Raw genomic sequence first — 57,197 nt, 5'->3', positions numbered from 1 at the left:
CAGCGAGTCGCGGAAGTCGCAGGCCTGCTTGGTGCAGCCGGGGGTCATCGCGGCCGGGTAGGCGTAGAGGACGACCTTGCGGCCGCGCAGGTCGGCGAGGGAGAGCTGGTCGCCGGTGTCGGTGCCGAGGGTGAACTCGGGCGCGGGGTCACCGGGGGAGAGGCGGTCGGGCGCGGTCATGGCCCGACCCTACCGCCGAGCCGGGGGGCGCCGCCGCCGGCGGGACGCGTCGGCGTGTGGGTGGGCGGGGTGGACGGTGGACCCTGCCCTGGAGTGATCAAGGCCATGCGTTGTTGCCAGAGTCTGGCAACAACGAGGCTTGGGAAATAGGCTGACCCACGCCGGCCCGGTCGGGCCCGCTGACGCGTGGGAGGTCGCGTGGAGACACTGGCGATGCACATCTCGAACGGGATCATCGACGGTCCCGTGGCAGCGATCTTCGCTGCGCTCGCTCTTGCCGCGCTCACCGCCTGCGTTCTGCGCGGCCGGCGCGACCTGGACGACCGGCTGGCCCCGATGGCCGGCCTGGTGGCGGCGTTCATCTTCGCCGTCCAGATGCTCAACTTCCCGATCTTCACGGCCGGTGTCAGTGGCCACCTGCTCGGTGGCGCGCTCGCCGCCATGCTGGTCGGCCCCTGGGTCGGAGCGCTCTGCGTGGCAGTGGTGCTGGTCGTGCAGGCACTGATCTTCGGTGACGGCGGCGTGGCGATGCTCGGCCTCAACATCACCAACATGGCGTTGCTCGGCACCGCGGCGGCGTACGCGCTGATCGCGCTGCTGTTGCGGGTGCTGCCCCGCACGCGGGCCGGGCTGGCCGTGACCGCGTTCGTCGCCGCGACGCTCAGCGTGGTGGTGGCGTCGCAGGGCTTCGTCCTGGAGTACTGGCTGGGTGGCACCACCGACCTGGGCAGCAACCTGGGTGGCCTGGCCGGCACGATGGCCGGCGTCCACCTGCTGATCGGCATCGGCGAGGGCTTGATCACCGCGACCACGGTGCTCACCGTCGCGAAGGTGCGCCCCGACCTGGTGTACGCGCTGCGGTCCCTGCGCACGCCCACCGCCCCCGCCGTTCCGGTCGCTGGAGGTGTCCGATGAAGAACCGATCCTGGGCCTTCCTGGCCGGCGGCCTGCTGGTCGCCCTGCTGCTCGCCGGTGTGGTGAGCAACTACGCCTCGTCGCACCCGGACGGGCTGGACTCGTCCCTGCTCAAGGGCTGCACCGTCGACGCCGACGACAACATCGTGGCTGGGAGTTGCCCGGCGCAGCAGGCCCGCGACCACGAGTTGGCCGACAGCCCGCTCGCCGACTACGGCGTTCGGGGCGTTCGCAACAGCTTCGTCTCCACCGGCCTCTCCGGGGTGCTCGGGGTGCTTGTCACCTTCGCGATCGGGGCCGGCGGGTTCTGGCTGCTGCGCCGTCGAGGCGGCACGCCGACCGACGGTGACGCGACGACGCCCGCCGAGGGCGCCACGCCCGCCGAGGGTGACGCTGTGGCGTCGCGCGCCGGCACGGCCAGCTGAGCAGGGGTACGCGAATGGGAGCCGGTCACGGGCACGTGCTGTACCGCGAGTCGGACTCGCCGGTGCACCGGCTCCCGCCCGAGGTCAAGATCGTGGCGATGGTGGTCTTCACCCTCGCCGTGGTGGCCACCCCACGCGAGGCGTTCTGGGCCTTCGGCGCGTACGCCGTGCTGGTGGCGGGGGTGGCGGCGCTGGCCCGGGTGGGACCACGGTGGTTGCTCAGCCGAGCGTTGATCGAGCTGCCGTTCGTGCTGTTCGCCGTCGCCCTGCCGTTCCTCGGCGCCGGCGACCGGGTCGAGGTGCTGGGCCTGCGCCTGTCCGAGGACGGGCTGCACGGCGCGTGGAACATCCTGGCCAAGGGCACCCTGGGGGTGCTCGCCTCGCTGCTGCTCGCCGCGACCACCACCACCCGGGACCTGATCGTGGGGCTGGACCGGCTGCACTGCCCGCAGGTGCTCACCCAGATCGCCACGTTCATGCTGCGTTACCTGGACGTGCTGGTCGGCGAGGCGCGGCGGATGCGGGTGGCCCGGATCTCCCGGGGTGACGACCCGCGCTTCCTGTGGCAGCTGCGCGGCTTCGCCGCCGGGATCGGGGCGTTGTTCCTGCGCGCGTTCGAGCGCGGCGAGCGGGTCTATCTGGCGATGCTGTCCCGGGGTTACACCGGGCGGATGCCCGCCGTGTGGCAGGGCGAGGGTGCGGCGAGCGCCGGTCAGTGGCTGGTCGCGGCGACCGTGCCGGTGTTGGCGGCCTCCATCGCCGCCACCGCCGTCGTGCTGTCATGATCGGTGTCGTGCAGACCGCTGTCTCGCTGGACGTTCGGGGTGTTCGTTACGCGTACCCGGACGGGCACGTCGCCCTGCAGGGGGTCGACCTGAACGTGCCGCGTGGCGACCGGGTGGCGCTGCTGGGGCCCAACGGCGCCGGCAAGACCACGCTGGTGCTGCATTTCAACGGCATCCTCACCCCGGTCGAGGGGAGCGTGAGCGTCGGCGGGCTGACGGTCACGCCGGATCGGGCCACCCTGGCCGAGGTGCGCCGCCGTGTGGGCATCGTCTTTCAGGACCCGGACGACCAGTTGTTCCTGCCCACGGTTGCGGAGGACGTGGCGTTCGGTCCGGCGAACCTGGGTCTGCGCGGGGCCGAGCTGGCCGCCCGGGTGGACGAGGCGCTCGCCGCGGTGGGGATGAGCGAGCACCGGGACCGGACCCCGCAGCACCTGTCGTTCGGGCAGCGCCGCCGGGTGGCGGTGGCCACCGTGCTCGCCATGCACCCGGAGATCCTGGTGCTCGACGAGCCGTCGTCGAACCTGGACCCGGCGGCCCGCCGTGAGCTCGCCGAGATCCTGCGCGGCCTGCCGGTGACCCTGCTGATGGTCACGCACGACCTGCCGTACGCGGCGGAGCTGTGCGAGCGTTCGGTGATCCTGGACAACGGCCGGATCGTCGCCGACGCCCCGACCCGCACTCTGCTGAGCGACGCCCCCCTGCTGGCAAAACACCGCCTGGAACTCCCCTACGGCTTCACCCCAGACCCCTAACCCACCCCACCTCACTCCCGCGATCTTGCGGTTTCTGTCCCCGCCTTTAAGGCGAAAGCCGCATATCACCAACACAAAGTGCAAGATCGCCGCAGGACGGAGCGCGGGGCGCGGGGTGCGGGGGTCAGGGGGTTGGGGTTGGTACTCGGGTGGTGGTGCGGGAGGTGGCGTGTAGGCGCAGGACGCCTGCGGCGGTCGCGCCGGCGCCGCTGATCAGGAAGAGCGCCACCATCACGCGGGCGGCCGTGGGCGACCAGGGCACCGGGGCGATGGAGCGGGCGAACACGGCGGCGTTCGCCGCTCCGGAGAAGAGTGCCAGGCAGCTCCCGGCCAGCGCGACAACGAAGTCGGCGGCCGGGCGGCGGCTCAGCGCGTACCAACCGGCGGCGACCGCGCCGAGACCGGTGAGCAGGGACCAGATCTGCCCGGACAGCAGCCCGACCAGCACCCCAGCCACGCCCTGGGCGCCGGCGTCCAGTTCCCGTCCCACCGGGTACCCGACGGCCAGCGCGCCGCCGGCGATGAGCAACACGCCCAGTGCGGACAGCGCGCGGGCGCCGGCCGGGGCGGAGGCGGTGAGCAGACCGAGCGCGCCCACCGCGAGCAGCCCCACGATGCTCACCGCCCACCAGGTGTACGCGTCCGGCGGTGGCACCCAGTCCAGCGTGCCGCCGATCACCACCGGGTCGGTGCCGTCGCGCAGCGGGATCGTCCAGTCCCGGACGCGGTGCTCGCGGTCCGGCGCGGCGCGTACCGCGGCCGGTGGTGCCGACTCCTGCCACAGCGCGCGTTGGTCGTGCCATCGCGCGGTGGTGCCGTCGGCGATCCGCCGCCAGGACGGTGCGGCGGCCGGGTCGGCCTCGGCCGGGAGCGCGGTGTCCCCGGTGATGGTGCGGTTCAGGTACGTGGCGGGGGAGTGGCTGTTCTCGAAGACCCCGTCCGGGCCGACGCGCAGGTACGGCTCACCGGAGTAGCCGATGACCTCGATGGCGCGGCCGGTGTTGTTGGTCAGCTCCAGTCGGGCGCCGGCCTCGACGACGCGTACCTCGAGCCCTGGCCGCGCCGGTGCGACGCCGGTGGTCCGGGTGCGATAGTCGGTGCCGTCCGGTGCGTCGGCGCCGTGCGCGGCGGCGGGCGCCGCGCTGATCACTGTCACCAGGCCGGCTGCGGCGGCGACCAGGCCGGCGCGCCCCAGCAGGGTACGGATCACTTGCCGGCCGCCGCCATGGCTGCGGTGAGGGCGTCCGGGGTGGGGTTCTCCAGGGGCTGACCGTTGATCTTGACGGTCGGCGTGCCTGTGACGTTGCTCCGGCTGGCGTCCTCGGTGACGTGTTCGGTCCACCCCCGGTACGTGTCGTCCTTCACGCAGCTGCCGAAGGAGCCCCGGTCGAGGCCGACGCCGGTGCCGATGTCGATGAGCTTGTCGTCGGTGAGCCCGGCGCTGCCCTCCGGCGGCTGCTGGGCGAAGAGCGCCTTGGCGTACTCGTGGTACTTGCCGCCCGCCGCGGCGCAGCCGGAGGCGGCCGAGGAGCGGGTGGAGTACTCGGTGGTGGAGAAACGGTTCAGGTACGCGACCGGGTGGTAGACCACTGTCGCCTTGTTCTCGGCCACCAACTGTTCGAGGGTCGACCCGCTGGTCTGCTCGAACTGCTTGCACGCCGGGCAGAGGAAGTCCTCGTAGACGTCGACGGTGACTGGGCCGCCGCCGGTGACGATGCCGGTGCCGGCCGCGTTGGCGCCGGGTGGTGTGGTGAAGTCGTCGGAGCGCTGGCTGGACCAGACGGCCCAGCCGACGACACCGGCGATGAGCAGGACGACGACAGCGGCGGCGGAGACCCAGATCGTGCGGCGGCGGCGCCGCTCACGGGCCAACTGCTCGCGGACCACTCGGGCGGCGTCCCGCTGCCCCTTGCGACTACTCATCCTCGTCCTCCACAACGGGTTCGCCGGACAACCACCCGTCCACCGATACCGGCGTACGCGGCCAGATCAGCAGAAAACCGGCCAGAATCAAGAATCCCAGGTCCCGAAGGATCTCCGGGAGGTAACTGGGTGCCTGCCCCGCGGCCAGCTGCCCGCCGCTGCCGAAGCAGCCGCAGTCGATGGCCAGCCCACGCGCCCAGGCCGAGGCGATCCCCGCGATGAAGACCACCAGCAGCGCGGCGGAGACCCCGGCGACGAGCCGGCTGGCCAGCCCGAGCAGCAGCAGGACGCCCAACGCCAGCTCGACGAAGGGCAGGGCCGCGCCGAGCACTGTCGCCACGTCGTACGGCAGCACCTGGTACGCGTTGACAGCCCGCCCGGAGGCGGCGAGATCGCTGACCTTCGACGCGCCAGCGACCAGCCAGACGGCGGCGAGGCCGAGTCGGGCCGCGACGCCGAGCCAGGGGCGGATCAGCGGCCAACGGCCGCCTCGGGTGGAAGGTGCTGTCACGCTCATTTGTCGTCCCGTCCGCGCCGGAAGTTCCGCGTTCAGCCGGTCAGGGCGTCGCCGACCGCCTCGACCAGGTCGTCACGGGCCCTTGCGACCCGGGAGCGGATGGTGCCCACCGGCACCCCTTCGACGGCGGCGGCCTCGGCGTACGACAGGCCGAGCAGTTGGGTGAGCACGAACGCGGAGCGCCGCTCGGGGCCGAGGCGGCGGACCAGGTCGGCGGCACCGAGCTGGCCGGCCGGGTCCGGGTGCGGGTGGTCGGTGTACGCGTTCGCCGCCAGGCGCTCGTCGAGCCGCCGACGCCGGATGACCGTGCGCAGGTGGTCGGCGCAGGCCCGCCGGGCGATGCCGAGCAGCCAGGTGCGGGCGCTGGAGCGACCCTCGAACGCGGGCAGGGCCCGGAACGCCCGTAGGTAGGTCTCCTGGGTCAGGTCGTCGGCGCTGTCCGGGTCGACCAGGGCGGCGGCGAACCGCCAGACCTCGGCCTGGGTCAGCCGGACGAACGCCGCCTGGGCGGTGGTGTCGCCGTCGCGGGCGGTCAACGCCCACTCGGTTGCCGCGTCCCGGGCGACCTCGTCGACAGGTGCGGCCGGACCGGCGGCACCGGGGTCACGCGGGACAGGGATCACGACACACCAGGTTACGCGGCAGCCGGCGGCGCGTCAGGGTCGTTCGGCTCTTGGATGGTCTGCGCCACGTCGGGAACTTTTCCGCGCCCCGGGCCGACTACCAGTTCATGACGTGCGACCACCGACGCGCCCACCCCCCTCGGGTCGCCGAAAGGGACACCTATCGGCGACCATGTCCGGCATGACTGTCGCCCCCCGCCGTTGGGCTGCCCGGCTGGCCGCAGCCGCCGGCCTCCTGGTCACCGTCGTCGCCCTGTTGATCGCGCCAGCCACCTCCGCCAGCGCCCACGCGGTGCTGGAGAGCAGCAGCCCGGCCGCCTCCTCCATCGTGCCGAGCGGGCCGTCCGAGGTGGTCCTCACGTTCAGCGAGTCGGTCCGGAAGGTGCCCGACAAGATCCGGGTCATCGCGCCGGACGGGTCCCGGGCCGACCGGGGCGAACCGTCGTTCAGCGGCGGGGTCGTGACCATCCCGGTGGATCCGGCGGGCTCCCGCGGCACCTACCTGGTCAGCTTCCGGGTGATCTCCGCCGACAGCCACCCGGTCTCCGGGGCGTTCACCTACTCGGTCGGCGCGCCCTCGACCCCACCCGTCGACTCCGGCACGGACAGCCGCGCCAACCCGGTGGTGGAGACGGCGGTGAAGGTGGCCCGTTTCCTCGGCTACGCCGGCCTGGTGCTGCTGGTGGGGCCGGCGCTGGTGCTGGCCGCGCTCTGGCCACGACGGCTCTCCCGGCGGGGGCCGACCCGGTTGGCCTGGATCGGCCTCGGTCTGGTGGCCTTCGCCACCCTCGCCGACCTGTGGTTGCAGGTGCCCTACACCGCCGGTGGTGGTCTCTTCGAGGTCACCGGTGAGGGGTTCGGCAGTGTCTTCGGCAGCGCCTTCGGCGCCGCCCACCTGGTGCGGCTCGGCCTGCTGGCGGCGTCCGTCTTCCTGCTCCGCCCGCTGCTGGCCCGGCCCGCCGGCCGGGCGGACGCGATCATCCTGGCCGTGCTCGGCGGCGCGGCCCTGCTGACCTGGCCGCTGGCCGGGCACCCGGCGGCCTCCCCGGCGCCGGCGGTCTCGGTGGTGGTCGACGCGGTCCACCTGGGCAGCATGGCGGTCTGGCTGGGCGGCCTGCTCATGCTCGCCGTCTTCCTGCTGCGGCAGGCCGACGAGCGGGAGTTGGGCGCGATCCTGCCGATCTGGTCGCGCTGGGCGGCGCTCGCCGTCTCGGCGTTGCTGCTGGCCGGCACCGTCCAGGCGTTGATCGAGGTGGCCACCCCGCAGGCGCTCTTCGACACCACGTACGGGCGCCTGCTGCTCGCCAAGATCGGCCTGTTCGCGCTGGTCATCGGCGTGGCGGCGTACTCCCGGCAGTTGGTGCGTAGCCGGGTCGCGGCGCAACGCCCGGCACCGGTGCGCCGGGCGGTCCTGGTGGAGTTGGCCGTCACAGTGGTCGTGCTGGCCGTGTCCGCCACGCTCGTGCAGACCACGCCCGCCCGCACCGCCGCGGCCGGCCCGTCCGCCGGGGCCGAATCCGGCCTCTTCAGCACCAGGCTGTCCAGCCCACTGCTGTCCGTGGAGGTCGAGGTGAGCCCGGCCGAGCGGGGCAACAACTCGGTGCACCTGTACGCGTACGACAAGGACAACAAACCACAGCTGGTCGCGGAGTGGAAGGCAACCGCCGCGCTGCCCTCGGCGGGGATCGAGCCGATCGAGGTGCCCCTGCTGCGGTTGACGGACAGTCACGCCTACGGCGACGTCAGTCTGCCGGCCGCCGGTGACTGGGAGATCAAGATCACTGCCCGTACGACCGACATCGACCAGGCAACGGTGACCGCCACCGTGCCCATCCGTTAGAGAGGCTCGCGAAACCCATGACCCGAATCCGGCGTACCGCAACCGCCGCTGCCGCCCTGGCGTTCACCGCCGCCGCCACCGCTGTGCTCGGCTTCGCCGGACCGGCGTCCGCGCACGTCACGGTGAACCCGAAGGAGGCGACCCAGGGCGGCTACGCCCGCGTGGCGTTCCGGGTGCCCAACGAGAGCGACACCGCCTCGACCACCAAGCTGGAGGTCGTGCTGCCGGAGAACGCCCCGGTCGGCTCGGTGTCGACGATGCCGATCCCCGGCTGGACGGTCACCACGGAGAAGCGCAAGGTGGACCCGCCGATCGAGGTGCACGGTAGTCAGCTCACCGAAGCGGTTTCCAAGATCACCTGGACGGCCTCCGGTGACGCGGCGGTGAAGCCGGGTCAGTTCCAGGAGTTCCCCGTCTCGCTGGGGCCGCTGCCGCAGGTCGAGTCGATGGTCTTCAAGACCCTGCAGACCTACTCGGACGGCAACATCTCGCGCTGGATCGACGAGCCGGCGCCGGGTGCCGAGGAGCCGGAGCACCCGGCTCCGGTCCTCGCCCTGGCCGCCGCCGCGGCGCCGGCCGGATCGCCCGCGCCGAGCGCCGCCGTCGCGTCGCCCGACGACGATGACGACGACGACGGCAACGGGCTCGCGGTCGGCCTCGGTGTGGCCGGTCTCGTCGCCGGTCTGGCCGGCCTGGTGCTGGGCGGGCTGGCGTTCGCGCGTACCCGCCGGGAGCCGGTCGCCAAGGCCTGACCCCGTCCCACCCGCTGGCCCGCCGGATCAACCGGCGGGCCAGCGCGCTTTCCGGAGTCGGTACCGGCCGTGCCGTGGATATCCCCTGATCAGACGGTGTACGTCGGTAAGGTCGGCCGGGTGTTTTGCTACGGAGGGGGACGGTGCGGATGCGGTTCGTGCGGATGATCGCCGGGGTGCTGCTGTTGGTCGTGGGAATTCCGGCGCTGTTCGCCGGCGGCGGGTTGTGGCTGGTGACCCGACACGCCGACCCCGGCGGGTCCTTCGCCGCCCGCTTCGAGACGGTCCGCACGCCCGGTCACGCGGTCGTGATCACCGACCTCGACCGGTTGCTGCGACAGGAGGCCCCCTTCGCGCGTACCGCGCAGACGCGGCTCCGACTGGACGCCCACACCACTGGCGGGCCGGCCTTCGTCGGGTTGGCGCCCACGGCCGAGGTGCGTGGCTGGCTGGAGGCGGTGCCGCACGCCACGGTCCGCCGGGTGGCGCTGGCCCGGGGCCCGCTGCCGGTCCGGCTCGATCCGGCCGGACCGGCCACCGACACCCCGGGCGCCGCGACGGCCGGCGGGCCGGTCACGCCGTTGGGCCGGCCCTTCTGGGTACGCGAGGGGATCGGCTCACTGGAGTGGAGCGCGGACGACCTCGCCGGTGAACCCATGAGCCTGGTGGTGATGCGCCCCGACGGCGCCGCCGACGTGGCAGTGGAACTGCGCGCGGAGTTGCGGGCCGGGTGGACCGGTCCGGCCACCTGGGGTCTGCTGACCGTCGGCGTGCTGCTGGTGGTGTGCGCGGTGCTGCTCCTGCTGCGACCGCTGCGCCCGCGCGAGGTGATCTTCGTGGTCGAGCCGGACCAGGTGCCGGTGCTCGCCGGCCGCCTCGGCGTCACCTCGCTGAGTGGCCTCGGCCCCCGGCAACCCGATCCGACCCCGCCGTTGCCGGTACAACTGCTCCCGGCCGGGGCCGGGGCACCCTCCCGGTCGGCGATCGCCGCCGCTCGTGCGGCCACCCTCGCCGACCTGGACGAGCCGGTCCGGCTGCCCCGCCCGCCAGAGGTGAGGCTGAGTCTCGCCTGGCCGCCGGCCGACCCGGACGAGCCCACGGCCCGGCCGGTGGCGGTCCCACCGGTCGGCGGTCCGACCGGGTGACGGGGCGGAACGGCGAGTGGCCCTCCGCGCTGCCGACGCGGAGGGCCACTCTCACCGGGGGATCGGTGCTACCCGAGCGACGCTTGAGGTAGATGAGGACAGGTTAGCGCCGAACATGGCTACTCGGGAGGTCTGTCCAATTGGTGCGATTTTCCACACCGAGCTTCGGACGCACCGGCAACGCCGCCAGCAGCAGCAGACTGAGCAGCACGTAGGTGTTCTGCACGACGAAGTCCACCGGGTCGTGAGTGTGGACCGGTCCCGCGCCCCATGCCTGGAACGTCACCACGCCGTAGATGGTCACGGCGGTGATGCCCAGCGCGAGCCCGGCCAACCACCGCCGTCGGCGCACCTCGTCCGGGCGGTCGGCGCTCAACGCCGCGTCGGCGAGCAGCACCACCGCCGGCACGAACCAGTAGATGTGGTGGGTCCAGGTGATCGGGCTCGCCAGGGAACCGACCAACCCCGTCAACGTCAGGCCCGTCAACGGGTCACCCGCCCGCGCCGCGCGGGCGGCCCGCCACAGCCCGTAGGCGGCGACCACGGCGACCACCAGCAGCCAGAGCAGCCGGTCCGGCTTCTCCGGCTCGGTGAACCGGCTGAGCAGACCGAACAGCGACTGGTTGCCGACGATGTCGGTGCGTCCCACCCGCTCGGTGGTCCACAGCTCGTGCGTCCAGAACCGCCACGAGTCCCGTGGGGCGATCGCCGCCGCGAGCAGGGTCGCCGCCGCCGCGGTCGCGCTCGCCACTGCGGCGGCCCGCCACCGTCGCGTGGCCAGCAGGTACACGATGAAGATGCCGGGAAAGAGCTTGAGCGCCGTCGCCAGCCCCACGCCCACCCCGGCCCAGCGTCGCGCCTGCGGTACCGCGAACAGCAGATCGGCCAGAATCAGCACGACCAGCAGCATGTTGATCTGGCCGAAGGTGATCGTCTCGCGGATGCTCTCCACCGCCAGCACCAGCAGTACGGCGGCGATCAGGGTGAACGTGCGGGGCAGGTCGTGTCGGGCGATCACCGGCGACACCAGCCACCGGGTGGTCAGGACGACGGCCAGCACGGTGAGCGCCGTGAAGATCGCCACGGTGGCGCCGAGCCGCAGCAGACCGAACGGCCACAGCAGCAGCGCGCTGAATGGCGGGTAGGTGAAGAACAGCTCGCCCTGCACCCGGTCAGGTTGGACGTAGTCGTAGAGCGGGTGACCGACGCGCCACCAGTCCATCGCGGACATGTAGATCTTGAGATCGAAGAAGTTGTGCACGAGGCCGGGCAGGTAGAGCGCTGGCAGCACAGCGCCGAGGGCCACCACCGCGACCAGGCGACGGACCGTACGGCCGCCGGGATCGTCTTCGGTGACGGCGGGCGGTGCGACGGGTTCTGCTGGCACCCCGAAACCCTAGCGGGCCGGCCCGCCGAGAGCGCGCAGCCGCGGGGCGCGGGCTGCGCGTAGGCTGTCCCGGTGGCTGATCTCCTCGTCTGGATCGACTGTGAGATGACTGGGTTGGACCTCGGCAGGGACAAACTGATCGAGGTTGCGGCACTGGTCACCGATCCCGACCTCAACGTGCTGGGTGACGGTGTCGACGTGGTTATCCACGCCGACGAGGCGGCACTGGAGGGGATGCCGGAGATCGTGCAGACCATGCACGCCAAGTCCGGCCTCACCGAGGAGGTCCGCCGCTCGGCAGTCACCCTCGCCGAGGCCGAAGACCTGGTCCTGGACTACGTCCGCACCTTCGTGAAGGATCCGCGTACGGCTCCGCTGTGCGGCAACTCCATCGCCACCGACCGGGGCTTCATCGCCCGGGACATGCCCCGCCTCGACGCGCACCTGCACTACCGGATGATCGACGTGTCGTCGATCAAGGAACTCTGCCGCCGCTGGTACCCCCGCGTGTACTTCGGCCAGCCGCAGAAGGGTCTCGCGCACCGGGCGCTGGCCGACGTCCGGGAGAGCATCCGGGAGTTGGAGTACTACCGGCGCACGATCTTCGTTCCGCTGCCCGGCCCGGATGTCGAGACCGCCAAGGCCATCGCCGCCGAACTCTGACCACGGCAGCTCCTCTCGGGGAGCAGGGAACCCGCTGGACGAGGCGCGCTGTGGTGTGGCTATTATTGATCCGCACCCCGCCCGGAGCGATCGACCGGGCGACGGCGGCGTGGTGGCTGTAGCTCAGTTGGCAGAGCACCGGGTTGTGGTCCCGGTTGTCGGGGGTTCAATTCCCCTCAGTCACCCCACTGGTTTCACCACTCAGGCCCCCTCCTCGGAGGGGGCCTGAGTCGTTGTGGGGGCAGAATGGGGGACCACGCGAAAGCCCCCTCCGAGGAGGGGGCTTTCGTCGGCTGGCTCAGGCGGTCGGCGTGGCGGACGGGGTGACCGCCCCGTCCGGGGTCGGCGTGGCGTCCGGGTCGGCCGGAGGCTCGTACGGGAGGGCGCTGCCCTTCACGTACTCGTCCCAGCTCACGTTCCAGTCCGTCCAGCCGTTGCCGTTCTGCAGCTTGCGCTCGGTGCCCTTCACCGTGATCGGATCGCCGATCTGGGTGTTCTTGAAGAGCCAGTCGCCGTTGGCCATCGACACGTTCACGCAGCCGTGCGACACGTTCGTGGTGCCCTGCTGGCCCTCGGACCAGGGTGCCGCGTGAATGAACTCCCCGCCCCAGGTGAGGCGCTGCGCGAAGTCAATCTTGGTGCGGTAACCCTCCTCCGGGCCCAGCTCCTCGAACGTGTCGAAGACCGTCTTGCGCAACTTCTCGATCACGACCATGGTGCCGCTCGACGACGGGGTGCTCTTCTTGCCCAGGCTGACCGGGATGGTCTTGACCACGGAGCCGTTGCGGGTCACCGTCATCCGCTTGGTCTTGTTGTCGACAGTCATGACCACCGACGCGCCGATCTTGACGTCCACCGAGAGGTCGGCGCGGCCGTACCAGTCCTCACCCATCGGCAGGCCGCCCGCCTGGACCCGGTAGGAGACCTTGCTGCCGGTCTTCCAGAACACCTTCGGCCGGAACCGGATCTCGGTGGGGCTGACCCAGTGCCAGATCCCCTCCTGCGCCGGCGTCGAGGTGACAGTCATCCGGCGCTGCACGTCGTCGCGGAAGTCCTCCGGGATGGCCCGGCTGAACTTCACGATCAGCGGCATGCCCACGCCGACCACCTGGTTGTCGCCGAGGAAGCTGCTCACGCGTACCTGATTGCCGGGCTTGGCCATGGTGGTGAAGGTGCTGGTCGTGGTGGCCGGACGCCCGTCGTCGCCGGTGGCGGTCACCGTTGCCGTGTAGCTCGTGCCGTACGCCAGCGCGCCGGCCGGCAGCCAGGACTTGCCGTCCTTGGCGACGGCGCCCTCGACCGCCTTGCCAGCGGCGTCCTTCAGCTCGACAGCGGTCTCCACGGCGTCCTTCGTGGTGAAGGTGATGCCTGTGGACGCCGGCACGTCCTTGGCGTCGGCCGCCGGCTCACTGATCGTCGCCGCGGCCTTCGGCGCCGGGTTCTCGCCACCGCCGTGCCACGAGGACGGCTTACCGCCGTCGTCGGTACAGGCGGAGGTGAAGGCCAGCGCCACGGCGAGAAGCCCCGCCGCGAAGACGCGGCGTCGCCCACCGGGCCTGATCAGCTGGTCCTGGCTAGCTCGCATGAATTCCCTCACAAGTCGTGGTCGCTGCCCCATCGTCTCCTACTGACGCGCCAGAGCCGGCCCCGGTTGCCGAGGGTGAACCGAAACACGCCATCAATAGTGCCCGAATTCTGCTACTATCCGGCGTTTCGTGAGCCTGGTTCGTCTCCGTACCGGGATTGCGGGGGTCGGCGCGCCGATGTCGCGCGGCGGGAGAGTGCAAGGGTACGCCGGCCCCGCCAACGGCAGGGCCGGCGCAACGGAGCCGACGGCTCAGACCGCCGGGCCGGCCCCACCGCTGGGCACCGGCAACGCGCTGCCCTTGATGAACTCCGACCAGCTCAGACTCCACGCCGTCCAACCGTTGCCGGCGGCGATCCTGCGCTCGGTTCCCTTGATCGTGATCGGATCGCCGATCCGGGTCTTGTCGAACAACCACCTGGCGTTCGCCATCGACACGTTCACGCAGCCGTGCGAGACGTTCCGCCGCCCCTGCACGTGCTCCGACCAGGGCGCGGCGTGGATGTACTCGCCACCCCAGGTGAGCCGCTGGGCGAACTGGATGTCGGTCACGTAGCGGTTGGCCGGGTCCGGATCGTCGCGGGTGTCGAAGACAGTGGCTTCCTTCTTCTCCATCACGACCATCGTGCCGCTCGACGACGGCGTGCTCTTCTTGCCCAGACTCACCGGAATGGTGCGCACCGCCGCGCCGTTCTCGTACACAGTCATCTTCTTGTTGGCGTTGTCGACCTTCATCTCGAACGACCGGCCGATCTTCGCGGTGGCCTTGCGGTCGATGTCGCCGTACTTGCCGTTGCTCAGCGGCACCCCCGCCAGGGCGATCCGCACGGTGATCGTGGTGCCCGGCTTCCAGTACTCCGGGGCCCGGTAGTACGCCTGCGTGCCGTTGCTGACCCAGTGCCACGCGCCCGGCTGCGGCGGGTCGGTCTGGACGAACATCCGCTTCTGGACCGCCGCCCGGTCCTTCTTCGGGATGCCCGGGTGGAACTCGGTGACCACCGGCATGGCCACGCCGTAACTCTTGTCGTCGAAGAGGTACAGGCCCGACCCGATCGTCGACTTCGGCTTGGCCATCGTGGTGAAGCTGCTGGTGCCCTGGCTGCTCGTGCCGTCCGACGCGCTCGCCGTCACAGTGGCCGTGTAGCGGGTGCCCCACTTCAGCGGGGTGGACGGCACCCAGGACGAACCATCGGTACGCAGCTTGCCCTGGATCGAGCCCCCGCCGTCCGCCGTCAGGGTGACCGCGGACACCTTCCCGCCGTCCGGGAGCTTCGCGCTGATCTCCGTGCTCACCGGCCTGTTCTTCGTGCCGTTCGCCGGGCTCAGCGTGAGCGCCGGTCCGCCCGGTGTGCCTGGCGTCGAAGGTGCGGCCGAACCAGGAGTGACGCTCACGTCCGAGGACGCCCCGCCAACGAATTCCGGCTTCTTCTCGTCGCCGCCGCATCCGGTCAGTGCCAGCGACGCCGCCAGAGTCAGGGCGCCCACCACCGCCCCGGCTCGCGTGAACCGTGCCATGCCCACCTCTGTTCTCGCGTACCTGGCGGACATCGTGCCGCATCACCGCCGCAACCCACGCCCCGATCTTGGCGACCGTGGTCGGTTTGGGGCTTTTTGCCGGCAAAGCTCGACCGAAGGGGGGACCCGGGTAACCGAATTGGAGCCCGCGTTGGAGGGGTGCTAATGTTCTCTCCGTTGCCGACGAGCGCCGCTAGCTCAACTGGCAGAGCAGCGGACTCTTAATCCGCGGGTTCGGGGTTCGAGTCCCTGGCGGCGCACCAATTTAAGGCCCTGACCAGCAAAAAGCTGGCCAGGGCCTTAATGGTTGTCTATGTAGTTTCGAACCCTCCCCCGAAAACCCCTCAGTAACGGCCGGGGCGATCAGGTTCGGCAGGCCGGGTGGTAGGCGTACCAGCCGCCAACCGCCCCCGGCTACCCGGTCGGGGCCGGGCCAGGGTTGCGGGGTTCGGAATCACCTGGCTCCGGCCTGCCCCCGAGCTGTTCGAGGATGGCAGAGCTGTCGGGGGCAAGGGCTGGCTTGACGATGTAGTGCTTCTTGGTGGTCTCCTTACTTCCGTGGCCGAGCTGCGCGGCGGCGCTGTCGGTGTTGGCCTCCTTGTCGATCAAGGTGGCAACGGTCTTACGGAACGTGTGGGGAGTGACCCATTCAAGGCCGGTCTCAGCGCGGGCTGCACGCCACTGACGGCGAACGTTGGGCGGAGACAGCCAGGTGCCACGTCGGGAGGGGAAGATCGCGTCGTTGGGGTCGGCGGCGGCGCTGAGCTTGCGCTCCAAGAGCATCCCGACGGCGAATCGTGGCAGGACGACTGACCGGTAACCGGCATCGCTCTTTGTCCATTCCTGCCGGAAGAAGCCTTTGCCCTTGATGTAGATGATGGTGCCGCAGATAGTGAGGATGGGATGTTCGGCGGCGAGGTCGGCGTCTTCCCACCGCACTGCCAGGATCTCGCCGATGCGGGCGCCGGTGGCGAGCATGAGGTCAACGATGTCGGCCAGGTCGCTCGTAGGCCGAGGCCCCGACTTGCCCGGGGTTGGCTGCTGCCACCTCCGGATCGCCGAACGGACGTCGTCCAGTTGCTCCCGATCAAGCGCGACGACCCTCTTGCGGGGCTTTCGTAATTGGCCGGTGTCGCGGATGGGGTTTGTCGTGAGCGCACCCCGACGGACGGCAAGGGCGAACATCTGGCCGAGGACGACCTTGGCGCTCTTGGCGGCTGAGGGACGGTCCTCGGCGATCCTCCGCAGGAACTTGTCGAGGCGGCCTGCGCTGGCCTCGCGGATCCGTAGTTCACCCAAAGCCGGCACGATCGAGACGCGCACGCTGATCTCGTACCTGCTGATGCTTTGCAGCGATACCCGTTCCTCTGCGGCTATCTCCTCCAGCCACAGAGCGGCGAGCGTGCTGACGTGCGTCTCCCTGGTGATTTCGTCGTCGTTAGGGGCGACACGGTCGCGGACTTTGACTTTGAGCGCCCGTATGGCGGCGGGGGCGGTGGTGCCGGTGGCCTCGACGTCGCGGGTCTTGCCGTCGTGGTCGCGGTATCGGGCTCGGGCGCAGTACCGGTTGGGGCCGAGCTTCTCGGTACGGATCGTGCCCAAGGTGCCGATGGGTAGGGGAGGTCGGGCCATGGCTCAGCGCTCCGGGTCGGTGTGGTCGTCGAGCCAGCGTTCGACTTCACTGCGCCGGTAGCGCAGGGTGTTGCCGACCCGGATGGCGCGAGGTCCCTTACCTCGGCTGTGCCAGGCGTAGAGGGTGTTCTTCGGCTTGCCGAGCCAGCCCGCTACGTCATCGATGGTTAGGAGGGGGTCGGGCCGCCACTCGGCGGCGGTCGGGGCGCTCATGGCTGGTCTGCCGTGGCGGACGAGCCTGTCTGCGGGCGTGGTGTGTCGGGGCCGGCGGGTCGCTGGTGGGCGGTGGTGTGTGGGTGGGGCGGGCACGGTTCGGGTGTCCTTTCAGCATCCCGGCCCGGGTGGGGCCGGTGGTCGGTGGCGCTGCCGCCGGGGTTGGCGGGGTGCGCCGGGTGTGCCCGTCGATCCACGCTGGCGGGGGTTGAGGTATCAAGCCCGTGGCCGGCGCGCGGTGCGGCGAGGGTGGACCCGCTCTGTGCGGAGTCGCGCGGGTTGTGGTGCGACCCGCCGAGCTGGAACAGCAGAAGGTCTTCGTGCTGGATGAGCCATTGCGGGTCGCCGGTGTTGATGGCGTCGCGGACGTTCTTCATTTGGAAGAACGAGGTCCGCGGCACCAGTACGCCGTTTCGGACTCCGGCGATGAGCGCGATGAGTTCCTCGACCAGGGCCAGTCCGGCGGCGAGTCCGGCGGCGGCGACCATGCCGGGGATGTCGATGAGTTCCCCGCGTCGCCGGTAGGGGCGGGCGGTGACCGCGACGTATCCGCCGGGCTGAAGTACAGCGGCGCAGCCGGTGAGGATCTGGGTGAATCCTTCGGCCAGTTCGGCGTGTTCGGTGTAGGCGAGGTTCCCGGCGTCGGCACCGTACCGGTGGTGGATCTTGCGGACCTTGCCCCTTCGCGGGCCGGGGGTCCGTACGTGACCGTGGGTGGATGACCCGTACGGCGGTGAGGTGATGACCAGCGAGACCCGGCCGTGGACCTCGCTCGGGAGCAGTGCGGGTAGCCGGCGGGCGTCGCCGGTGTAGATCTCGCCGGTGCCGGTGGCGCCTTGGCTGGTGGCGAGGCGGATGTTGTCGGCGGCGTGCTGCGCCCACCGGTTCTCGTACTCGACGCCGATGCCCTGTCGCCCGAGGTGCATGGCCTCTACGAGGGTGGTGCCGATGCCGGCCATCGGGTCGACCACCAGGTCGCCGGGCTGGGTGTAGGTGGCGGTGAGGTAGCGGGGGATGGTGGGCAGCATCTTGCCCGGGTGCTCCATGGAGGCCGTGGTGTACCGGCCGCGCCGCAGATCGCGGGAGGCGGTCTGCCCGGTCAGCAGGACCGAGCCCTGCACCCCGTCGGCGATGAGGGCGAACAGCCGCCCGACGTCGGTGGCGTCGAGGTCGAGGCCCGGGGCGGAAGCGTCGGTAGAGGTGGGCTCACGCATCGGTGTCCTCCTGGTCGAGGGTGGTCGCCGTGAACGCCAGGACGTCCATGTGGGTGTGAAGGTGCCGCCCGTTCAGGAGCGCGGGCGGGGTGCTCGCGGCGGCGGCCGCGTCGGCGCGCGGGTCGTGGGCCGGGAGCGGGACCACGAGCACAGGGATGTGCTGGTGGTAGCGCAGCCCGGCGATGCGGGCGGCGCTGATGACGGTGCTGCGCCGCGAGATCCGACCTGGCTCAGGCGCGCGGGCGGGTAGCGCGACGAGGACGAAGCCGCCGGGGCGCAGTAGCCGGTGCCACAGGTGCATCGCCTCGGCGATGTCGTGCACACCGAGGTCGTCGCCGCCGGGCCGGGGTAGTCCGGCCAGCAGCAGCGCGACGGCATCCTCTGCGAGGCAGCGGGCGCGGGCGGGCCGGTCGTCGGTGACCCCGGTCTGGTCACCAACGGTGGTGATGGTGGCCGGATGGCGGTGCAGGTACCGGGCGGCATTGGCGACGGTTGGGCAGTTGTCGAGGTCGGCCACGAGGTCGCCATCGCGGGTGTAGTGCCGGATGAGCCAGGCGAGGCGTTGCGGGTCGATTCCGTGCCAGGCTGCCGAGTCGACCAGCGGCGTATCACGGCGGTGGGCGGGGACGAGGAACAGCCCGACGGGTGGGCGTTCGGTGTGGGGCTCGGGGTGGTGCGAGTGGGTCTGCGGCATGGGTGGTGGGCCACGTCCGCCGACAAGCGCTGACACAAAGGGAATACAGATCCGGGCCTCGATTTGGAGGACGCCGTTGCGACCACCGGTCGCCGAGCCCGCCGCACCGGGCGTGTTCAACCCCGATGAACAAGATCAGCTAAAGGTTGAACACGCAGGTCCGAGGTTGAACACCGCCACCAGCAGACCACGGAACCTATCGAAGTCTATAACTGTCGCGGCGGTGTCGCTCCGATGGCGAGCCAGACGCCGCAAGGTGCCCCTCCCGGTGCCGTGAACAAGTTCGACGCCTCGGCTTGAACAAGATCGACTTTGCGTCGGGATGCCTTGAACAGGCTTCACCCACCAGTCAACAATTTGCCGCCGACCATGAACACCTCTTGCCCGCACCGTCCACGCGGGTCTTTCTCGCCTCGACGCCTCCGGATGCGTTCATGGCCGACGGAGCCCCTCGCCGAGGCGGGCGATAGGCCCGGCGAGCGGCGGTTGAACGGGCAGCCACAAGGCTGCACACACCGGCGAGCACCGGCCGCGCGCTGGTTGACCGGCGCATCGAGGGCCGTCATCGACGCCTCGGCCGATCACGCTGTGTTCAACCTGAAACAAGATCATCAGTGTTCAAGATGTGTTCAACCGCCCTGGTGGCGTGGGTGCTGCACCGCCGACCGGCCTCCGATCGCCGGTCCGGCATCCCCGCTCACCATCAGGGAGTACACCCATGTCTGCGAACACTCGCCCGATTACCGGCCCGCTCGCCGGACACCCAGGATCGCGGCCTGGTGCGCCGCTGCTTGACGCGATCGACTACCGGTTCCGGCTGCGCGGCGAAGGCCCCCAGCCGCAGGCGGTCGACGGCCGGCAGCTCGGGCACGGCCTGCCGCGCCGCACCATCGCGTTGACCGAGCTGTCGGCGATCCTCATGCACCCCTCCTGCGGCGCCGCGGCGCAGGACGCCGCGTGGAGGTACCTCGTCACCCGAGCCCGCACCGGCGGCGAGCCGTGGATCGTTGGCGCGGTCGGGGTGGCCCTGCCCGGCTTGCGGCACCGGGCGCACCTGCTGTCGAAGCTGTCGTCCGGCGACCTGCACGCCGCGCTGATCGAGGCATTCCTCAAGGCGCTGCACACCGTCAACATCGGCCAGCCGGGCATCGTGAACGCCCTACTCAACGCCGCGTTCTCCGGCGCTCGTTCCGCGCTGCGCGGGCAGGAGCCGGCCGCGTCGGGGGAGGCGAACTTCGCGCCCGGCTCGGCGCTGCCGCCCGCCCCATACGGCCACCCGGACCTGGTCCTGGCCCGCGCGGTGCGTCTCGGGGTGATCACCGTCGCCGAGGCGGACCTGATTGGCGGGACGTTCCTGGAGGACACCAGCCTCGCCGCGTACGCCGAGCGCAACGGCTTGCCCCGGTGGGGTGTCTACAAGCGGCGCAGCGCCGCCGTCGAGCGGCTCGTCGCGGCGATCCGATCCGGTGCGCTCAGCGACCCGACCGCCGACGTCATCGCCGAAGCCACCGGGATCACCGCACCGCAGGCGGCACCCGTCCGCCGCCCGTGACCCACCTCCGCTGAGCTGTGCTTCTCCAAATCGGCCCTCGGATTTGTATTCCCCTAGTGCGGGACTTCCCCGCCTAGGTGACCTCCCCGGCCGGCCCCGCTGACGGCGCTGACACACCGTTCGCCCGGCCCACCACACCTCTGTGAGGAGGACGGCCCCCGCGCCGGTCGGAACTCCTGGTCACCACGTGCGGCTCGATTCGCCCCCGCCTCTGTCACCCACCGCGCCGCAATCGAGCCCCGCCACGCCCCGGGGCCGGTTGCGGCCCAAGCCCGGAGGTGTTCCACCCATGAGCAGCAAGCCCACTCGCGAACCCCCGTCGCGGCGCAAGCCGCCCCGGCGTCCTCGCCGACCCCGACTGCACCCCTCTGACTGGATGCTCTACCAGGCCACCCGCCTGATCCCGGTCCTGATCGTGGTGGCCGCAGTCCTGAGTACCGTCATCGTGCTGGGCGACACCGCCGCCTACGCCGCCGAGCCCCAGGAGCCGGCAGGCCCGGAATCCATCGAAACCGTAATCAACAACATTCGGGCCTGGCTGGTCGGCATCCTCGTCGCCGTCGCGACTCTGTTCCTCACGGTCGGTGGCCTGCGCTACCTCGCCGCCAACGGCGACCCCAGCGAAACCGAAAAAGGCAAGCTCGCGATGAAGTCCGCCGCGATCGGCTACGCCTTGGCCCTGCTGGCGCCGCTGTTCGTCACCATCGTCGGCGAGTGGGTGAAGTAACCATGACCCCGACCCGGACACGCGCCGCCCGAGACACCGCCAGCCTCCCACGACTGGCCCTGGCACTGCTGCTCGGCGCGGGACTCGCCGGTGGGATCGCTGTCGCGGCCACGCCCGCGCTGGCCGAACCCGCACCAGCGCCCGCGCCGGGCGTGCCTACCCCTGGTATCCCGCCGTCACCGGACGGCCCGATCCCCATCCCCACTCCGACACCGAGCCCCATCGGTCCGCCGCCGACCAGCACCCCAACACCAACACCAACACCAACACCAACACCAACACCAACACCAACACCAACCCCGACGCCGGACCCGTCACCTGGTACCAGCCCGACGACACCGCCAGCCACGTCGACCGATGACCCGGCCTGGTACGACATTCCCGGTCAGATCCGTAAAGGGATCAACGACTTCTTCGCCTGGATGGTCGAGACCGGCCTGGCTCCGGTCATGGACACCCTCGGCAAGACCGTCCTGTCGACCCCGGACCTGACCGACAACGAGCAGGTCAAGACGATCTGGACGACGAGTCTGGTCATCGCCAACACGGTCTTCGTGCTGTTCGTGATCGTCGGCGGGTTCGTCGTGACCTCGCGGGAGACCCTGCAAAGCCGGCACGGGCTCAAGGAGATCCTGCCGCGTCTGCTGATCGGCGGGGTCGGGGCGAACCTGTCGCTGCTGCTCTGCGCGAAGATCCTCACCGTCGTCAACGCGCTGACGGCCGCGATTGCCGGTCAAGGCGTCGACGGTCCGGCCGCCGCGACCGCGCTCACCCAAGCATTGACCAACGCCAGCCAGGGCAACAATTTCCTGCTGACGTTGATGATCCTCGCGGCGCTGGTGATGGCCATCGTGGTCGTGCTGACCTTCATCCTGCGCGTGGCGGCCATGATTTTGCTGATCGGGGTGTCGCCGCTCGCGTTGATGTGCCATGCCACCCCGCAGACCGAGGGCCTGGCCTACACCTGGTGGCGGGCGTTCGGGGCGTGCCTGGGCATGCAACTCGCCCAAGCCTTCATCATGCTGGCCACCATCCGGGTGTTCCTGACCCCAACCGGACCGGCGGTCCTCGGCCTCCCGATCACCACCGACGGATTTCTCGGCATCGGGGTCTGCCTGACGATGCTGTGGGTCCTCATCAAACTGCCGGGCTGGATGAAGCAGTTCATCCTCGGTCCGCTCGGTCAGTCCCGCGGCCGGGGTCTGCTCGGCCAACTCGTCTCGACCTATCTGACGTTCAAGACCCTCGGGTTGGCGGCCGGTGCGCTGGGCGGATCGAAGGCCGCCGGACGGACGGCGGGGACGGCCGTCCGTGGAGGCGGGACGGCACCCCGTCCCGGTCTCGGTCGTCCCGGACCGGGCCGTCCGCCCCGCCCCGGCACGCCGCGCCCACCCCGTCCGCCCCGGTCGGGACCGTCCGGGCCGTCCCCGGTGCCCGCCGGTCCGGCAGCGTTCAGTCACGCCCCGTCCGTCCACACGCCCCTCGCTCAGCCCGCCGGAACCACGACCGCTCCGGCGTTCAGTCACACCGAGCCGCCCGCCACCGCCGGCCCGACGGGTGCCGTCCCGCCCACCGGGTTCTCGGCCACGCCGAGCCCGCAACCGGCACCGCCCGCCTCGGTGTCGCCCAGTGCGGTGTCGTTCAGCCACCCGCCGACCACCTTGGCCCCGGCCGCGATCAGAGACGCCACCGGCTCCGCACCGGCCTCCACCAGGGCGCCGGCGGTGGTGTTCTCGGCGGCACCGCCGGCCCAGACCGCACCGAAGCGGCCTCCAGCCCCGGTCACGCCGACGTTCTCGACCGCGCCGGCGACACCTGCTCGGCCGCGTCCCACAGCGGCGAAACGAGCACCAGCCACGCCCGCGCGCACGCCACCGGCCGCCGGTGCTAACCCGGCCACCCCGCCACGAGTCACCCGGACCGCCGCCCCGACACCGCGACCGACCCCGACACCCAGACCGGCCCCGGCTGCCCGTCCGTCCCCGTCCGTGCGGGCGGCGGTCCCGTCCCCAGCAGCCCGTCCCGCCCCAGCCACCCGGACGGTCCCGGTGGCCGGTCCGTCCCCGACCGCCCGGCCGTCCCCGTCCGTGCGCCCGGTGGTCCCGCCCCCGACCCCCCGTCCCGTCCCCATCCCGGCTCCGACTCCGGCACCCGCACCGCCTCGCGACCCCGCCCCTGCGGCAACGCAGCGCGCGGAGCCGCCCGCCCGTCCGCTGCGCCCGGCCACGCCCAGCAGCTCGGAGCGTCCCGTCCGTCGCCGTCCCCGACAGGAGTGATCACCGATGCCACGACGAACGTTCGATGAGCCGTTAAGAGCACGAGTGCCGGCCGATGTGGAACGACCCGACCGGATCGTGTTCGGTCTGACCCTGCGCCAGGTGGTCGTTCTGACCGTTACCGCGCTGATCCTCTACGCGGTCTGGACCGCCCTCGCGACGGTCGTCAACCCGCTGTACTTCATCGCCGGGACGATCCCGGTCGCCGGGGCGGCGTTCTTCCTCGCGGTCGGCCGCCGCGACGGGATCAGCCTCGACACCTGGCTACTCGCCGCGATCCGGCACCGCCGCACCCCGCACCGCCTCGTCCCCACCGACGAGGAAATCCGCCCGGCCCCGCCATGGATGGCAACCACCGGGGGGCGCGGTGACAAGCTGCCACTCCCGGCACCGCTGCGTCTGCCCGCGACGGGCATCATCGCCGACGGGTTGATCGACCTCGGGCCGGACGGCACCACCGCACTGGTGTCGGCCTCCACGGTGGCGTTCGGGCTTCGCTCACCCGGCGAGCAGAACGGCCTCGTCGCCGGGTTCGCCCGCTGGTTGAACAGCCTCGACGCCCCGACCCAGATCCTCGTACGGGCACAGCGCGTCGACTTGACCCACGTCGCCGACCGCATCGAGCGCCGCGCCCCGGCCCTGCCACACCCGGCGCTGGAAGAGGCGGCCCGATCGCACGCCAGGTTCCTCGACGAACTCGCCACCGGGCGGGAGTTGCTGCACCGGCAGGTGACCATCGCCGTACGCGGGCGGCGTGGCCCCGGCCACACCGCCCACCAGGCGCGGGAGGCGGTGCGTGCCCTGGCCGGCTGCGAGGTCACCGCGACGGTCCTGGACGACTACGACACCCAGACAACCCTTGCCGCTTGCCTCGACCCGGCCGCCCCCAACCCCGCGTGGGCGGGCGCTGGCATCCGAGAGCTACGGCGTGACCTGCAGGACGGTGACGACGCATGAAGCTGCCCAATTTCTCCCGCAGCCGCCCGGCGACCGCGACCGGCGGGGTGCTGCCCGGCAGCCCTGACGCCGTCGAGGTCGGTGGCAGGTCCGTGCACGTGGGGGAGAACTACTCGGCGACCCTGGCGGTGACCGGCTACCCGGCCGAGGTCGGTGCCGGCTGGTTGGAGCCGATCCTGTCCTATCCGGGCCGGGTCGACGTCGCTCTGCACATCGAACCCGTCGCCCCGGTCGTCGCCTCCGACCGGCTGCGTAAGCAGCGCGGCCGGCTGGAGTCCTCACGGCGCTCGGACGCGGGGAAGGGGCGTCTTGATGACCCGGAGTTGGACGCCGCCGCGGCGGACGCCGCCGAGCTGGCCGCGCGGGTCGCCCGAGGCGAAGCCCGACTGTTCCGCCTCGGCCTGTACCTGACCGTGCACGCCAACACCGAGACCGACCTCACCGACCGGGTGGCGGAGGTGCGAGCCTTAGCGTCGTCGCTGCTGCTCGATGTGGCCCCGGCGACGTGGCGGCAGTTGCAGGGCTGGATCACCAGCCTGCCCCTGGCCGTCGACAGCCTCGGCATGCGCCGGGTGTTCGACACCGACGCCCTCGCCGCGAGCTTCCCGTTCACCAGCCCAGACCTGCCGGTCACCGCAGGGGATGCCGGCATGGGTGTGCTCTACGGTCTGAACCTCGCCTCCGCCGGGGTCGTGGTGTGGGATCGGTGGGCGCAGTCGAACTTCAACGCCGTCATCCTGGCCCGCTCCGGTGAAGGCAAGTCCTACCTCGCCAAGCTCGACCTGCTGCGCAACCTCTACCTCGGGGTCCAAGCGTTCGTGGTCGACCCCGAAGACGAATACCTCAAGCTGGCGGAAGCCGTCGGCGGAACGATCATCCGCCCCGGCGCGCCCGGCGTGCGGATCAACCCCCTAGACCTGTCTGCCGCTGACGGCGGTGATGCTCTGTTCCGGCGGACCCTGTTCATGCAGACGTTCGTCGCGGTGCTCACCACCGGTGACAACACCGCCGCCGCCCTCGACCCACACGATGTCCCGGTCCTCGACGCGGCTGTCCTGGCCGCGTATCGGGCGAAGGGCATCACCACCGACCCGCGTACCTGGCGACGTCCCGCTCCGCTGCTGGCGAATGTGGCGCAGGCGTTGACGGAGATCGGCGAGGCCGGGCGGACCCTCGCCGCCCGTCTGCATCCGTATGTGTCCGGGTCGTTCGCCGGCCTGTTCGACGGGCCGACGACCACCGCCCCGCAGGGGCACTTGGTGGTGTACGCGATCAAGGACCTGCCCGACGAGCTGAAGCCGGTCGGGACGCTACTGACACTGGACGCGATCTGGCGCACGGTCGCCAACTCATCGCCGCCGGATGTGCGGCGCATGGTGCTGGTCGATGAGGCGTGGCTGATGCTGCGCGCCGGGCTCGGCGCGAAGTTCCTGTTCCGTCTCGCCAAATCCGCTCGCAAGTACGGGGCCGGGTTGACCGTGGTCACCCAGGACGCCGCCGACGTGCTCGGCACCGAAGTCGGCCGCGCCGTGGTCAGCAACGCGGCCACGCAGGTGCTGCTACGCCAGGCACCCCAGGCCATCGACGCGGTGACCGAGGCGTTCGGGCTCACCGACGGGGAGCGGGCCTTCCTGCTGTCCGCGGCACGCGGAGACGCGCTCCTCGCCTGTGGCAACAGCCGGGTCGCGTTTCACAGCCTCGCCTCCGACGTCGAGCACCAACTCGTCGTCACCGGCCCCACCACCGGCTGCCACTGAACCTCAGCTGACCTCCTGGGAGTCTGCCATGTCCACTCCACTGCCCTCGCTCGTCGCGCCATCGCCCACCACCACACCGTCACCCATCCCTGTGTCGCCGTCCGCGACCTGCGTACCCGGCCACGACGGCATCCCGGACTCCATCATCGGGCACCTTATGTGCGGCACCTGGGCCGACAACGCCCCCGCAGCGACGGCGGTCTTCGTCAGCGCGCACTGGCCGCTGCTGCTACTTGGCCTCGCCGCGCTCGTCGCCGCATGGCTCGGGTGGGCGTGGTGGCGGCGGCGCGTGTGGCGTCGCCACGCCGGGCAGGCCCGCTGGTTGGAGATCGTCCCGCCGGTGTCGGCGACCCCCGCCGCGACCGTCGGACTGTGGCGGTTGCTCGCTACGGCGTTGCCCGCATCGAGTCGGTGGTCGTGGCGCCCGCACCGCCTCGTCTGGGAGGTCCAAGCCGACCCGCGCGGCATGCGCTGCGGTCTGTGGCTGCCCCCGGGCGTGAACCCGACCGCCGTGCTCCGGCTGCTGCAACGCGCGTGGCCCGGTGCCCGCGCCGAACAGACCCGCCCACCGGCCTTCGCACCCGGTAGCCTGGTCGCCGCCGTGGCGCTGCTGCCGACCCAGCCGGAGTGGCTACCGCTGGTGGACGACGCCGCGCCGAGCCGGGGCCAGCGGTGGGAGGCCAGTGCGCCGCCGGAGGAGGACCGGCTCCGGGCGGTGTATGACGGGCTCGCCGCCGCCGGCCGCACCGGCGGCGGACTGCTGCAGGTCCACGTCACCCGCGCCCCCGCCCGCCGCGTCGCCGGGCTACGCCGCGCCACCACCCACCCCAACCGTGTCCGCCGCCCCCGCAGCGGCGCGTCCCGCGCAATCGGCCTGCTCGCAGACGGCCTCCGGGCGCTGATCATCGGAGTCCTCGACCTGGTGACGCCCGGTCCGACCACCCGCAAGCATCAAACCAACCGCGCGGACCCGTACCTGGCCGAGCTGGCGCGCCAAGCGCGCGGAAAGCTGGCCGCCGCCCCGCACCTGCTTGTCGCGGTGCATGCCACCACCACCGGCCCGACCGTCGCGGCGGCCCGCGCTGCCGCCGCCGACATCACCTCCGGTTTCGGGCTGCTCTCACCGCACTTCGCGCGCCGCCGGCTCCGCCGCGCCCAACCCACCGCGACCTGGCGGTGGGTACCCGCCTCCCGGATGACCCTCGCCTCGGTGGACGAGGCCGCCGCCCTCGCCGGGCTGCCCGCCGAGCCGTCCGCGCACGGCATGCCCGCCGCCGCATCACGCCGCCGCCCCGCCAGCCGCGACGTCTTCACCGCCGCACCTGCGGCAGACAAAAGCCGCTCGAAGCGCCGCCCGGCCTCCGACCCTCCCGCCCCGGCCTCCGTCCCGGGCCCGGACAACCTGGCCGACGGCGACCCGCCGACTGTGTGGAGCACGCCATGACCACCGCCCACAGCCCACCTACACCAGCCAACCGAGAACAGCGCCGCCTCCATCTCGTACCGCCGGCCGAGCGGGGCGGTCTACCCGGGAAGGTCATCGGCGTCGCCAACTCCGGCCCCGCCGTGCGGGTCGGGATCGCTTTGGAGGATTGCCGCCATCACCTGCATGTCTGCGGTCCGACCGGCACCGGTAAGACCAGTCTGTTGTTGCGGATGATCGCCGATGACGTCGAAGCCGGGCGCGGCGTCGCCGCGTTCGACCCCGCCAAGGGCGACCTGATCCGCGATCTGCTCGACGTGCTGCCGACCGACTGCGGGGACCGCCTCGTGATCGTGGACCCCGACGAGCGCTTGGCCCCGCCGGCGATCAACCTGCTCGACCCGGCCGTGCACGGTGGCACCGCGCACGACGTGGCCGCCGCCGTCACCTCCGTCATGTCGAAGGTGTGGGCGCGGTGGTGGGGTCACCGTACCGCCGACATCTGCTACCACGGTCTGCTCACCCTGGCTCACCTGCCCGGTTCCACCCTGGCGCAGCTCCCACGTCTGCTCTCGGACAGCAAGTGGCGGGCCGGGCGGGTCCGGACGGTCACGAACCGGCTGGGGGCGTGGGAGGGCAACACCCTCGGCGAGTTCTGGGAAGGCTTCGACGGCCTACCCGCCGGGCAACGCGCCGGCCTGGTAGCGCCGTTGCTGTCGCGCCTGCGCCTGGTCCTCGCGCACCCCCTCGCGAGTGCCCTTTTCGGGGTGCCGGCCACGACGTTCCGGTTCGCCGACATCCTCGACGGCGGCGTCCTGCTCGCCCGACTGCCCAAAGGGGTCCTCGGGGAGGACGGCACCCGACTCATCGGCTCCCTGCTGTTGGCGGGGTTGTGGCAGGCCACCGCCGCCCGCGCCCGTATCCGTGAGGCCGACCGGCTCGACGCCAGCATCGTGCTCGACGAGTGCCACAACTTCCTGCACCTGCCCATCGGCATCGACGATGCCCTCGCCGAAGCCCGCGGCCTGCGCACCTCCTTCGTCCTCGCCCACCAGTACCTCGGCCAACTGTCCGGGGACATGGCCGAGGCGATCGACGCCAACGCCCGCAACAAGGTGTACTTCGCCCTCGCCCCGAAAGACGCCGTCGATCAAGCGCATCACGTGCGGCCGTACCTCGATCAGGGTGACCTGATGCGCCTGGGTGGCTACGAGGTGGTGCTGCGGCCGGTGGCCGGCGGGCGGGTCGTTCCTCCGGTCACCGCGGACACCATCGCCCCACCCAAGCGGATCCGAGGCCGAGCTGCCGAGCTGCGCCGGCTGGCTCGGGAGCACACCGGTCTGCCGATGGGTGAGCGTCGGCAGTTACTCGCCGACGCGGCCACCGGCGACTCGGATACCGACCTCGATGTCGGTGGTGTCGGCGCCGGTGACGGCACTGGTCTGGCGCTCGGTCGGAACACCTTCGCTGTTCATGGGGCGGGTTCACTAGAGGGTTCTAACGAGGGGTCCAACGAGGACTCCAACGACCGGGAACGCTCGCCTGAATCCTCGCCCATAAACGCGTCATATCCGCTGGTGGATGACGGTGAGGAGGACTGGTGGACCGGAACCGACTGATAAGAGATATCCCTCCTACCGGTACACCAGCTGCCAGCAGCTCTCGCCTGACGGCGTCCGTCGTCGCCGGTGAACTCGCTCGTCTCACCCCCCGCGACCGTCTCCTCCTCGACCTGCTCGACCAGCACTCCACGTTCACCACCGACCACCTGGCCCAGCTCGCGTTCGGCTCGGTCGGCCGTGCCCGCAATCGGCTCAACCTGCTGTACGCGCGAGACATCCTCGACCGGTTCCGCCACTATCAACGGCCCGGCTCGCAATCCTGGCGGTGGACCCTCGGCCCGGTCGGCGCGGCCCTGCTCGCGGCCGGACGAGGTGCGACGATGCCGCGCCCGGCCGCTGTGCGCGACAACACCGCCCGGCTGGCCATGTCTCCAAGGTTGAACCACCTCCTCGCCACGAACGGGTTTTTTGTCGCGCTCACCGCGCACGCCCGGGACCGGTCCGGCGTCCGGTTGGGGCGGTGGTGGAACGAGACGCGCTGCCGTGAGGCCACCGGCAACCTCGTCCGCCCGGACGGTCACGGCGTGTGGGTCACCGGCGGGCGGGCGGTGCCGTTCTGGCTGGAGATGGACCTCGGCACGGAGACCGTGGGCCGGGTCGCTGACAAACTCACCGGCTACGCCGACCTCGGCCCCCGCCGCGCGTACCCGGTGCTGTTCTGGCTACCGACCGCCGTCCGGGAGGCCAACCTGCACGCGCACCTATCCCGGGCCGGGGTGCCGGACGGCGTGAGCGTCGCGACCGGTACCGACGACTACGCCGCCGCCCACGGTGGCCCCGCCGGGCCGGTATGGCGCGTCCCTGGCGACCCGGCACAGGTCACCCTGGCAGACCTGCCCGGCATCACGGTCCCGGGGGATGGTGCGCCGTGGGACGGGTGATTTCGTGGGCGGTTGGTGCGGTGGTGGTCGTGCTGGTGGTCATCGTCGCGGCTGGGGCCGGGGCGGTCGTGGGGGTGTTCTCCGGTGGTGGCGGTGCTGGCAGATGCCGGGCCACCGTCACCACCCCCGGTACGGCCCCGGACGGACTCACGGCCGAACAGGCGAGCAGCGCCTCGGCGATCGTGGCGGTCGGGCAGCGTATGAGCGTGCCGCCGCGCGGGTGGGTGATCGCCGTAGCGACCGCGCTGCAAGAGTCCAACCTGGTCAACCACGGGCACCTCGGCCCGGCCAACGATCACGACTCCTTGGGCCTGTTCCAACAGCGACCGTCGCAAGGCTGGGGCACCCCCGAACAGGTCACCAATCCCGACTACGCCGCCAGCAAGTTTTACGAGCGCCTCCAACGGGTGCCCCGGTGGGAGGAGCTGCCGCTCACCGACGCGGCGCAAGCCGTGCAACGCTCCGCGTACCCGGACGCCTACGCCCCACACGAGGCCCGTGCCGCCGCCATCGTGGCCGGATTTACCGGCGGTGTCGTCTGCGACGGTGGCGACGGCCTACCGCCCGACGTGGCCGCGTCCCTACCGCCGGGGTTCACCCTTCCGGCGGGCACCCCGCCGCCGGTCGTGACCGCGATCGGGTGGGCGCTCACCCAACTCGGCACCCCGTACACCTTCGGCGGTGACTGCACCGACCCGCACGCGGGCATCCCCCGGCGACAGTGCGACTGTTCCTCGCTCATGCAACAGGCGTACCGGGCGGCCGGGGTCACCATCGGGCGCACCACGCGCGACCAGGTACACGAGGGCACCCCGATACCCGGGGTCGCGCACCTACGCCCCGGAGACCTGATCCTGATCCCCGGCAGCGACGGCACCCGCGCCGACCCCCGACACATCGGCATGTTCATCAGCTCCGGTCTCATCGTGCAAGCCCCCAAAACCGGTGACGTGGTACGCATCAGCAAATTGTCAGGATGGGCCGACCAGGTAGCGGCAATCCGGCGCATCGTGCCGAGCTGAGAAGAGGCGAATAAAGGACCTGCTAAAGAGTCGCCGAACAGTTATACGAGGCGGGAAGACGTGAAGTGATTTTTGCCACAGTCCATCGAGGAGGATCGCTCGATGGTTGGCCGGTGCGACTGACGCCCGAGACCCGTCGGGTCGATTCCGATCCCATCCGGGCTATGTTCGCCCTCTACAGTGGACCCACGCCGACGCGCCGTGCACGCCTGCCGGATCGTCAACCACACCGGCGCACCCGTGACCGGCGAACGTCCGGTAGCGGCGACCACAGCGCCCGCAATGCCTATAGCCGACCGAACGTCATCCCTAAAGCAGAGGCGGATGACGGTACCCGGAACGGTTTCCGGAAAGAGTCTTGAACAACGGGGTTGACAATCATCCGGTGCAGAGGGTCCATGGACGTGGGCACCGAAACAACGGCCCCAGCGGAACCGCAAACAAACGCGCTAAGCGCGATGCGGAATACGCTGCCACCCCTTTTCCGTGGAGGTAATTGTCATGACCGCAAACGCCAACCTGACCGCCGGTACCGACGAGGCCCGCGCTGTCGTCGCCGAGGCGCTGGGTCGCCACCCCGGCCTGACCGCTCGCAAGTTGGCCGGACAGGAAAACCTGTCCCTGCCGGTCGTCACCGAGGTGCTCAAGCACATGGAAGCGGTTGGGACCGCCACCCGCACCCCCGGGCCGACCAACGGCAACCGCAAGAGTGCCGACGTGTGGGAGCCCGTCATCCCGACCGGCGACACCACCGACACGATGCCGGACACGACCGACCAGCCGACCCCGGCCGACGAGCCGACCCCGGCCTGCCGTGATGCGACGGCGGACGAGCCGACGACCGCCGAGGACACCCCAGGCACCGCCGACGCGACGCCGGACACGGCCGACGGCGACGCGACGGCGGACGAGCCGACGCTGCCCGAGGCCCCGGTGTCCGCCGTCCCCGTGTCCGGGGTGCCCGTGTCGGGTGCGCCGGTTGGGCCGCGTCAGCCCGACCTCAAGGTGTTGATCATGGCGGGGGTCTTGGGTGGGCACCCGGACGGGATCACCGCTGACGAGGCAATCAACGAGAGCGGCCTGTCGGTCGCGATGGGTGACAGGGTCCTCGCCGCGATGGAGGTTGCCGGTGCCGCGCGTCGCCTGCCGGTCGGTGAGGACGGCGAGGAGCTGTGGGTGATCGCCGACGGTGACCTCGCCACGGTGGACCCGGCCAACGCACCGACGCACACCACGTGCCCGACGTGCGGGCACACCCGCAAGATCCGCCGCCCCTCGGTCCGGCGTGCCACCGGCACCGGCCGCACCACCGGTGAGATCAACGGCGACGGGTCGGCGAAGTTGGGCAAGAACGAGTTGCGCAACCGGGTCGAGGCGTTCATGCGCGACCTCGGCCCCGGCCACGACGTGACCCCCGGCACTGTCGCCCGTGAGATCGGCGGACGCAGCCCCGGCGCGGTCGGCAATGGCATGCGGAAGATGGCCACGGCCGGGGTGCTGGTGCTGACCCGCGAGGCCCCGGAAACCTACGCCCTCGCCGACGACGCGCCCGCCCCAACCGCCGAGGTCCGCGCGTTCCTCACCCCGCCCCAGACCCCCGCCGCGCCCACCGGTGACGACACCGCCACCGGCGACGAGGCCCGCACCGACGAGGCCGCCGCCGCCCCGGTCGCGGTCTGACCGACGGCCCCGCCGGGGCCGGGCACCACGCCCGGCCCCGGCACCCGCACGCCCCACCCACAAGCGCACGGAAGGAACGGCAATGACCACCCCTCACGGCCACCCCGACCACGACCACGACGCCCACGGCCCGACGTTCGCGCCGGGGCTGCGCTGCCCCGAATGCGGGGAACCGGCCCGGCCAGTACCGCCGCGTGACTGGCTCCTCAACGGATTCACCCCGCGTCCGGTCACGTCCCACCACGACGGCACCCCCTATGCCCGGCGCCCGGTCCGAACGGCTCCCAACCGGCCGAACCGATCAGCGCTCCGGCGCGCCTGACCATGTGGCAGGCCGTACGGCAAAGCTGGCTCATCCATCCTGATTGGACTGTCGCCGATCATTTCGCATGGCTCGATGGCGAGGGCTACGACACCGACGACATGACCGGCGACCCGGCCGAGGTGGTCGGCCGGTGGCTGGCCGAACATCGCCGTACCGCCCGGGTGCCCCGGCCCGCCGGTGACCCTCGCGTCTACATGGTTGCCGGGGGCGACATGGTGGCCGTGTTCGACTCGGCGGAAGAGGCCGACATCATGGCCGTGACGATGACCGCCGCGAACCTCGAACCGGTCACCCTGCCCCTGACTGAGGCGCAGTGGGAGAAGGCGCTCGCCGTGTTGCGGTCACAGCTACCGCACGTCACCGTGACCGACGCCCGGTCCACCCGTGCGGCCGGTGCCTCGTGACCGGCCCATCGGCTGCCGGTCCGGCCACCGACCGACCCGACATCCCGCCCTCGCTGGCCGCGCGTCCCCACGACGCGCGGCGCGGCCTGCCCATCCCGCCGGTCAACATCCACCCCGACCCGACCGGTGGCGGGTCGCATGTGGACTTCACCACGATCAACACCACCACCTCAACCCGCCTCGCTGTCGAGCGCCGATGTTCGTTGTGCGGTGAGCCGATGGGGTACTGGGTGGCGTTTCTCGGCGGATCTCGGGCCGCTGAGTTGATGCGCTACGCCGATCCGCCGGGGCACCCCGAGTGCATGAGCGCCGCACTGTCGTTGTGCCCCCATCTGGCGCTCGGGCGGCACCGCCGCGCCCGTGCCGACCGTCCGGGGGCGGGCATCATCCCGCCGGGGTCGCACGGCGACAAACCCGACCGGTACCTGTTGGGCATCACCCGCGCGTACCGGACCCGGTTTATCCCCGAACACGGGTTCACCGTGTACCTACCGGCCCCGTTCAAAACCGTCCGCGCGTACGCGTACGGCCCGAACGGACAGCTACACCCGGCCACAGACACCCGGTAGGCCACGCCCGGCGGCGGGCGTCAGATTCGCCGCAGAAACCTTCATCGACTCCGCCCGATCGCCTTGATCGACCTGTGGAGGTAGGCAACATTGTTGTTGACGGCGCGGTCCGGGGGACGCAACCCCCCGGGCCGGGCCGCCCGCCCGAACACCAACGATCCGGAAGGGGTGCCACCGTGGCACACGAACTGGAAACTCTCGCGAACGGTCAGACGGCGTTCGCCTCTGCGCGGCTGACCGCCTGGCATCAGCTTGGCACTGTGGCCGACGAGTGCATGACCGCCGAGGAGGTCATGAGCAAGGCGTGGCTCGGCGGGTGGGAGGTCCGCAAGATCGCCCTTCAGGGCATCGAGGTCACCGAGCGCGGGGTGACGAAGGTCGACTGCTCCGACAAGTACATGACCGTGCGGACCAACCCGGCCACCGGCGAGACGGAGTATCTCGGCGTGGTCGGTGAGGACTACAGCGTGGTGCAGAACGAACAGGTCGCCGAGACCCTCAACCTCCTGGTCGACGCCTCCGGCGCGCACTTCGAGACCGCCGGCTCGATGCGCAAGGGCCGCTCGGTGTTCGTCACCATGAAGCTGCCCACCGCGATGCAGATCGCCGGGGTGGACGACATGGATCTCTACCTCGCGGCCACCACCTCCCACGACGGCACCGCCGCCCTACGCCTCGATGCGACCCCCGTGCGGATCGTCTGTAAGAACACCCAGAACCTGGCCTTCGCCCGGTCGGTCAGCTCGTACACGTTCCGGCACACCTCGAACGTCACCAGCAAGATCGCCGAGGCGCGGCAGGCCCTCGGCCTGATGTGGAAGGCATTCGGCGACTTCGAGACCGAAGCCGAAAAGATGATCAACGAGTCGTTGACCATGGGCGAGTTCGAGAAGATCGTCGCGCAGGTGTGGCCCCTCGCCAACGACGCCTCGGACGTGGCGAAGAACAACTCCAAGCAGCGCACGGCCACGCTGCGCTACCTCATCAGGGACGCGGACACGCAGAAGGCCATCAAGGGCACCCGGTGGGCCGGATACCAGGCCATCACTGAGTACGTGGACCACTTCGCCCCCGCCAAGACCGACCTCGCCCGCGCCACGCGGGCGCTGACCGGTGCCGGTGCGGACCTCAAGGCCCGCGCGTTCGAGCTGCTGGCGGTCTGAGATGGCCCGGCACGGGGGCCGGGCCACCACGCCCGGCCCCGGTACCGGCGAGCACCCCGCCACCGGTACCGCACCCGTCCCTACGCCTGCCGCCGAGCCCATGCTCGCGCCGGAGCCCACCGCCGCCTCCATGATCGGGCTGGCCAACGAGGTGTCCCGCCACTTCGCGGCGGCTGAGGTCGCCCGCGCGATGGCCGAACACTCGACCAGCGAAGCCGAACACGCCCACCTGATCGCCCGCGCCGAGCACTGGGAAGCCCTCGTCAACGAGCAGTGGAACGCACTCTGCTCAGCGATCTGGGCGACCGCACCCGGCGGAGCGACGGTCGAGCGGTTCCTGCCGGTCCGGCCGCTGACCAACGGCCACGTCGAGCTGCACACCTACAGCACCGAAGGCCGCCGACTCGTCGTGCTGCTCACCGGCACGCAGGCCCTCGCCGTCGGCGCGCACCTGACCGCATACGGGGCGCTCAGCCTCGACCGCAGCGGCCAGAAACTCGACCCCGGCCTACCCCACATCAAGGCCGCACCGCCGTTCGACACGGACGGGACCGCCGGTGCACCGGCAACCCCGGACGCCGCCGCCGGGCCACCGCCCGAGCATCCCTGACCGCGTCGTGCCGGGGGGCCCCGGACCCCCCCCGGGCGGGGGGGCACGCCCCGGCGACACCCCTCAACCTCAGTACGGAGTATCAGCATGACCGCAGAACGATTGTTCAACCTTGCCGCCGAATTCGCCCAGGCAACCGGCAACGCCGAACGATTCCACGCCCGCACGGCCAGCGCTACCGACGACGACCGCACCGCCATCACGGTGAAGGCCGTGAGCTGGGAGGGCATCGCCGCTCAACGGCGCGAGGCGCTACGCACCGAACTGCGCGAGGCGCTGCGCGGGACCGTCACGGCCATGCCGGACGAGGAGTTGCCTGTTGCCATCTGGCAACGACGCCACGTCGAGATCCGCGCTACCACCCTTGACGCCGCACGGGTACGGGTGCGCTACAGCCCCGCACAGGCGGTCGCCCTCGGGACCGCCCTTATCGCCTTCGCGACCCTGACCGATCAACGAGGCGGCGGCATCCTCGGCGACATTCTCGCCACCTTCCCACCCACCACCGGCGCCAGCCAGGAGCCTCGCGACGAGGAGGGGGAGCCGGCATGACGACCTGAATCGACGCCTCCGGGAACACCGGCGGCATCGGCGGCGGACAACGCACGGTCAGCGCCGATCAGCTCGCCGCAGCGCTCGCCCTGCTCAGCTCGGTCGACCCGGTGTGCGGCGAGGTGCTGACCCGGCTCAACCTGCGCGTCTACCCCGGCGAGCCCGGCGACCGGACCGCCTACGTGGTGCTCGACGTGCACGGCGTCTCGATCGGCATCAAACGCCGCGCCGACGACCTCTACCTGCACGCCGACACCACCGAGACCGACGACCGGCTCATCGCCTTCGAGATCAACGGCTACGGCGAGACCGACCACCCCACGAACCCCTATCACCCCGCCCCGTGAACGGAGTACCGATGTACCGGTCCCTGGAAATCGGCGACACCGCCCGCGTCGTCGCCCCGTCCGACGCCACCGAACACCGCCTCGGCACCGTCACCGACGTCAGCTACTCGACCCCGCACACCACCTACGCGCGCCGCTACACCCTGCGCTTTCCCAACGGCACCGAGCGCACCTACCCCGCCGACCGTGTTGCTCGGCGTACTCGCGCCGACGACCACGCCGCCCTGGAGGCCGCCTTCACCCAGGCGGCCGTGGCCCTGCGGGACGCCTGCCGCATCGCCCACGACTACGACCCCGACCTCAGCAGCGGAACGGCGAGCCTCCTTCGACGGCTGGTCGACCTCACCCGCCTGCGCCTTGGGTTGACTCTTGACCCCGCCGGTCCCGCCCGGCCACACACCGGTACCCAGGACGGAGGCGACCAGTGATGCCACCGCACTTCCCACGTCCCGAGGAATTCGCCCATCCGGCCGAGGCGGCAGCGCTCGACACGGGCATGACGCCGGGCCAGGAGTCGATGTACTGCCGCCGCTGTCGTCGAGGGCTCAACATCCGCTTCAACGACCTGGGCCTCATCGTCGGGTACCTCCACGCGGCCGAGCAACGCGGCCAGCAAAGCGACCACCGCCCCGAGCCCGCACCCATCACCGACATCCCAGATCCGATCATCGAATGCGACTTCTGCTCCACGCCCGAGGCCGCCTGGATCTACCAATGCGCCAACCAGGTCACCGACGCGCGCCGGATTACCGGGCAAGTGGTGTCCGTCAACGACTACCGATCCCGGAACCACGCGGCCAGGGTGCGCCGCACCGACACCGAGCACGCCATCACCCAGGCGTGGGGCGAGCGCTGGACGGCCTGTCAGGGGTGCGCCGACCTCATCGAGGCCCGCGACCTGTACGGGCTGATCAGCCGCGTGACCGACGCGATGCCCGCGAAGCTCACCCGAGGCAAACACCTGATGCGGACCCGGGGCGAGCTGCACGAAAGGTTCTCCGCAGTGTTCGACACCCTCGCACCCGGCCGAGGCCAGATCACCCCCGGTCACCCCCTCGGCATCTGGCCCGACACGACAGAGAAGACGTCATGACCGACACCGCACGGCACCAGCGGCAGACGTTCATCCACGCGAAGGCCCAACGCCGCCTCGGCGCGGTGTGCGCAGCCGACGACGGACCGCTGACCCGCATCACCGACGACCCACACCTCGTCACCTGCCCGGACTGCGAAGGACTGGCCGAGTTCGACGCGCTACCCGACGACGCCACCGCAGGCGATCCGCGCGTCATCGAGGTACTACGCGAAGTCACACACGGCAACTGCCGCAAGATCGACGGGGTGATGATGGACATGACCACCGCCGCCGCGATCCTGACCGTCTATGACGCGCTCAAGCCCGCCACGCGGGCGAAACTGGCAGCGCTGCGCGTCGACCGGATGGCGCAGGTGGCGTGGCGGCTGCTACGCCCGCACGTGTAGACCGGGCGGGACGGTGGCCGGCGGGCACACCCGAGGGTGCGCGCAACCCCACCGGCCACCTCGCCCCACCCGGGTCGCCTGCGGACCAACGACCGCCTCCACCCGGGCCGAGCGTGCCGCCGATCCTAACGGTGGAGGGACCCCACGCGCCTCGACCGGCGGCGCCGCAGCGAGATACCCGAGGGAGGATGGACACGTGGCGCGACGAATGATCGGCGGACGCATCGCCCTCGACCGGGCGGGCGTCGCCGCGCACGTCGGCGCGGCGTACTCGACGGTCAACCACTGGCACCGCCACCGCGCCCACTTCGGCTTCCCCGAAGGCTTCCGCCACGACGGCCGCGACTGGTTCTGGCTCGACGACATCGAGACGTTCCACACCGCGCACCAAGCCGCTAAACGCGCCGAGCTAACGAAGGTCGACCGCCGCGGCAACCCGGAGGACCTCATCGGCTCGGGCGCGGCGGCGAAAGTCCTCGGTTACGGCTCGTACCGCAACCTGCCCGACACCCTGCTCGACCATCCCGACCGCGTCGAGGAGCTGTCGGACGGGCGAATCCGCCGCCAGTGGTATCGGCGCACCGTATGGGCGGTGGCCGACGCCCGCACGGGCCGGCAATCCACCGGCCGTACTCCTGGCGCGACGGGTACCCGTCAGCCTCACCCGTACGCCGACGACGCGCGCCTTCGCACTGCGATCGAACTTCTGGCCGAGGCCGACGCCGCCGGGCGGGACCGGCGCGGGCTCGGCGTGCTCCTCGCGCGGCAACTCGGCGTCACGCCACGCACCGCACAACGACTTCTTGCTGCCGCCTCGGACGCAAGCGGAGACGCTTTCCTGCAACGCCCTGAAACGGGAGATGCCGCCGGGACCGCGCAGCGGCGTCCCGGCGGCACTCATCTGGTTGGGCCCGGTCAGTCCTCGTCGTCGGAAACGGTCCGAGGCGTCGGGGCCTCGGTCAGATAGCGCAACGCGCCATTGATGTCAGTGCCTCGGCTGGTGGCGGTGCGCTCCAACACGTCGTACACGTCGGCATCGACCTCGACGGTGCGGAGCGCGGCCGGCTGATCGTTCACGGGTGATTCCTTCTGGCAGTGATCGGCACGATGCCCGGTCGGCATCAGGATCCATCCACGCCGGCCTCGGCACCACGATCAAGCCTGCTGCTGGCCGCGACCTGGGACGGGACCGACAACTCCGCGCGAAGGCATGGGCGCTGCGGATGCTGCTCACTCGCGGTGGTCGGGCAGCTGGTGAGCGCCGTCGGCGTCAGGACCCGAATGCCGGCATGTCTGTCGATGTTTCTCGCGAAGGATGCGGCACGCCATCGAGACCGAGGCCGCCCCTTGGATACCGCGCCCGATGAGCCGCGTCGACGTCCCGGAGTACTAGACGTAAGTACTCAACGAGCGCTAACCTCCTGTGAGTACTCGTTGAGCGCTTACAGGAGGCCCCCGGTGCCCGCAAGTCGATCCACCAATCCAGTACGCGAGCGCCGCATCGAGCTCGCGCTCACCCAACAGGAAGCCGCGCGACGAGCCGAGGTCTCCGTAGCTACGTGGCGTCGCCTTGAAACCGCTACCGAACTGAACGGATTCAAGGCTGACAACGTCAGGGCCTTCGCCCGAGCTCTCCGCCTCAGCATGGCCGAATTCCATCAGCTGATGGGATCTGAAGACGCGGCCAAAGCCGACTTGGAGGAGAGTGACTTCGTACGGTTCTTCAACTCTTCGTTCACTGGTGATCCGCTCACCGCAGCCGACGCAGTGGCGCTCCACAGCACGGTCGCCTTCTCCGATTTCGCTCCTATGACGAGCAAAAAGTTCAAGGTCGAGCACGCGCTCGGGTGTGGCTTCCCCGCTTTCCTCAAAGGAGAAGCATCCATCAGGGAGGTAGACCTTCTGCGTGACCTGCCTGAGTTGGCACTCACTCACGTCAATAACCACTGGCTGGTTCGGATGGGTGAACGCATCATGCGGGTCGGCGGTGAGCTGGGCGAAGGTCGGGTTCCCCGACCCGTTTGCCTGGCCGACGAGTACGCGCTGTCCATCGTCATCATGAACACCGATCCGCCCAGCGTCGGCGACGTGCTCGACATGTATCCAGGTCTAAACGACCGTGAGCACCTGGCCCCGCGCTATTGGGACGAAGAGGACGGACACGAACTTGTATGGGACTGGCGCGACCGGATGATGGGCGCGCTCCTTCCGCCGGATGAGGCTCACGACTATCGACGGCACGATCTTGTGGTCATGGAGATGCACGGTCAGAGCGTGCACGACCCCTCCGACCCCCGCCACCCGCTGCGTTGGTTCGACCGAGACGATCTGCGAGAGCGGTGCGAGTCCTCCCTTGCTTACGCCAGACTGTCCGAGCAGGAGCAGGCTGCACGAACCGAGGAGGCGATGGAGCGGATTGGCAACTAGTGCCTCGTAAGCCCCGGCGATCACCCGGCCGATGCAAGGTCCGTCGGGCCAGGTTATGGCCGTCCTGGGGGTCGAGTTTGGTCCGCCTTCAGTAGTGCCCGACGTCCGCGTACTAGATCGATATGGTCGGTCGGGAGCCATTGACCGGTCAATTCTTTCGGCGTAGCGCGGTGAGCAGTTCCGAGACGCCGCTGTTGCGGATCGAGTGGCCGTTGCGGCGCAGCCGACGAGCGAGGGCGTCACGGCTGACGGCGCGGCCTTCGCGGGTCAGCTCAGTGCAGGCAGCGCGGGCGGCGGGCAGCAGCGGCACGAGGTCCGAGGGAAGGTCTCGGTCACTGTCGTCGGGGTCGTCGTCGTTGTGTGGATCGCCGTCGAGGGCTCGGTCGCCCGCACTGTCCTGCGAACTGTGGCCGTCCAGCGGATGCTCGGCGAGATCGGGAACCTCGCCTCTGCGCCGTACGCCCGCGTCGATCCCGGCGGGCGAGCGCTTGGGCAGGGGACTCACTGCGGCCGGCACGGTCGATAGGCTCTCCGTCGCTGGTGCGGGGTGGGCGTTCGGGTATGGCGGGGCGGGCGGGCTCTCGGCCGGTGCTGGGTGTGGCTGGCCTTCGCATTCGCGGCGGCGGGCGGCGAGTTCCACGAGCGAGATCGAGGCGACGATGATCAGCCCGTCAACCGACAGCGGCAAGAGGTACGGCACAGTGCCCGTCTCGCCATATTGGGCGACGACTCCGACCATGTGGTGATAGCTGATCCAAGCGGCAATGCCGGCGATCGCTGAGGCGGCGATGACCCGGAGAACACCGAGTGCTCGTCGGTGCACGGGTACGCGGGTGACCAGCTCGACGGTGATCAGCAGGGCCAGCGGCGGCCATGCCGCGATGGCCTGGGAGATCGGATTCGTCTGCGCGTGCAGGATGTTCGCGGTGACCGAGGCGGCCACGCCCAGGGTTAGCGTCGCCCGTACGGCCCATTGCATCCGCTGGAGCCGCGTCTCGCTCATCGCGAGCCTCCCATGGCCGATGTGGCGGGGGTGACTTGTCGTTCGGCGACGCGCCGGGTTGCCTGTGACGGTTCGGTGCCGCCGAGGTCGGCGAGGTGTTTCTCCAGTCTGCGGAGGGTGCGCCGCACGGCGTCGGGTCGTTGTTGCCGACCGTGGATCCGCATGATTCGCTGGTACAGCTCCTCGTTGATCGGGTCGAGGTCGGCGGCGTGTTCCAGAGCGGCTATCGCCCCATCGGGGTGGTCAGTTTCGAGGATCTCGGCGATGCGCGCGTAGGCGGTGAGGATCTGATGGCGGTAGCTGGTGGCGTAGTCGGTGACCCAGGCGTGGTCGTGGCCTTCGGCAAAGTCACCGGCATGCAGATCGGTCGCGTGGCGCAGCGCGGCCAGCCTCTCGGCGTCGGTGCCGGCAGTGGTGGCGTGGCGGATGGCGGTGAGCATCTGCCAGAGATCCACCGCGACCGTCTGAGGATCCAGCAGGTATCGGCTGGCGGCAGGGTCGAAAATGATGAACATCGGCTCGTCGTGGCCGGTCGCGGACCGTAAGACGCGTCGCGCGGAGGTGATATCGGTGCGGACGCGCTTAATGGCGGAGGTCGGGTCGACGTCAGGGTGTAGGTCGGCGGTGAGCTGGTCGAGGGTGCGGCCGGCGGGGTGGGCGGCCAGCACGGCGAGCACCGTATAAGAGCCCTTGCGCATTCCAGTGGTCACCGGGCCGGTGTCGGTGATGACGGTGACCGGGCCGAGCACCCTGAGCCGAACGAGGGCCGCTGTGTCGTCGGCCTGGGCAGGTACTGGCTCGGTCGTCTTGGCGGGCGCCGCGGCCGGCGGGGTCTCGGCTGGTGGGTCGTCGATGTCGGTGCCAGGTTCGGGGCGAGCTTGGACGGCGGTGAGCATGGCGAGTACGGCGGCGAGGTGGTCCGCGCTGATGGTGGACAGCCGCGCCAGCGGGCACGGCGTGTCGCTGGTGGCAGTGCCTTCGGCGGTGACTTCGAGAGTGGGGAGGCCGCTGTGGGGGCCGAGGATGACTGGGTGCAGGTCGAGGGCTGCGCGGTGGGTGGCGACGGCGTGGAGGCGGGCGGCGTGCCGACGGGTGGACTCGATGAGCAGCACGTACGGCGGTTGCGTCTCAGCGTGGTCGGTGCGTGCGTTGAGATCCGCGATGGTGGTGGTGTCGAAGGTGTCCAACATCCTCCGCCGGCCGATCATCTCTTCCTCGGCATGGGTGATGGCTGCGGCGGTGTCGGCGAGGACGATGAGCTGGTCGCCGTCGTAGGCGGTGCCGTCGGGGTCCAGCCCCATCATCGGGGCACCTGGGGGGAGAAGTCGGGCGAGTAGGTCCGCCGTGGTGACGACTACCGGGCGGGCGGTGGCGCCGTAGGTGACGCCGGTAGTCAGGGTAGCGGCGAGGACGGCGCGCGCTGCCGGGATGGCGTCGGCTCCCGTCAGGGCGAGGCCAGGACCGGGCAGGTCGAACAGGCTCACCTCGTTGCCCTCAAGGTCGACGCCGACAGGAGCCGGCACGGCAGGGCTGGCACGGTGATGGTCACCAACGGCGGTGCTGAGGTCGCGGCTGCCGATGGTCTCGACGTGAGTGAGAGACGGCGGTGTCAGGGTGGGTTGCGGCCCAGGGCTAACGGGTGCCGGGAAGATCAGCCGGGCGTGGCGGCGTCGGTGGATACGGAGCAGGGCTGCCACGGCGGCGATGGCGGAGGCCAAGCCGAGGCTGATCCAGCCCTGCGTCGGCAGTGTGACCCCAGCCTCGTCGCCTGGTTGATCGGGGGGAGATTCGGAGGCGGACGCCGCGCCGTCGGCAGGGACGCTCGGTGTGGCCGGCGCGGGGGTGGGCGGCCTCGGCGTACTCGTTGTCTTGTTGTCGGGGGCCGGTATGGCGCTGGCTGGTGGTGCGGGCGGCGGCGCGGTGGGCGCGGTGTCGGTTGTCCCGGGTGTCGCGACGTCAGGGCTGCCAGGGGTGGGAGCGGTGGGATCAGGTGGGGCAGGTGCTGGTGTGCTTTCACGGGCGGGGAGCGCGAGTGTCCATCCGACGTGGATCTCGTCGGGGTCGGTGAGGGCGTACCCGTTGGCCTGTTTGTGCCCTAGGTTGAGTGTGTAGATCTCCCGCCAGCGTTTTGGGTCACCGAGATGCTTCGCGGCGAGATCCCACAGGGTGTCTGCAGCGACGACTCGGCACGTCCCACCCGGGGTGGCGCGAGCCACGTTGGCACCGGCTTCCTGGCGAAGGGTCGGCAGCGCGGCGGATCGGACGGAGATGGTTAGGGCCGGCGGCGTTCCCAGAGTTTCCCCGTGCGGCACTCGTGATGCGGGAGCGGGCGGGGCATCCAGGGCGTCGGGAGTAGGTCGCTCCTCGCCTACCGACGATGGGGCGTCTGGTGGCGGCTCGGCGTCCATCGCGGTGGTGTTGTCGGCGGCAGCGGGCAAAGCGGCCACGGTGGTGACGGCAGTGCTGCCCAGCAGAACCGCCGCGAGCGTTTGCAGTGGCCGGGGTAAGTGCAGCACGACGTGCCAGCGCAGGCGATCGGCGAGGTGTTGGTGGGTGTGTTCCGCGATAGCAACGGCAAGGAGCAGCCACAGCAGCCAGGCCCCGACGTGCCCCAGCAAGGCGAGGAAATCGGCGCTCAGTGGCTGGCTCAGCCAGACGCGCAACTGTTCCGCCGACACAATCCCGGGGCTGATCCAGCCGACCCGGTAGAGCAGCACCGGTGGTGCCAGCGCGAGCACGAAGGTACCGGCGTGTACGAGCAATGCTGAGGTTCGTCTCGCCATGGGTGTCTCCCTCCCGAGGTCTGCAAGGGGCGGTGAGACGACCGTAGGAGCTGGATGGGCTGCTGATACCGATGCCGGTGCTGACAGCACCTCACACGGCCTTACACGGCCTTACACCCGCAGGTCACGGCCTTGCCATACCTCCATGCCTCGCGGCGTGGGGGAGCGAGGCGACGATCCGGATTCGTTGCTGCTTCCTTCTCTCTTCACAAACACGCTCTTCGATGGACATGATCGCTGTAGACGATTGCCGTCTACCCGATGTCGAGGAGGCCGCTATGCGGATACGACTCTCTGCCCGCTTCCCCCGCGCTGTGCATGCGGTCGCGGTTGCCGCCGCCGTTGTCGTGACAGGCGCTGGCTTCGTCGGCGTCAGCGCGCAGCCGGCGTCCGCCACGCCCCCGGGCATCCCATCGAAGGCGACGGCGCAATCGCAGCTCAACGCGTTGACCGTGGCCACAGAAGGCTCGACCAGCGGCTACTCCCGGGACCTGTTCCCGCACTGGATCACCATTAGCGGCAGCTGCAACACCCGGGAGCAGGTCCTCAAGCGCGACGGCACCTCCGTCGTCGTCGACAGCTCCTGCGTGGCCACCTCAGGCCGCTGGTACAGCCCCTACGACGGCGCCACCTGGACCGCCGCCTCCGACGTCGACATCGACCACGTCGTACCCCTCGCCGAAGCGTGGCGCTCCGGCGCCAACTCCTGGACGACCAGCCGCCGACAGAGCTTCGCCAACGACCTCAGCCGCCCGCAGCTGATCGCGGTGACGGACAACGTCAACCAGTCCAAGGGCGACCAGGACCCCGCCACCTGGCAGCCGTCCCTGTCGTCGTACCGGTGCACCTACAGCAAGATGTGGATCAGCGTGAAGTACAACTGGAGCCTGAGACTGCAGTCGTCGGAAAAGTCCGCGCTACAGGCCATGCTCAACACCTGCAGCTCCTGAGAAGAACGTCGGGCAGCGGCGGTACAACAGGATGCCGCCGCTGCCCGGGTGCGTCGCTACGCTCATCGCCAACGGAGTGATCAGTTTTCCAGCCGCCTCTAGTGACATAAAATCCCCGCTGGTAATGGGCTTTTGTGACGCGGTGCTGGCGTCGGCGTCGCCACCGTGGCCATCGATGGATGTGGTCGAAGGGTCGGCTGGCGATGATCAGGTGCGCCAGGAGATGTCGAACCTTGCCGAGGTGAAAGCAATGAGGGCGGCATCTCATCGACGCACCTTCGAGCCGCTGGCCTGAGATCACCGCTGTCCAGGGCTTGTGCTCCCGCTCGCTGTCAACCTTGACGAGCCCGATCAGACCAGTCTCCCCAAAGTGCGCCAGCAGCTCCGGCACGCGCTCGTCCAAACCCATCCACGGATGGGGACCACGGAGGCCGCTACGGAAGCCAGCGGGTCGCCTGGTCGTGAGTCGAGGGCTTCCGACTGCCGCGCCACCCCAACCGGCAGTAACGCGGGATGCGGGACTATCGCTACATTTAAAAGCGACATTTTTACTTGCCTGCCACGGATCTGGCCTGCGACCGGCCGCTGGCCATTCGGCCTGGGTCGCGCGTCTTCGATAGACGCCAAATTGGTCTGATTGTAGTCCGTGACCATCATCGCAGAACTAACCGACCGGTCCGACCTTCCCACGCCTGAATTCTTTTGACAACGGACCACTGGCGGAACGCCGAGTCATCGAGAGACATGCGTACCATCATTTGGACCAGATTATCGGTGATGTGGTTTGGAACCTTGTAATAGTGATGAAGAAGGAAGCGGGCCGCTCGGAGGGTGTCCTTCCCATTGCACATCCCCTCATCTGTAGGCGTTGCTTCGACAAGGCCTTTCCAATCCACGCCGTGCCCGGCCTGCTTTATCTTTACTTCGAGCACATCCAACAACTTGGCTTCTTTGAATGAGTGACCGCGCTTGTCCCAGTACTTACTGAGTTCGAGATCGTCAAAGCTCAAGTCAACCCCAAGCGGTTGAGCCGCCATACGCATCCGACCAATAGGCAAGCTCACCGATTTTGCCTTCTCAAGCACCTTATCCGCGATCCGCTGAACTTGCTCGTCGGCAATCGCAGAGGGCGCTATCTCGGTAATGATGAGGGCCAGCGCGTTCAGCTCAAGAAGATCAGACTCAACGTTAGTGCCAGCAGTAATTACCAAACCCTCACCGCCTCTAAGATTGCCCTGCCTTACCTCGTAATCGCAGTCGGTGAAGAAGATTATTCGCCGGCGATCGATCGATGCTGCCTGGCTGTAGGCGGCAAGCAGCAGTGTTCTGCCGCTGGCTATGACGATCTGGCGAGGATCACGAACACGGCCGTAGAATAGCCTTTTGTCATCCGGGCCCTCGACAACAAGGATCCCATATTCTTGACCGAGTCCATCAAGTCTAAGATGCGCGTCGGACAACAATGCTGCGGCTGAATAGTCGGGCATTGAATCAACGCTTTGGATCCAGTGGGCGGCGAAGATCCTCGCGGCCGGCGATGAGAGCCGGCGAATGTGTCGCTAAGAGGAAAGACAAGTTCCGCTCGCGACCCATTTCGCTGAGGTCGTCAACGAGCACGGACTGCCATAGCACATGAAGCGACAACTCGGGCTCATCAATCAGCACCAGAGTGCCAGGAGTCGCCCTGAAGAGAATGTGATGGGCGAGAACTAATATCTGCTGCTCCCCGCTGGATAGGTTCGAAGGTGGCAGAGGATCGTCTCGGCCCTCGACTCTTATGACGAAACCCTTCTGCGGGTCGAACTCAATATATTTCGAGTGATAATGCTGGTTGAGAAATTCGGAGAACAAGGCCAGGCGTCGGCGCAGCGGCTCGAGGACGTCGAGCTTCGCCCGAGCATCTTGCACGTAAGTATCTATAACGGCTCGAGTGTGGGCGGCCGAAAAGTTGAGATCTGCGAACTCTTCTTCAGCATCCGGTGGAAGCAATGCGGCGTGGCGCAGATCCCGGGCATGACGAGCGATCAGCGTGAGTTGGCGCTTCAATTCAATCTCAGAGGTTTTTCTAGGTCTTGCGATGGCCTCAATGACTCTCTTTGGGAAGTCGCGGTCGAGCGATTGGCTCGTACTTGCATAATTGGCCTGCGCAGAAGCAATCGCTTCTGCAATGTTCGCAGCAGCCTCCTCGGCTGCAAACTTCGTCGCGACCGCTTCAGCGCTCGCGCGGCGACCAGATCCCTGCTGCGGAGGCTCGATCACCAATCGTTGGTCGGTAATAAAAAGGACAGGGAAGCGTTGAGGAATACCCTCAACCCACTCTGGTCTTTCGCGGTACCGACCCCGATCCGCGATTTTCGCCAACCAGGGCGAGGTGTCGACGTCAATTTGGCTGCCCTCTATTGGAAAGAATTCGTAAGTAGTATTCCAGTTGGTGGATGGCCGCGACACATGCCACGCGTTGCTTCCACTGGCATTTTCAACGAGCTGTTGTCGGACTGTATCGACGATTAGGGGCCAAGATTCGGAATCACGGGGGAAGCTCCAGGGCTCAGCATTCTCTCCCAGTAATTCCAAACGGAGGTTCTCGGCAGTCTGGAATGCCTGGATCTCGATTCCTGACTCAAATTGCAAGACGAGCTCTCTGAAAGGGATAGAAAAGAGGCTATTCCATCGCCCCGTGCCGATTGCGTCGATAGTTCTTAGCACGGTTGATTTACCTGTGCCATTAACGCCGGTTAAAAGAGTGGGATCGGCGGAGTCTAGTGCGAATGATATGTCGCGCATGCCGAATAGTCCCCGTATTGAGTAGGCGCTCAGTCGGCCGAAGGGTGTAGGCTTTTTGATCAACTTCGCCGTGGGTTTCTTGGATGCTCTCGCCATTTTAAAGGCCCTTCATTGCAAGATATTGGGCGTATCTTACGCTGCCAGCGTTAGGAGGTGGGTGCAGGAACATCCCGCAACCCGTCGTAGAGATTCTGCCCTCCCTGCCAGCCGTCGACCGACCCAGTATGGGCGTCGGCCGCTTGGCGCGCCTTGGTCAAGGGCAGGCAGGATGGCCACCGCCAATCCCCCCAATACCGCATCCACTAGGGGGCGAAGTCGCGGCTGGAACTGTGGGAGCCGCGCCTGCTTTGCTGCCTCGCAAGCCGGTCAGTTGGTGACCAAAGTCAGTAGACGTGCGTACTTCGCAGGCGCGTGTCACGCCATGGCGTGATGAGGGCTACGGGGCTAGACGGAACCGAGGCCGGTTCAGGTTAGGTGAGTCGGACTACTGCCGGCTGACGCCAGTTGGGTTGCTGGCCCTGCTCGGAAGGCGATCGGGGGCATCTTCGTCGAGCCCTGCCTCCGACATGAGGCGCTGGTAGCGGCCCTGCAGTTCGGTGGCCGCTTCGGGGTCACCGTCAGCCGTGAATGCGCTGCGGGCGCGGGCGTGTAGGTCTGCGTTATACGGGTCGATGCGGAGGCCCGCCTGCAACACGGCAAGGCCACGCTGCGGTTCAGGTTCGGCGTCGGCGAGGGCGGCGCAGGCGTTGATGACATGCCGGCGGGTCGTTTCGCGAATGGGGTCGAGCCATGGCCAGATGCGTCCGGCGGCGAGGTCAGCGGGGTAGGCGTCAACGATGGCCTGCCAGGCAGCGGTGGTGTTGGTGACGGCGCTGGCGGCGTGGTGAATGGCGGCTTGCAGCTGCCACAGGTCGACGTTCAGGTGTGCCGGGTTGAGGCGATAGCGGTCGTCGGTGTGTTCGATGACGTGCATCCCGCTGGCGTCCCGGATGACGGTGCGGAGTTCGCTGAGGGTGGTGTAGAGCCGTCCGGTGAGGGACCGGCGGGGGACAGCTGGCCAGATGGCATCGGCTAGCTGTGAGGTGGTGGCGCCGTTGGGGTGGTTGGTGGCGAGGAAGACGAGGATCTGGAGGGCGGCGGTGCGGCGGATGGTGAGGGGTTCGCCATCGACGAGGAGGGTGGGTTCGCCCATGACGCGTAGGCGAAGTCGCCGAGTGGAAGCATCGGGCCGGCTGCGGGGCTCGCCTCGGGTCGCTTGCCGCGGCAGCCGGGCCTTCGGTGGCACCACGTGAGGCAGGGGAGGGTGCGGGGTCGCTGGGGCGGGTGGTGCCGGGTCGGGGTGGACGATGACGGCGAGCAGGTCAGTCGCCGCCACCTGGTCGAGGACACACAGTCGAGGTCCAGGTTCTTCGGGGCGCGAGGGGTCGTGCAGATGGCCTGTCGGGGCGGCTTGCCAGGTTGATCCTGCGGGCCATCCTCCCAGCACAACGATTCGGCCACCGGCCGTGGCCGCTCTAGCAGCGAGGTGTTTTACGTCGTAGCCGTCGCTTTCCTCCTTCAGTAGGAGGACGATCCTCGGTGAGGGGGCGGACTCGACGAGCCGCGTTGCGTCGTGGATGGTCTCCACGGCAGTGAGCTGTGGTAGACGCCGGTCGAGTGCCGGCGCGTCGGCGCCGAGGAGGCTGGTCAGCGTTGCCCTGGTGGTGATCAGCGTTGGGGTGCGGAGGTGGTGCCCGGCCAGCAGGGCGGTGATCAGCAGTCCTCGGCCGATCGATAGCGTGCCTGGTCCGCTGACGCCCAAACCACTGACCGGGAAGACACCGAGAAGGGCGGCGAAGCTGCCCGACGGCTCCGGTGCAACCGACGGGGCGGGAGCGTCGGCGAAGGCTGCCTGTACGGCCGTGACGGTCGGGGGCAGTCCTGCGGTATCGAGTTCGTCGCGGCGGTGTGGGTCGGGTGGGCGGGGCTGGTAGTCGCGGCGGCGGCGTAGCCAGACGAGGGCTGCGGCAGCAGCGACCTGCTCGGCGACCTCATCAGGCAGCCAGCCGCCGGCCAGGTGAATTCCGTCTTTGTTCGCCGCCGTGTCCTTATGGATGGGGCTGACCTCGTCGGACTCCTCGGGAGTCCCTGCTGCGAGCGGAGGCGATGGTTGCGGCGGGGCGATGGTGACCTGGTTGGTGGCGACGCCGAAGACTGCGGCTCCGGCCATTCCGCTTGCCGTCGCCTGTAGCGGCGTCGGTAGCGGAAGCCTGCGCAGCCATCCCACGGTCGTCCGCAGACGGATCAAGACCCGCACGGCGACGGTGTAGGCGAGCAGCAGCCACAGTAGCCACGCACCGATCGTTAACGCGGCGGTGAGGCTCTGCTCGGTCAAGGGCTGCTGCACCCACGCCCGCACCTGCTCAGTGCTCGGCCACCCGCGTATGGGTGGGCCGATCAGGAGTAGCAGCACCACCGGCGGACCTGTCAGGAGCGCGAGGACGACCAGCAGCGACATCAACTGGCGCGGCCACCGCACCTCACCCACCCCCACCCGAGGGACCGGCACCCGCTGATCGCTGGGCAGAGACAGGGCTCGTGGTGGCGGGGCGGATGATGCGGGTCCACAGTCGGGCTGCCCACCACATCGCTAGGGCCACGGCGTAGCTGACGCCGAGAATGCCGGCGGCCTGCTCGCTGACGATCGCGGCGCTGATGACCGCGACGGGGGCGCTGAGGATGAGGCGGAACATCAGCGGCGTCACCAACGCCATGACCAACCCGACGCCGAGGAGCAGCCCACCGACGCGCCCGGCGACATCGATCCATAACAGCCGGTCGGGCCATCTGTCGGCCGTCAGCGAATACTGGATCAACCCCATGCCGAGCCCCGCGGTGACGATCGACCCGGTCGGTGCGGCCAGCAGCGCCGACCAGCCGCCGTGCGGGGCACGCCACTGCCGAGCCGCGACCACCGCCATCGCCACGGCCATCACCACGATCGGAACGATCGGCCACAACGCCCATTTCAGGAAAGGGCCCACGGGCTCGCCGAAATACTGACTGGTGACGACCGCGTAGAGGCCCGCGATCGCCGCACCGAGACTGACCGCAGCGAGAATGCCGATACCGACCTTGCCACCCTCAGTGCGGGTACCCGGGGTGGGGCTACGCGCGGCGATCAGGGATCCGAGGACGGTCCCGGCGGCGAGGCAGGCCAACAGGGCGAACACAGCAGCCATCGTGAACTCGCCCCAGTTCAAACTCACCGAGCGGTAGACGTTCATCAGATTGTGCTGCTCGGCGGTCAGAAGAACCTGCCAGATCAGCGCCAGCGACGCGAAGCCCGGCACCGCGATCGCCACGGCCCGTCGCACCGGCGGTATCGGCACCTCCACCACTACCGCCGTCCCCGCATGCGCGGCGCCAGCATCCGCGGCACCTCGGGCGGCCACGAGCTGAGGCTCGGGAACAACCGCGGTGGTGATGCCTGTGTGCTCGGCGACGACCGTGTCCAGCTGCGGCAGATGGGCGCTGCCGCCGACGCAATAGATCCCCGCGAGGTCGCTGGGGGCGAGTTCGGCGGCGGCGATGGCCTCCCCGACCAGCTCCGCCACGCGTCGAATTACTGGCAGAGCGGCTTCGACCAGCATGGTGCTGTTCGCGATGACCGGTGCCCGCCCCTGGAGCGGTACCGTGACGGCAGGGTGGGCTCCTAAGGTTTCCTTCGCCGCGCGGATGCTCTGCGCTGTCGCCCAATCGCCTCCGTCGTCGCCGGGTGCGTCCCGGCCGCCTGTCAGAGCGGCAGTCAAGGCCAGGTCGACGGCGGTGCCTCCGGCGGCAGGGTCAGCGAGGGTCGAGAGAACCTCAAACCCCGCCGGGCCGCGGCGAAGCACCGTCACCTCCGCGCCCGCGCCGACGTCAGCGACGACGATGAACGCCCCGACCGGCAGCTGCAGACCGGTCGCCAGCAGGTACTCGGCGACGGCTACCGGGGCCTCGACGAGACGCGGCTGCGCCAGACCCGCCCGATGCGCGGCCTGCCTCATCCAGGTCCGCCGACGCGGACCCCAACCCGCCGGTACCACCAGCCGCACATCCCGCACCGGCCCGCCGGCAACCCGCTCGGCCTCGGCCGCGACCGTGCGCAGCGGCGCCGCCGCCAGCGCGAGTGCCTCCACCATCGTCTTGTCGACCGTGACGTCGTCATCGACGGCGCGGCGAGGGCTCGGAATGAATCTGTTCGGCTGCTCGACGGCGGCCTGCCACGCCCGCTGTCCTGTCCGTACCTCCCCGTCGGGGCCCACGTGCACAGCGCTGGGCAGATACGGCAGCCCGTCGAAAGAGAGCGCAGACGCGCTGCCGTCAGCCCAGGCCAGAACAGCCACGGTGCTGGCGTCACCACAATCGATCGACAGCCGCGCTTCCCCCGCCTGCATACACACAGTCAAACATGAAGATCTCATTCACGTCATCTGTTGATCACGCAGCGGTAGCTCGGTGCCGCCTACCCTGTCCCGTGATGCCGCTACCAGGCGAGTGGTCGTCGCTGGAAGTAGAGTCCCCCGGTCGGGCCGTCTGACGGCAGTGTGGCAAGCCATAAGAACGTGTCCGCAGCTTCGTCAGGCGTGGAGTTCGCCTTTCCGTAGGCCAGGCGAGTGTCGACCTTTCCCGGGGACGCCGCGTTCACCAAGATGCCGTCGTCCTTGAGCTCAGCTGCGAGGATGCAGGTTAGTGCGTTCACCCCAGCCTTGGACACTCGGTAGGAGACGCTTCCGGTTCCCATCTCGCCGAAGGTGCCCATGTGGCTGGTGACGTTGACGATCCGGCCGTACCCGTTCTTTCTCATCTCAGGGATGGCTGCGGTACAGCAGCGCCAGGTCCCCATGATGTTGGTGTCCAGGGTGGCTCGCACCTTCTCGATGTCGGCGCTGGCCGCTGCCTGGCCTCGGTCGATGGCGATGCCGGCGTTGTTGACGAGGATGTCTAGCCGGCCGTACTGGTAGCCCACGTCTGCCATGGCACGAGCGACGCTTGCCGGATCGGCGATATCTAGTTGCTGGCCGGATGCGGAGAGTTCATCCGCGAGTAGCTCATCGGCGGCCCGATGTGCGGCTTCCTCAGTGCGGGCGGTGACGACCACGTGGGCGCCGGTCTCGGCTAAGCCGCGGGCGATAGCTTTGCCGAGTCCGCGATTGGAGCCGGTGACAACTGCGACCCTATTGGCCTCGCTCATGTCAGCAGACTACGCACGCGCTCATCCAACGCTCCTGCGGCGGGGTGTCGATGCGCCACGAGGCGACCATGGATGTCCAGCAAGCGGCGATGGTTGCGCACGGATCGGGTGGCGACGACATCTGGAGCAGCCTGGGCAACGAGGCTGCACGCCTGCTCGACATCTCCGAGATTCAGTACGGAATCAGCGCGCCAGATCAGATAGGTTGCGCGATCCCGGCTGCGCTCGGCCGGTTGGAGTGCGAGGGTCTGCTGAAGCCAGTAGTCACTGGCATGGTGGCGCTGCAGGAGTAGGTAGCAGGCCGCAACCTGGGCGGCGTACTCCGCATGATCAAAGTAGCTGGCCCAGGCTGGGCTTGCTTCATCATCAGCGCGTGACATTTCTGTGTCGGCCTCTGCGAGTCGGCGCTCGCACGCTACCGATTCACCAAGCACTGCGTGCGTACGAGCCAAACGGGTAGTGAGCATCGCTCGCACGCGGGCGGGCGCGTCCTTCGCCCCAGCTCGCGCAGCGTCGGCCAAACGGAGGGCCTCGGTGGGGCGTTCCGTGTCGACCCGCTGAAGGCTCATGCACTTCAGGATGTTCGCGCCTGCCGCTCGGTCGGCTGCGGAGTGGGCAGCGTGGAGGGCCGCAAACCAGTAGCGCTCGGCCGCCGCGTGGAATCCTGCATCGAAACTAGCCCAACCAGCGATTCGCCCCAACTCGGCGGCGACAACCAGCAGGCGATTGCCGGCAGCCTCCGAGTAGTTGCTGTGGCGCAGGAGATCCGTTACCAGCCGAAGCTCAGCGTCAACCAGTGACCGCACGCTCCCGCCGCCGAGGCTGGCATCCATGCGGCGCAGGGCCGGCAGTCGCTGTTCAAAGCAATCTAGGAGATCTGTGTCGACGCGGCCTCCCTCAAGCGCTGCGTTGATCTTCGGAGGCTCGGTTCCGAGCCACCGTTCGGCTATCGCAGCGGCTAACCCGGCCTGCATGATCAGAAACCCTCGGCGATCTAGCACTGCTGGTCCTGCAGTGTCGTCAAGCAAGGCGATTGCTCCGTTGACGGTCCAGGGTGCTGACGTGCTGATCGCGGGACCGGTAGGGAGCCAGTGGGGCCACCCGAGCGCCCTAACTGTTTGCCTATCGACGCCGAGTTCGTCGGCCAATGCGACCTGTGAATCCTCATCCGGCACCACGCCCCATCGCTCCCAGCGCCAAGCCTTCTCGCGCCGGGCTGCAGTGTTTAGACGGCGCGCGATGACATCGACGAGATCTTGTTGCGTCCAGCTTCGCTGTTCTCGAACGTAGCTCAACGGATGCACCAAGAGCTGACTCCGTGGCGATGGTGTCCGCGTCATCCTGCCTCCCGATCGTCGCCGTCACTCTAGTCCGATCCGGTCAGAGAAACGTGCTCTCAGCTGCGGAAACTGCTCGGATTCGTCATGAGACAACAGCGAGACAACAAGCTAGGCGTCGATTTGCTCTGGTCGTTCGGCTTTCCTGAACGGGCCAATCCGTTTCGGTGTCGACCGGTCGCTGTCGGTGATTGGACCGCGCAGAACTCAGGTCGCCCGGCTCGGCGGTGAGCAGGGGAGGTCCGCCCTAGAGGCGCTGGCGAGCCTCCGGCATGGAGGAGTCAAGTTGGGGCCGAGAGAGGGGTGGCTTAAAGATGCACCGGAGAAAGTGGTTTGTTCCGGCCGACGATAGGTCGTTCGATCCCGTAGGCAGTAACGTGACGCGGCATAGGGCTATCGAGGCACGGGTAAAGACGTGTGCGGAAGATCCGAAGCCCAGGCGGGTGGTGCTTAGCATTGGCCGCGCACCCAGGACCAGCCGCCGCGATGGCTGACCTGGGGCTCTCGCTGGCGGTCGCCCTCGCCTCGCATGGCCGAGCCTCCGACCACTTCTGGTCGTTCATGGAGGACCGCAGCGTGCGGCTACTCCCGCACCAGTTCGCGGCGGTGTTCTTCTCGACGCTTGGGCAGTTAGTCGCGGGTCGGGGTGATCCGGCCGGTCGGCGCGCGGCGTTGGCGGTGTTGGGTCGGATGTACCGGCGTTTTGATCTTCAGCCCTATCACGGTACGGCCGTCGCGGCGGCGTTGGTCGATACGGTGCGCCGGTTCGCGGGCGAGGGTTGGGAGCCCGAGCTGGCGGGTCAGTGGGAGGTGGGGTGTCGGCGGGCGCTTCGGCTCGCAGAGCGGGCGGCGGGGGCGTTGGGTGATGGTCCGCATGTGACGTTCGGCGAGGTGGAGGCGTGCGAGGCGGCCTCTGATGGTGTCGCGGTGTTGACTGTTCGGCCGTTGCGGAGGCTTCGGTATTTGCCTGGTCAGGCGATGCCGGTGTGTACGCCTCGGTTGCCGGGGTTGTGGCGGTGGTATTCGCCGGCGAGCGTTCCGCGCCCGGATGGGCGGGTGGAGTTCCACGTTCGTGCCGTACCAGAGGGTGTGGTTTCGCCCGTTCTGGTCGAGCGGGTCGCGCCGGGGGATCTGTTGTGGCTGGGGCCCGCTTCCGATGTCGGGATGTCGCTGGAGGCCGCTGGTGACGCCGATCTGCTGTTGGCGGCCGGGGGTACTGGTCTCGCGCCGATGCGGGCGCTGGTCGAGCAAGTTGCCGCGTCGCCCAACGGGCGGCGGGTGACGTTGGTAGTGGGCGTGCCGACGCTTCTGGACCTTTACGACGCGGTCGCGTTGGACAAGCTTGAGCAGGCGCATGGTGACTGGCTCACGGTCGTGTTGGGGTTCTCGAACGACCGTGATGTGGAGCCTGCAGCGCAGGGCGATCTGCTCAGCGTGGCCCTGTATCACCATCAGCCGGGGCAGGCGTTCTACGTCTGCGGCTCACCGCGGTTGATCGAGGCAGCTCGGCACCGGCTGCCAGCCGCAGGGGTCGCCGCGGACAGCCTGCATCTCGCTGCGACGTTCCATCGCGCGCTCGATTCGGCGCTGTGGGTGTCTCGCCAACGCTCAGCGCACGCTGCCCACCTGGGAACCGTGCTGGGGACGGCCGGCGACGGTAGCTCGCTCGGCCAATTCCGGGGGGATGCGCCATGAGCTTGATGGAGACGGCGGTCCGGCGCGCGACCGGCGAGGACATTGCCGCTTTGTCCTCGGTTATGGCTGACGCGCTGATGGCCCAGCCCATTGGGGTTTGGCTGGTTCCTGATGTGGCCAAACGCGCAGTGGTTTTGTATCGATGGGCACGGCTTGTGCTGTCGCAAGGGCTGGAGCGCGGTCGCGTCGATACGACCGACGATCGCGCGGCGGTGACGGTCTGGTACGCGCGGTTGGAGCCACCCCCGCCGGCTGCCGCATGGGTATACGACCTGCACAGGCTCCTAGGCCCGCACGCGGCCCGGTTCGCCCTGCTGCACGCCTGTGTCGATGGGCTGTGTCCCCACCGTCCGCATCACCAGCTCGCTCACGTCGCGGCCCGTCCCGGGCACGGGGACGCCGCGCGGGCTTTGCTGGCCGCCCATCACCAGACCCTGGATCTCGCGGGGTTGCCGTCGTGTGCGGAGTACAGCGGCGACCGGCCTGGAGAGGGACTGCTCGCGCGAGTCGGTTATCAGCCGCGCTCGCCGGTCCTGCTCGCGCCAGGAGGTCCCGCTCTGTGGCGAATGTGGCGCCCTCAACCTTGCGACGAGCAGCCTTGCCGATCGGCTGGCGGTGGGCTGCCGCGACGAGTTCCCCTGGAGCGCGCCGCGACTCCTTTTCTCGGCCGCGTCATCCCGGCGGCACCGTCGCGTTCTCCCTGACCACCCAATAAGGCACCGGCTTTCTCTACCTGCTGGCGGCGACGTTTCGGCCAGCGGGACACGTCATCACACCCCCATGCCGAAGGAAGGCACCCCTCATGCTGACCCGAGCCACTCAGCCCACGGCACTGCGACCACGCAGCCCCGCCTTGGGGCGCTGGTTGAGGTTGCCAGCACGGATCGCGAC

General features: G+C 69.5%; 51 protein-coding genes, 2 tRNA genes and 1 pseudogene (1 of these 54 only partly in view). 33 read left to right on the top strand and 21 right to left on the bottom strand.

What is annotated here, in order from left to right; translation table 11 throughout:
- A protein-coding gene (gene bcp / locus KBX71_RS09185; protein ID WP_210817546.1) for a thioredoxin-dependent thiol peroxidase crosses the window boundary here: on the bottom strand, positions 1 to 180 show its 5' end (the start). 297 nt of this gene lie to the left of the window's left edge; the window shows 180 of its 477 coding nt (coding positions 1–180); its start codon is at positions 178 to 180; the stop codon falls past the left edge of the window.
- Positions 181 to 378: 198 nt separating this feature from the next.
- Between bcp and KBX71_RS09180 the strand changes: the two genes are divergently transcribed.
- The 4 genes from KBX71_RS09180 to KBX71_RS09165 are packed head-to-tail and all read left to right on the top strand — an operon-like array spanning position 379 to position 3,060.
- Positions 379 to 1,095 carry an energy-coupling factor ABC transporter permease gene (locus KBX71_RS09180; protein WP_124820602.1) on the top strand — a complete coding sequence of 239 codons (717 nt, stop codon included), beginning with the start codon at positions 379 to 381 and terminating at the stop codon, positions 1,093 to 1,095.
- Positions 1,092 to 1,520 carry a PDGLE domain-containing protein gene (locus tag KBX71_RS09175; protein WP_210817545.1) on the top strand — a complete coding sequence of 143 codons (429 nt, stop codon included), beginning with the start codon at positions 1,092 to 1,094 and terminating at the stop codon, positions 1,518 to 1,520. The genes KBX71_RS09180 and KBX71_RS09175 overlap by 4 nt, the downstream gene beginning before the upstream one ends.
- Before the next feature lie 14 nt (positions 1,521 to 1,534).
- Positions 1,535 to 2,305: a cobalt ECF transporter T component CbiQ gene (gene cbiQ / locus KBX71_RS09170; protein WP_210817544.1), complete on the top strand. Its 771-nt coding sequence runs from the start codon at positions 1,535 to 1,537 to the stop codon at positions 2,303 to 2,305.
- Positions 2,302 to 3,060, top strand: coding sequence for an energy-coupling factor ABC transporter ATP-binding protein (locus KBX71_RS09165; RefSeq protein WP_210817543.1), 759 nt, complete (start codon positions 2,302 to 2,304; stop codon positions 3,058 to 3,060). Before cbiQ ends, KBX71_RS09165 begins: the two co-directional genes overlap by 4 nt.
- 124 nt (positions 3,061 to 3,184) lie before the next feature.
- Here the strand turns inward: KBX71_RS09165 and KBX71_RS09160 are convergent, their stop codons facing one another.
- The 4 genes from KBX71_RS09160 to KBX71_RS09145 are packed head-to-tail and all read right to left on the bottom strand — an operon-like array spanning position 3,185 to position 6,123.
- Positions 3,185 to 4,270, bottom strand: a complete 1,086-nt coding sequence (locus KBX71_RS09160; protein ID WP_210817542.1) for a hypothetical protein — start codon at positions 4,268 to 4,270, stop codon at positions 3,185 to 3,187.
- Entirely contained in the window at positions 4,267 to 4,983 is a 717-nt protein-coding gene (locus tag KBX71_RS09155; protein WP_210817541.1) for a thioredoxin domain-containing protein, read from the bottom strand. The genes KBX71_RS09160 and KBX71_RS09155 overlap by 4 nt, the downstream gene beginning before the upstream one ends.
- Positions 4,976 to 5,500: a MauE/DoxX family redox-associated membrane protein gene (locus tag KBX71_RS09150; RefSeq protein WP_210817540.1), complete on the bottom strand. Its 525-nt coding sequence runs from the start codon at positions 5,498 to 5,500 to the stop codon at positions 4,976 to 4,978. Before KBX71_RS09150 ends, KBX71_RS09155 begins: the two co-directional genes overlap by 8 nt.
- 32 nt (positions 5,501 to 5,532) lie before the next feature.
- On the bottom strand, positions 5,533 to 6,123 hold the full coding sequence (locus KBX71_RS09145) for a sigma-70 family RNA polymerase sigma factor (RefSeq protein ID WP_210817539.1): 591 nt from the start codon (positions 6,121 to 6,123) through the stop codon (positions 5,533 to 5,535).
- 172 nt (positions 6,124 to 6,295) lie between these two features.
- Between KBX71_RS09145 and KBX71_RS09140 the strand changes: the two genes are divergently transcribed.
- The 3 genes from KBX71_RS09140 (at position 6,296) to KBX71_RS34785 (ending at position 9,860) form a co-directional block, all read left to right on the top strand.
- On the top strand, positions 6,296 to 7,963 hold the full coding sequence (locus KBX71_RS09140) for a copper resistance CopC/CopD family protein (protein ID WP_210817538.1): 1,668 nt from the start codon (positions 6,296 to 6,298) through the stop codon (positions 7,961 to 7,963).
- 17 nt (positions 7,964 to 7,980) lie between these two features.
- Complete coding sequence (locus KBX71_RS09135) at positions 7,981 to 8,715, top strand: YcnI family protein (RefSeq protein WP_210817537.1); 735 nt, start codon at positions 7,981 to 7,983, stop codon at positions 8,713 to 8,715.
- Between the two features lie 149 nt (positions 8,716 to 8,864).
- A complete protein-coding gene (locus tag KBX71_RS34785; RefSeq protein ID WP_210817573.1) occupies positions 8,865 to 9,860 on the top strand; it encodes a hypothetical protein in 996 nt (331 codons plus the stop codon).
- Between the two features lie 103 nt (positions 9,861 to 9,963).
- Here the strand turns inward: KBX71_RS34785 and KBX71_RS09125 are convergent, their stop codons facing one another.
- Positions 9,964 to 11,247 (bottom strand): glycosyltransferase 87 family protein, encoded by a 1,284-nt coding sequence (locus KBX71_RS09125; protein WP_210817536.1) that lies wholly within the window; start codon positions 11,245 to 11,247, stop codon positions 9,964 to 9,966.
- Positions 11,248 to 11,319: 72 nt separating this feature from the next.
- On the opposite strand from KBX71_RS09125, the gene orn reads away from it, so the two are divergent.
- Both orn and KBX71_RS09115 read left to right on the top strand, forming a co-directional pair.
- Positions 11,320 to 11,910, top strand: coding sequence for an oligoribonuclease (gene orn, locus KBX71_RS09120; protein WP_124817552.1), 591 nt, complete (start codon positions 11,320 to 11,322; stop codon positions 11,908 to 11,910).
- A 112-nt stretch (positions 11,911 to 12,022) separates the two neighbouring features.
- Positions 12,023 to 12,098, top strand: a tRNA-His gene (locus tag KBX71_RS09115).
- Between the two features lie 110 nt (positions 12,099 to 12,208).
- Here KBX71_RS09115 and KBX71_RS09110 read toward each other — a convergent pair.
- The gene (locus KBX71_RS09110) at positions 12,209 to 13,495 is read right to left on the bottom strand and encodes an Ig-like domain-containing protein (RefSeq protein ID WP_210817535.1); all 1,287 of its coding nucleotides are present in this window, start codon (positions 13,493 to 13,495) and stop codon (positions 12,209 to 12,211) included.
- Between the two features lie 252 nt (positions 13,496 to 13,747).
- A complete protein-coding gene (locus tag KBX71_RS09105; RefSeq protein ID WP_210817534.1) occupies positions 13,748 to 15,010 on the bottom strand; it encodes an Ig-like domain-containing protein in 1,263 nt (420 codons plus the stop codon).
- Positions 15,011 to 15,197: 187 nt separating this feature from the next.
- On the opposite strand from KBX71_RS09105, the gene KBX71_RS09100 reads away from it, so the two are divergent.
- Positions 15,198 to 15,273 (top strand) — tRNA-Lys (locus KBX71_RS09100).
- Positions 15,274 to 15,424: 151 nt separating this feature from the next.
- Here the strand turns inward: KBX71_RS09100 and KBX71_RS09095 are convergent.
- From KBX71_RS09095 to KBX71_RS09080, 4 genes are read right to left on the bottom strand one after another with little or no spacing between them, the layout of a single operon-like run.
- Positions 15,425 to 16,642 (bottom strand): site-specific integrase, encoded by a 1,218-nt coding sequence (locus KBX71_RS09095; protein WP_210817533.1) that lies wholly within the window; start codon positions 16,640 to 16,642, stop codon positions 15,425 to 15,427.
- A 3-nt stretch (positions 16,643 to 16,645) separates the two neighbouring features.
- Complete coding sequence (locus KBX71_RS09090) at positions 16,646 to 16,855, bottom strand: AlpA family transcriptional regulator (protein ID WP_210817532.1); 210 nt, start codon at positions 16,853 to 16,855, stop codon at positions 16,646 to 16,648.
- On the bottom strand, positions 16,852 to 18,069 hold the full coding sequence (locus KBX71_RS09085) for a TRM11 family methyltransferase (RefSeq protein ID WP_210817531.1): 1,218 nt from the start codon (positions 18,067 to 18,069) through the stop codon (positions 16,852 to 16,854). The genes KBX71_RS09090 and KBX71_RS09085 overlap by 4 nt, the downstream gene beginning before the upstream one ends.
- The gene (locus KBX71_RS09080) at positions 18,062 to 18,763 is read right to left on the bottom strand and encodes a hypothetical protein (protein ID WP_210817530.1); all 702 of its coding nucleotides are present in this window, start codon (positions 18,761 to 18,763) and stop codon (positions 18,062 to 18,064) included. Before KBX71_RS09080 ends, KBX71_RS09085 begins: the two co-directional genes overlap by 8 nt.
- Before the next feature lie 718 nt (positions 18,764 to 19,481).
- On the opposite strand from KBX71_RS09080, the gene KBX71_RS09075 reads away from it, so the two are divergent.
- The 20 genes and pseudogenes from KBX71_RS09075 to KBX71_RS08980 all read left to right on the top strand — a co-directional run.
- Positions 19,482 to 20,315 carry a hypothetical protein gene (locus KBX71_RS09075; RefSeq protein ID WP_210817529.1) on the top strand — a complete coding sequence of 278 codons (834 nt, stop codon included), beginning with the start codon at positions 19,482 to 19,484 and terminating at the stop codon, positions 20,313 to 20,315.
- A gap of 376 nt (positions 20,316 to 20,691) precedes the next feature.
- Complete coding sequence (locus KBX71_RS09070; protein WP_247683120.1) at positions 20,692 to 21,042, top strand: pilin; 351 nt, start codon at positions 20,692 to 20,694, stop codon at positions 21,040 to 21,042.
- 422 nt (positions 21,043 to 21,464) lie between these two features.
- Entirely contained in the window at positions 21,465 to 23,318 is a 1,854-nt protein-coding gene (locus tag KBX71_RS09065; protein WP_210817527.1) for a hypothetical protein, read from the top strand.
- 6 nt (positions 23,319 to 23,324) lie between these two features.
- Entirely contained in the window at positions 23,325 to 24,275 is a 951-nt protein-coding gene (locus KBX71_RS09060; protein ID WP_210817526.1) for a PrgI family protein, read from the top strand.
- The gene (locus tag KBX71_RS09055) at positions 24,272 to 26,032 is read left to right on the top strand and encodes a VirB4 family type IV secretion system protein (RefSeq protein ID WP_210817525.1); all 1,761 of its coding nucleotides are present in this window, start codon (positions 24,272 to 24,274) and stop codon (positions 26,030 to 26,032) included. The genes KBX71_RS09060 and KBX71_RS09055 overlap by 4 nt, the downstream gene beginning before the upstream one ends.
- Before the next feature lie 28 nt (positions 26,033 to 26,060).
- On the top strand, positions 26,061 to 27,476 hold the full coding sequence (locus KBX71_RS09050) for a hypothetical protein (protein WP_210817524.1): 1,416 nt from the start codon (positions 26,061 to 26,063) through the stop codon (positions 27,474 to 27,476).
- Positions 27,473 to 29,074, top strand: a complete 1,602-nt coding sequence (locus tag KBX71_RS09045; RefSeq protein ID WP_210817523.1) for a type IV secretory system conjugative DNA transfer family protein — start codon at positions 27,473 to 27,475, stop codon at positions 29,072 to 29,074. The genes KBX71_RS09050 and KBX71_RS09045 overlap by 4 nt, the downstream gene beginning before the upstream one ends.
- Positions 29,075 to 29,121: 47 nt before the next feature.
- Positions 29,122 to 29,958 carry a replication-relaxation family protein gene (locus KBX71_RS09040; RefSeq protein ID WP_210817571.1) on the top strand — a complete coding sequence of 279 codons (837 nt, stop codon included), beginning with the start codon at positions 29,122 to 29,124 and terminating at the stop codon, positions 29,956 to 29,958.
- Positions 29,946 to 30,980 carry an NlpC/P60 family protein gene (locus KBX71_RS33600; protein ID WP_307847014.1) on the top strand — a complete coding sequence of 345 codons (1,035 nt, stop codon included), beginning with the start codon at positions 29,946 to 29,948 and terminating at the stop codon, positions 30,978 to 30,980. The genes KBX71_RS09040 and KBX71_RS33600 overlap by 13 nt, the downstream gene beginning before the upstream one ends.
- A 501-nt stretch (positions 30,981 to 31,481) precedes the next feature.
- Positions 31,482 to 32,660 carry a MarR family transcriptional regulator gene (locus KBX71_RS09030; protein ID WP_247683119.1) on the top strand — a complete coding sequence of 393 codons (1,179 nt, stop codon included), beginning with the start codon at positions 31,482 to 31,484 and terminating at the stop codon, positions 32,658 to 32,660.
- A 423-nt stretch (positions 32,661 to 33,083) separates the two neighbouring features.
- Complete coding sequence (locus tag KBX71_RS33595; protein ID WP_247683118.1) at positions 33,084 to 33,389, top strand: hypothetical protein; 306 nt, start codon at positions 33,084 to 33,086, stop codon at positions 33,387 to 33,389.
- Positions 33,386 to 33,958 carry a hypothetical protein gene (locus tag KBX71_RS33590; protein ID WP_307847013.1) on the top strand — a complete coding sequence of 191 codons (573 nt, stop codon included), beginning with the start codon at positions 33,386 to 33,388 and terminating at the stop codon, positions 33,956 to 33,958. The genes KBX71_RS33595 and KBX71_RS33590 overlap by 4 nt, the downstream gene beginning before the upstream one ends.
- A gap of 176 nt (positions 33,959 to 34,134) precedes the next feature.
- Positions 34,135 to 35,121 (top strand): DUF932 domain-containing protein, encoded by a 987-nt coding sequence (locus KBX71_RS09015; RefSeq protein WP_210817522.1) that lies wholly within the window; start codon positions 34,135 to 34,137, stop codon positions 35,119 to 35,121.
- Between the two features lies 1 nt (position 35,122).
- Positions 35,123 to 35,731, top strand: a complete 609-nt coding sequence (locus KBX71_RS09010) for a hypothetical protein (protein ID WP_210817521.1) — start codon at positions 35,123 to 35,125, stop codon at positions 35,729 to 35,731.
- An 87-nt stretch (positions 35,732 to 35,818) separates the two neighbouring features.
- A complete protein-coding gene (locus tag KBX71_RS09005; protein WP_210817520.1) occupies positions 35,819 to 36,283 on the top strand; it encodes a hypothetical protein in 465 nt (154 codons plus the stop codon).
- A gap of 8 nt (positions 36,284 to 36,291) precedes the next feature.
- On the top strand, positions 36,292 to 36,630 hold the full coding sequence (locus KBX71_RS09000; RefSeq protein ID WP_210817569.1) for a hypothetical protein: 339 nt from the start codon (positions 36,292 to 36,294) through the stop codon (positions 36,628 to 36,630).
- An 11-nt stretch (positions 36,631 to 36,641) separates the two neighbouring features.
- Complete coding sequence (locus KBX71_RS08995; RefSeq protein WP_210817519.1) at positions 36,642 to 37,058, top strand: hypothetical protein; 417 nt, start codon at positions 36,642 to 36,644, stop codon at positions 37,056 to 37,058.
- The gene (locus tag KBX71_RS08990; protein WP_210817518.1) at positions 37,058 to 37,723 is read left to right on the top strand and encodes a hypothetical protein; all 666 of its coding nucleotides are present in this window, start codon (positions 37,058 to 37,060) and stop codon (positions 37,721 to 37,723) included. Before KBX71_RS08995 ends, KBX71_RS08990 begins: the two co-directional genes overlap by 1 nt.
- The gene (locus KBX71_RS08985; RefSeq protein ID WP_210817517.1) at positions 37,720 to 38,112 is read left to right on the top strand and encodes a hypothetical protein; all 393 of its coding nucleotides are present in this window, start codon (positions 37,720 to 37,722) and stop codon (positions 38,110 to 38,112) included. Before KBX71_RS08990 ends, KBX71_RS08985 begins: the two co-directional genes overlap by 4 nt.
- Before the next feature lie 208 nt (positions 38,113 to 38,320).
- Positions 38,321 to 38,932, top strand: a pseudogene (locus KBX71_RS08980) (hypothetical protein); the annotation flags it as partial.
- 95 nt (positions 38,933 to 39,027) lie between these two features.
- On the opposite strand, the gene KBX71_RS08975 reads toward KBX71_RS08980, so the two are convergent.
- Positions 39,028 to 39,189: a hypothetical protein gene (locus KBX71_RS08975; protein ID WP_210817516.1), complete on the bottom strand. Its 162-nt coding sequence runs from the start codon at positions 39,187 to 39,189 to the stop codon at positions 39,028 to 39,030.
- A 381-nt stretch (positions 39,190 to 39,570) separates the two neighbouring features.
- Between KBX71_RS08975 and KBX71_RS08970 the strand changes: the two genes are divergently transcribed.
- Positions 39,571 to 40,539 carry a helix-turn-helix transcriptional regulator gene (locus tag KBX71_RS08970; protein WP_210817515.1) on the top strand — a complete coding sequence of 323 codons (969 nt, stop codon included), beginning with the start codon at positions 39,571 to 39,573 and terminating at the stop codon, positions 40,537 to 40,539.
- Between the two features lie 148 nt (positions 40,540 to 40,687).
- On the opposite strand, the gene KBX71_RS08965 is transcribed toward KBX71_RS08970, so the two are convergent.
- Positions 40,688 to 41,542, bottom strand: a complete 855-nt coding sequence (locus KBX71_RS08965) for a DUF2637 domain-containing protein (RefSeq protein ID WP_210817514.1) — start codon at positions 41,540 to 41,542, stop codon at positions 40,688 to 40,690.
- Entirely contained in the window at positions 41,539 to 44,325 is a 2,787-nt protein-coding gene (locus tag KBX71_RS08960; protein ID WP_210817513.1) for a BTAD domain-containing putative transcriptional regulator, read from the bottom strand. Before KBX71_RS08960 ends, KBX71_RS08965 begins: the two co-directional genes overlap by 4 nt.
- 278 nt (positions 44,326 to 44,603) lie before the next feature.
- Between KBX71_RS08960 and KBX71_RS08955 the strand changes: the two genes are divergently transcribed.
- On the top strand, positions 44,604 to 45,275 hold the full coding sequence (locus KBX71_RS08955; protein WP_210817512.1) for a DUF1524 domain-containing protein: 672 nt from the start codon (positions 44,604 to 44,606) through the stop codon (positions 45,273 to 45,275).
- A 653-nt stretch (positions 45,276 to 45,928) separates the two neighbouring features.
- Here KBX71_RS08955 and KBX71_RS08950 read toward each other — a convergent pair.
- From KBX71_RS08950 to KBX71_RS08925, 6 genes are all read right to left on the bottom strand, one after another.
- Entirely contained in the window at positions 45,929 to 46,762 is an 834-nt protein-coding gene (locus tag KBX71_RS08950) for a hypothetical protein (protein ID WP_210817511.1), read from the bottom strand.
- Positions 46,763 to 46,766: 4 nt separating this feature from the next.
- On the bottom strand, positions 46,767 to 48,059 hold the full coding sequence (locus KBX71_RS08945; protein ID WP_210817510.1) for an AAA family ATPase: 1,293 nt from the start codon (positions 48,057 to 48,059) through the stop codon (positions 46,767 to 46,769).
- A 484-nt stretch (positions 48,060 to 48,543) separates the two neighbouring features.
- Positions 48,544 to 50,577: a hypothetical protein gene (locus tag KBX71_RS08940; protein WP_307847012.1), complete on the bottom strand. Its 2,034-nt coding sequence runs from the start codon at positions 50,575 to 50,577 to the stop codon at positions 48,544 to 48,546.
- 1 nt (position 50,578) lies between these two features.
- Positions 50,579 to 52,426, bottom strand: a complete 1,848-nt coding sequence (locus KBX71_RS08935; protein WP_307847011.1) for an Hsp70 family protein — start codon at positions 52,424 to 52,426, stop codon at positions 50,579 to 50,581.
- Positions 52,427 to 52,566: 140 nt separating this feature from the next.
- Complete coding sequence (locus tag KBX71_RS08930; protein ID WP_210817508.1) at positions 52,567 to 53,274, bottom strand: SDR family oxidoreductase; 708 nt, start codon at positions 53,272 to 53,274, stop codon at positions 52,567 to 52,569.
- Positions 53,271 to 54,578: a transcriptional regulator gene (locus tag KBX71_RS08925; RefSeq protein WP_307847020.1), complete on the bottom strand. Its 1,308-nt coding sequence runs from the start codon at positions 54,576 to 54,578 to the stop codon at positions 53,271 to 53,273. The genes KBX71_RS08930 and KBX71_RS08925 overlap by 4 nt, the downstream gene beginning before the upstream one ends.
- 519 nt (positions 54,579 to 55,097) lie before the next feature.
- Between KBX71_RS08925 and KBX71_RS08920 the strand changes: the two genes are divergently transcribed.
- Entirely contained in the window at positions 55,098 to 56,306 is a 1,209-nt protein-coding gene (locus tag KBX71_RS08920; RefSeq protein WP_210817506.1) for an FAD-binding oxidoreductase, read from the top strand.
- Positions 56,307 to 57,197: the final 891 nt, after the last annotated feature.

Source organism: Micromonospora sp. D93 (genome assembly GCF_018070365.1).
Taxonomy (GTDB): domain Bacteria; phylum Actinomycetota; class Actinomycetes; order Mycobacteriales; family Micromonosporaceae; genus Micromonospora; species Micromonospora ureilytica.
The sequence above is the reverse complement of the archived record's forward strand: the minus strand, read 5'-3'. Positions and strand labels throughout refer to the sequence as shown.

Coding starts and splice junctions, on each gene's coding strand:
- KBX71_RS09150 (WP_210817540.1), bottom strand. CDS start 5,500: ATGAGCGTGACAGCACCTTCCACCCGAGGCGGCCGTTGGCCGCTGATC.
- KBX71_RS09060 (WP_210817526.1), top strand. CDS start 23,325: ATGCCACGACGAACGTTCGATGAGCCGTTAAGAGCACGAGTGCCGGCC.
- KBX71_RS09055 (WP_210817525.1), top strand. CDS start 24,272: ATGAAGCTGCCCAATTTCTCCCGCAGCCGCCCGGCGACCGCGACCGGC.
- KBX71_RS08945 (WP_210817510.1), bottom strand. CDS start 48,059: ATGCGCGACATATCATTCGCACTAGACTCCGCCGATCCCACTCTTTTA.
- KBX71_RS08920 (WP_210817506.1), top strand. CDS start 55,098: ATGGCTGACCTGGGGCTCTCGCTGGCGGTCGCCCTCGCCTCGCATGGC.
- KBX71_RS09165 (WP_210817543.1), top strand. CDS start 2,302: ATGATCGGTGTCGTGCAGACCGCTGTCTCGCTGGACGTTCGGGGTGTT.
- KBX71_RS09045 (WP_210817523.1), top strand. CDS start 27,473: ATGACCACCGCCCACAGCCCACCTACACCAGCCAACCGAGAACAGCGC.
- KBX71_RS08960 (WP_210817513.1), bottom strand. CDS start 44,325: ATGGCGAGACGAACCTCAGCATTGCTCGTACACGCCGGTACCTTCGTG.
- KBX71_RS09110 (WP_210817535.1), bottom strand. CDS start 13,495: ATGCGAGCTAGCCAGGACCAGCTGATCAGGCCCGGTGGGCGACGCCGC.
- KBX71_RS09155 (WP_210817541.1), bottom strand. CDS start 4,983: ATGAGTAGTCGCAAGGGGCAGCGGGACGCCGCCCGAGTGGTCCGCGAG.
- KBX71_RS09175 (WP_210817545.1), top strand. CDS start 1,092: ATGAAGAACCGATCCTGGGCCTTCCTGGCCGGCGGCCTGCTGGTCGCC.
- KBX71_RS09005 (WP_210817520.1), top strand. CDS start 35,819: ATGACCGCAGAACGATTGTTCAACCTTGCCGCCGAATTCGCCCAGGCA.
- KBX71_RS08995 (WP_210817519.1), top strand. CDS start 36,642: ATGTACCGGTCCCTGGAAATCGGCGACACCGCCCGCGTCGTCGCCCCG.
- KBX71_RS08990 (WP_210817518.1), top strand. CDS start 37,058: ATGCCACCGCACTTCCCACGTCCCGAGGAATTCGCCCATCCGGCCGAG.
- KBX71_RS33595 (WP_247683118.1), top strand. CDS start 33,084: ATGACCGGCGACCCGGCCGAGGTGGTCGGCCGGTGGCTGGCCGAACAT.
- KBX71_RS09090 (WP_210817532.1), bottom strand. CDS start 16,855: ATGAGCGCCCCGACCGCCGCCGAGTGGCGGCCCGACCCCCTCCTAACC.
- KBX71_RS08930 (WP_210817508.1), bottom strand. CDS start 53,274: ATGAGCGAGGCCAATAGGGTCGCAGTTGTCACCGGCTCCAATCGCGGA.
- KBX71_RS09105 (WP_210817534.1), bottom strand. CDS start 15,010: ATGGCACGGTTCACGCGAGCCGGGGCGGTGGTGGGCGCCCTGACTCTG.
- KBX71_RS08985 (WP_210817517.1), top strand. CDS start 37,720: ATGACCGACACCGCACGGCACCAGCGGCAGACGTTCATCCACGCGAAG.
- KBX71_RS09095 (WP_210817533.1), bottom strand. CDS start 16,642: ATGGCCCGACCTCCCCTACCCATCGGCACCTTGGGCACGATCCGTACC.
- KBX71_RS09065 (WP_210817527.1), top strand. CDS start 21,465: ATGGTCGAGACCGGCCTGGCTCCGGTCATGGACACCCTCGGCAAGACC.
- KBX71_RS09010 (WP_210817521.1), top strand. CDS start 35,123: ATGGCCCGGCACGGGGGCCGGGCCACCACGCCCGGCCCCGGTACCGGC.
- KBX71_RS08950 (WP_210817511.1), bottom strand. CDS start 46,762: ATGCCCGACTATTCAGCCGCAGCATTGTTGTCCGACGCGCATCTTAGA.
- KBX71_RS09070 (WP_247683120.1), top strand. CDS start 20,692: ATGCTCTACCAGGCCACCCGCCTGATCCCGGTCCTGATCGTGGTGGCC.
- KBX71_RS09080 (WP_210817530.1), bottom strand. CDS start 18,763: ATGCCGCAGACCCACTCGCACCACCCCGAGCCCCACACCGAACGCCCA.
- KBX71_RS08965 (WP_210817514.1), bottom strand. CDS start 41,542: ATGAGCGAGACGCGGCTCCAGCGGATGCAATGGGCCGTACGGGCGACG.
- KBX71_RS09075 (WP_210817529.1), top strand. CDS start 19,482: ATGTCTGCGAACACTCGCCCGATTACCGGCCCGCTCGCCGGACACCCA.
- cbiQ (WP_210817544.1), top strand. CDS start 1,535: ATGGGAGCCGGTCACGGGCACGTGCTGTACCGCGAGTCGGACTCGCCG.
- KBX71_RS08955 (WP_210817512.1), top strand. CDS start 44,604: ATGCGGATACGACTCTCTGCCCGCTTCCCCCGCGCTGTGCATGCGGTC.
- KBX71_RS34785 (WP_210817573.1), top strand. CDS start 8,865: ATGCGGTTCGTGCGGATGATCGCCGGGGTGCTGCTGTTGGTCGTGGGA.
- KBX71_RS09140 (WP_210817538.1), top strand. CDS start 6,296: ATGTCCGGCATGACTGTCGCCCCCCGCCGTTGGGCTGCCCGGCTGGCC.
- KBX71_RS09085 (WP_210817531.1), bottom strand. CDS start 18,069: ATGCGTGAGCCCACCTCTACCGACGCTTCCGCCCCGGGCCTCGACCTC.
- KBX71_RS09135 (WP_210817537.1), top strand. CDS start 7,981: ATGACCCGAATCCGGCGTACCGCAACCGCCGCTGCCGCCCTGGCGTTC.
- KBX71_RS09030 (WP_247683119.1), top strand. CDS start 31,482: ATGACCGCAAACGCCAACCTGACCGCCGGTACCGACGAGGCCCGCGCT.
- KBX71_RS09050 (WP_210817524.1), top strand. CDS start 26,061: ATGTCCACTCCACTGCCCTCGCTCGTCGCGCCATCGCCCACCACCACA.